The 57,671-nt window shown below is 43.9% G+C and carries 48 protein-coding genes and 1 pseudogene (1 of these 49 running past the window's edge); 18 read left to right on the plus strand and 31 right to left on the minus strand.

The window, feature by feature from the left end:
* Positions 1-99: 99 nt before the first annotated feature.
* From ACVBIK_RS12700 to gmk, 19 genes and pseudogenes are all read right to left on the minus strand, one after another.
* A pseudogene (locus tag ACVBIK_RS12700) lies at positions 100-195 on the minus strand (acyl-CoA thioesterase); the annotation flags it as partial.
* 14 nt (positions 196-209) lie between these two features.
* Complete coding sequence (locus tag ACVBIK_RS12705) at positions 210-1,769, minus strand: HAL/PAL/TAL family ammonia-lyase (protein WP_447169819.1); 1,560 nt, start codon at positions 1,767-1,769, stop codon at positions 210-212.
* A complete protein-coding gene (locus ACVBIK_RS12710; protein WP_447169820.1) occupies positions 1,766-3,517 on the minus strand; it encodes a glycosyltransferase family 2 protein in 1,752 nt (583 codons plus the stop codon). The genes ACVBIK_RS12705 and ACVBIK_RS12710 overlap by 4 nt, the downstream gene beginning before the upstream one ends.
* Positions 3,517-3,903 carry an ApeI family dehydratase gene (locus ACVBIK_RS12715; protein ID WP_447169821.1) on the minus strand — a complete coding sequence of 129 codons (387 nt, stop codon included), beginning with the start codon at positions 3,901-3,903 and terminating at the stop codon, positions 3,517-3,519. The genes ACVBIK_RS12710 and ACVBIK_RS12715 overlap by 1 nt, the downstream gene beginning before the upstream one ends.
* Entirely contained in the window at positions 3,900-5,279 is a 1,380-nt protein-coding gene (locus ACVBIK_RS12720) for an AMP-binding protein (protein ID WP_447163480.1), read from the minus strand. Before ACVBIK_RS12720 ends, ACVBIK_RS12715 begins: the two co-directional genes overlap by 4 nt.
* Positions 5,276-5,824, minus strand: coding sequence for a hypothetical protein (locus ACVBIK_RS12725; protein ID WP_447163479.1), 549 nt, complete (start codon positions 5,822-5,824; stop codon positions 5,276-5,278). Before ACVBIK_RS12725 ends, ACVBIK_RS12720 begins: the two co-directional genes overlap by 4 nt.
* Positions 5,824-6,072, minus strand: a complete 249-nt coding sequence (locus tag ACVBIK_RS12730; RefSeq protein ID WP_447161781.1) for an acyl carrier protein — start codon at positions 6,070-6,072, stop codon at positions 5,824-5,826. Before ACVBIK_RS12730 ends, ACVBIK_RS12725 begins: the two co-directional genes overlap by 1 nt.
* An 8-nt stretch (positions 6,073-6,080) precedes the next feature.
* Complete coding sequence (locus tag ACVBIK_RS12735) at positions 6,081-6,335, minus strand: phosphopantetheine-binding protein (RefSeq protein ID WP_447161780.1); 255 nt, start codon at positions 6,333-6,335, stop codon at positions 6,081-6,083.
* Positions 6,332-7,105 carry a lysophospholipid acyltransferase family protein gene (locus tag ACVBIK_RS12740; protein ID WP_447169846.1) on the minus strand — a complete coding sequence of 258 codons (774 nt, stop codon included), beginning with the start codon at positions 7,103-7,105 and terminating at the stop codon, positions 6,332-6,334. The genes ACVBIK_RS12735 and ACVBIK_RS12740 overlap by 4 nt, the downstream gene beginning before the upstream one ends.
* Positions 7,106-7,172: 67 nt before the next feature.
* Positions 7,173-7,904, minus strand: a complete 732-nt coding sequence (locus ACVBIK_RS12745) for a beta-ketoacyl synthase chain length factor (protein ID WP_447161779.1) — start codon at positions 7,902-7,904, stop codon at positions 7,173-7,175.
* 260 nt (positions 7,905-8,164) lie between these two features.
* Positions 8,165-9,028, minus strand: a complete 864-nt coding sequence (locus ACVBIK_RS12750) for a DUF3014 domain-containing protein (protein WP_447169822.1) — start codon at positions 9,026-9,028, stop codon at positions 8,165-8,167.
* A gap of 141 nt (positions 9,029-9,169) precedes the next feature.
* Complete coding sequence (gene recG / locus ACVBIK_RS12755; RefSeq protein ID WP_447169823.1) at positions 9,170-11,245, minus strand: ATP-dependent DNA helicase RecG; 2,076 nt, start codon at positions 11,243-11,245, stop codon at positions 9,170-9,172.
* Between the two features lie 169 nt (positions 11,246-11,414).
* Positions 11,415-12,341 (minus strand): calcium/sodium antiporter, encoded by a 927-nt coding sequence (locus tag ACVBIK_RS12760; RefSeq protein ID WP_447161776.1) that lies wholly within the window; start codon positions 12,339-12,341, stop codon positions 11,415-11,417.
* 181 nt (positions 12,342-12,522) lie between these two features.
* The gene (locus tag ACVBIK_RS12765) at positions 12,523-14,178 is read right to left on the minus strand and encodes an AMP-binding protein (RefSeq protein ID WP_447169824.1); all 1,656 of its coding nucleotides are present in this window, start codon (positions 14,176-14,178) and stop codon (positions 12,523-12,525) included.
* A gap of 305 nt (positions 14,179-14,483) precedes the next feature.
* Entirely contained in the window at positions 14,484-15,170 is a 687-nt protein-coding gene (gene trmH, locus ACVBIK_RS12770; RefSeq protein ID WP_447169825.1) for a tRNA (guanosine(18)-2'-O)-methyltransferase TrmH, read from the minus strand.
* A gap of 91 nt (positions 15,171-15,261) precedes the next feature.
* The gene (locus tag ACVBIK_RS12775) at positions 15,262-15,645 is read right to left on the minus strand and encodes a RidA family protein (protein ID WP_447161773.1); all 384 of its coding nucleotides are present in this window, start codon (positions 15,643-15,645) and stop codon (positions 15,262-15,264) included.
* Between the two features lie 39 nt (positions 15,646-15,684).
* Positions 15,685-17,790, minus strand: a complete 2,106-nt coding sequence (spoT, locus tag ACVBIK_RS12780; RefSeq protein WP_447161772.1) for a bifunctional GTP diphosphokinase/guanosine-3',5'-bis pyrophosphate 3'-pyrophosphohydrolase — start codon at positions 17,788-17,790, stop codon at positions 15,685-15,687.
* 13 nt (positions 17,791-17,803) lie between these two features.
* The gene (gene rpoZ / locus ACVBIK_RS12785; RefSeq protein WP_447161771.1) at positions 17,804-18,088 is read right to left on the minus strand and encodes a DNA-directed RNA polymerase subunit omega; all 285 of its coding nucleotides are present in this window, start codon (positions 18,086-18,088) and stop codon (positions 17,804-17,806) included.
* Between the two features lie 61 nt (positions 18,089-18,149).
* Complete coding sequence (gene gmk / locus ACVBIK_RS12790; protein ID WP_447161770.1) at positions 18,150-18,773, minus strand: guanylate kinase; 624 nt, start codon at positions 18,771-18,773, stop codon at positions 18,150-18,152.
* Between the two features lie 338 nt (positions 18,774-19,111).
* Between gmk and ACVBIK_RS12795 the strand changes: the two genes are divergently transcribed.
* From ACVBIK_RS12795 to ACVBIK_RS12805, 3 genes are all read left to right on the plus strand, one after another.
* Positions 19,112-20,248 carry a DUF805 domain-containing protein gene (locus ACVBIK_RS12795; protein WP_447163474.1) on the plus strand — a complete coding sequence of 379 codons (1,137 nt, stop codon included), beginning with the start codon at positions 19,112-19,114 and terminating at the stop codon, positions 20,246-20,248.
* 224 nt (positions 20,249-20,472) lie between these two features.
* Positions 20,473-21,378, plus strand: a complete 906-nt coding sequence (locus ACVBIK_RS12800; RefSeq protein WP_447161768.1) for an NTP transferase domain-containing protein — start codon at positions 20,473-20,475, stop codon at positions 21,376-21,378.
* Between the two features lie 92 nt (positions 21,379-21,470).
* Positions 21,471-22,538 (plus strand): phosphotransferase enzyme family protein, encoded by a 1,068-nt coding sequence (locus tag ACVBIK_RS12805; protein WP_447169826.1) that lies wholly within the window; start codon positions 21,471-21,473, stop codon positions 22,536-22,538.
* A gap of 56 nt (positions 22,539-22,594) precedes the next feature.
* Here the strand turns inward: ACVBIK_RS12805 and ACVBIK_RS12810 are convergent, their stop codons facing one another.
* From ACVBIK_RS12810 to ACVBIK_RS12820, 3 genes are all read right to left on the minus strand, one after another.
* Entirely contained in the window at positions 22,595-23,293 is a 699-nt protein-coding gene (locus ACVBIK_RS12810) for an SOS response-associated peptidase family protein (RefSeq protein WP_447169827.1), read from the minus strand.
* Between the two features lie 225 nt (positions 23,294-23,518).
* Entirely contained in the window at positions 23,519-24,640 is a 1,122-nt protein-coding gene (locus tag ACVBIK_RS12815) for a mandelate racemase/muconate lactonizing enzyme family protein (RefSeq protein WP_447169828.1), read from the minus strand.
* Positions 24,641-24,643: 3 nt separating this feature from the next.
* On the minus strand, positions 24,644-26,236 hold the full coding sequence (locus ACVBIK_RS12820; RefSeq protein ID WP_447161764.1) for a BCCT family transporter: 1,593 nt from the start codon (positions 26,234-26,236) through the stop codon (positions 24,644-24,646).
* A 520-nt stretch (positions 26,237-26,756) separates the two neighbouring features.
* Between ACVBIK_RS12820 and ACVBIK_RS12825 the strand changes: the two genes are divergently transcribed.
* From ACVBIK_RS12825 to ACVBIK_RS12840, 4 genes are all read left to right on the plus strand, one after another.
* On the plus strand, positions 26,757-27,092 hold the full coding sequence (locus ACVBIK_RS12825; RefSeq protein ID WP_447161763.1) for a carbohydrate kinase: 336 nt from the start codon (positions 26,757-26,759) through the stop codon (positions 27,090-27,092).
* The gene (locus tag ACVBIK_RS12830) at positions 27,092-28,270 is read left to right on the plus strand and encodes a UxaA family hydrolase (RefSeq protein WP_447169829.1); all 1,179 of its coding nucleotides are present in this window, start codon (positions 27,092-27,094) and stop codon (positions 28,268-28,270) included. The genes ACVBIK_RS12825 and ACVBIK_RS12830 overlap by 1 nt, the downstream gene beginning before the upstream one ends.
* A gap of 93 nt (positions 28,271-28,363) precedes the next feature.
* Positions 28,364-29,266, plus strand: coding sequence for a LysR substrate-binding domain-containing protein (locus ACVBIK_RS12835; protein WP_447163467.1), 903 nt, complete (start codon positions 28,364-28,366; stop codon positions 29,264-29,266).
* Positions 29,267-29,367: 101 nt separating this feature from the next.
* Entirely contained in the window at positions 29,368-30,018 is a 651-nt protein-coding gene (locus ACVBIK_RS12840; protein ID WP_447169830.1) for a GntR family transcriptional regulator, read from the plus strand.
* A 148-nt stretch (positions 30,019-30,166) separates the two neighbouring features.
* Here the strand turns inward: ACVBIK_RS12840 and ACVBIK_RS12845 are convergent, their stop codons facing one another.
* The 3 genes from ACVBIK_RS12845 to ACVBIK_RS12855 all read right to left on the minus strand — a co-directional run bounded on the left by ACVBIK_RS12845 (position 30,167) and on the right by ACVBIK_RS12855 (position 36,003).
* Positions 30,167-31,435: a NupC/NupG family nucleoside CNT transporter gene (locus tag ACVBIK_RS12845; RefSeq protein WP_447169831.1), complete on the minus strand. Its 1,269-nt coding sequence runs from the start codon at positions 31,433-31,435 to the stop codon at positions 30,167-30,169.
* A 172-nt stretch (positions 31,436-31,607) separates the two neighbouring features.
* Positions 31,608-32,447, minus strand: a complete 840-nt coding sequence (locus ACVBIK_RS12850; protein WP_447163464.1) for a 5'-methylthioadenosine/S-adenosylhomocysteine nucleosidase — start codon at positions 32,445-32,447, stop codon at positions 31,608-31,610.
* Between the two features lie 355 nt (positions 32,448-32,802).
* The gene (locus tag ACVBIK_RS12855; protein ID WP_447169832.1) at positions 32,803-36,003 is read right to left on the minus strand and encodes a DUF3427 domain-containing protein; all 3,201 of its coding nucleotides are present in this window, start codon (positions 36,001-36,003) and stop codon (positions 32,803-32,805) included.
* A 374-nt stretch (positions 36,004-36,377) separates the two neighbouring features.
* Here ACVBIK_RS12855 and ACVBIK_RS12860 point away from each other — a divergent pair, with 374 nt between their 5' ends.
* Positions 36,378-36,689 (plus strand): helix-turn-helix domain-containing protein, encoded by a 312-nt coding sequence (locus ACVBIK_RS12860; protein WP_447163462.1) that lies wholly within the window; start codon positions 36,378-36,380, stop codon positions 36,687-36,689.
* Positions 36,686-37,942, plus strand: coding sequence for a type II toxin-antitoxin system HipA family toxin (locus ACVBIK_RS12865; RefSeq protein ID WP_447169833.1), 1,257 nt, complete (start codon positions 36,686-36,688; stop codon positions 37,940-37,942). Before ACVBIK_RS12860 ends, ACVBIK_RS12865 begins: the two co-directional genes overlap by 4 nt.
* A 419-nt stretch (positions 37,943-38,361) precedes the next feature.
* Here ACVBIK_RS12865 and ACVBIK_RS12870 read toward each other — a convergent pair whose 3' ends face one another.
* Together ACVBIK_RS12870 and ACVBIK_RS12875 are read right to left on the minus strand one after the other, a co-directional pair.
* Positions 38,362-39,945: a hypothetical protein gene (locus ACVBIK_RS12870; protein WP_447169834.1), complete on the minus strand. Its 1,584-nt coding sequence runs from the start codon at positions 39,943-39,945 to the stop codon at positions 38,362-38,364.
* Between the two features lie 66 nt (positions 39,946-40,011).
* Positions 40,012-40,167: a hypothetical protein gene (locus ACVBIK_RS12875; protein ID WP_447169835.1), complete on the minus strand. Its 156-nt coding sequence runs from the start codon at positions 40,165-40,167 to the stop codon at positions 40,012-40,014.
* Positions 40,168-40,599: 432 nt separating this feature from the next.
* On the opposite strand from ACVBIK_RS12875, the gene ACVBIK_RS12880 reads away from it, so the two are divergent.
* From ACVBIK_RS12880 to ACVBIK_RS12910, 7 genes are all read left to right on the plus strand, one after another.
* On the plus strand, positions 40,600-41,058 hold the full coding sequence (locus ACVBIK_RS12880) for a hypothetical protein (RefSeq protein ID WP_447169836.1): 459 nt from the start codon (positions 40,600-40,602) through the stop codon (positions 41,056-41,058).
* Between the two features lie 119 nt (positions 41,059-41,177).
* Positions 41,178-42,677, plus strand: coding sequence for a type I restriction-modification system subunit M (locus ACVBIK_RS12885; RefSeq protein ID WP_447169837.1), 1,500 nt, complete (start codon positions 41,178-41,180; stop codon positions 42,675-42,677).
* A complete protein-coding gene (locus ACVBIK_RS12890) occupies positions 42,674-44,170 on the plus strand; it encodes a type I restriction-modification system subunit M (RefSeq protein WP_447169838.1) in 1,497 nt (498 codons plus the stop codon). The genes ACVBIK_RS12885 and ACVBIK_RS12890 overlap by 4 nt, the downstream gene beginning before the upstream one ends.
* Positions 44,167-45,315 carry a restriction endonuclease subunit S gene (locus ACVBIK_RS12895; protein WP_447169839.1) on the plus strand — a complete coding sequence of 383 codons (1,149 nt, stop codon included), beginning with the start codon at positions 44,167-44,169 and terminating at the stop codon, positions 45,313-45,315. Before ACVBIK_RS12890 ends, ACVBIK_RS12895 begins: the two co-directional genes overlap by 4 nt.
* Before the next feature lie 4 nt (positions 45,316-45,319).
* Positions 45,320-48,382, plus strand: a complete 3,063-nt coding sequence (locus ACVBIK_RS12900; protein ID WP_447169840.1) for a type I restriction endonuclease subunit R — start codon at positions 45,320-45,322, stop codon at positions 48,380-48,382.
* A 1-nt stretch (position 48,383) separates the two neighbouring features.
* Positions 48,384-49,205: a Hachiman antiphage defense system protein HamA gene (locus ACVBIK_RS12905; RefSeq protein WP_447169841.1), complete on the plus strand. Its 822-nt coding sequence runs from the start codon at positions 48,384-48,386 to the stop codon at positions 49,203-49,205.
* Positions 49,195-52,422 carry a DEAD/DEAH box helicase gene (locus ACVBIK_RS12910; protein ID WP_447169842.1) on the plus strand — a complete coding sequence of 1,076 codons (3,228 nt, stop codon included), beginning with the start codon at positions 49,195-49,197 and terminating at the stop codon, positions 52,420-52,422. Before ACVBIK_RS12905 ends, ACVBIK_RS12910 begins: the two co-directional genes overlap by 11 nt.
* A 97-nt stretch (positions 52,423-52,519) precedes the next feature.
* On the opposite strand, the gene ACVBIK_RS12915 is transcribed toward ACVBIK_RS12910, so the two are convergent.
* The 4 genes from ACVBIK_RS12915 to ACVBIK_RS12930 form a co-directional block, all read right to left on the minus strand.
* Positions 52,520-54,007: a protein PacB gene (locus ACVBIK_RS12915; RefSeq protein WP_447169843.1), complete on the minus strand. Its 1,488-nt coding sequence runs from the start codon at positions 54,005-54,007 to the stop codon at positions 52,520-52,522.
* A complete protein-coding gene (locus tag ACVBIK_RS12920; protein ID WP_447169844.1) occupies positions 54,004-54,708 on the minus strand; it encodes a hypothetical protein in 705 nt (234 codons plus the stop codon). Before ACVBIK_RS12920 ends, ACVBIK_RS12915 begins: the two co-directional genes overlap by 4 nt.
* Positions 54,709-54,781: 73 nt before the next feature.
* Positions 54,782-55,591: a YagK/YfjJ domain-containing protein gene (locus tag ACVBIK_RS12925; RefSeq protein WP_447169845.1), complete on the minus strand. Its 810-nt coding sequence runs from the start codon at positions 55,589-55,591 to the stop codon at positions 54,782-54,784.
* Between the two features lie 371 nt (positions 55,592-55,962).
* Entirely contained in the window at positions 55,963-56,199 is a 237-nt protein-coding gene (locus tag ACVBIK_RS12930) for an AlpA family phage regulatory protein (RefSeq protein WP_447161740.1), read from the minus strand.
* 272 nt (positions 56,200-56,471) lie between these two features.
* Between ACVBIK_RS12930 and ACVBIK_RS12935 the strand changes: the two genes are divergently transcribed.
* Complete coding sequence (locus ACVBIK_RS12935) at positions 56,472-56,972, plus strand: hypothetical protein (protein WP_447161739.1); 501 nt, start codon at positions 56,472-56,474, stop codon at positions 56,970-56,972.
* 197 nt (positions 56,973-57,169) lie between these two features.
* A protein-coding gene (locus ACVBIK_RS12940; protein ID WP_447161738.1) for an HNH endonuclease crosses the window boundary here: on the plus strand, positions 57,170-57,671 show its 5' portion. It continues 194 nt past the right edge of the window; the window shows 502 of its 696 coding nt (coding positions 1-502); its start codon is at positions 57,170-57,172; its stop codon lies beyond the right edge, outside the window.

A 57,671-nucleotide genomic window follows, 5' to 3' on the forward strand; every position in this document is an offset into this window, starting at 1 on the left:
AACAGTAATAGCCCATCGAGTCCACGTCGTGAAACGGGATTTCGACTTCCATCTCTGCGTGTAAAATGCCCTTCATTGGGAAACTCCAAGTGAAACTGTTCGAACAGATAAGCCATGCCAACAGTAATAGCCCATCGAGTCCACGTCGTGAAACGGGATTTCGACTTCCATCTCTGCGTGTAAAATGCCCTTCATTAGCGCTCTTCTCACTAGCATACTTCCCAGTAGCCACTTTGGATCTTATCGACGGTTAAACGCAGTGTCTGCTCTAGTGGTCTGTCTTCGGTCAGTAGCTCAAAATCGGCTTCGACTTGCGCTAAGGTCTTGCCCAGTGACGGGGTAATTGAGCTGGGCACCAATTCTTCCTGCGCTATTCGCAGACGAATGCCCTGAGACATGGCTAATAGCGCAGCAGCAGCTACTTGCTCGGTTAGCTGTAATATGCGCATACAGTCACGGGCTGAGATAGTGCCCATGCTGACCTTGTCTTGGTTATGACATTCGGTGGAGCGAGAGAATACACTGGCTGGCATGGTGTTTTTAAGCGCTTCAGCCGTCCAGGCCGATACGCCAATCTGTACCGCTTTAAAGCCGTGGTTAATCGCTTTACGTTTGCCTTTAGCGCCTGAAAGATTTGCTGGTAGACCATTGTTGAACTTTTGATCCATCACCAGCGCCATCTGGCGGTCGATAAGATCGGCAATGTTAGCCACTGCGTTTTTCATCGCATCCATGGCAAAGGCAATATGCCCGCCGTAGAAGTGCCCACCATGTAGAATGTGCTCACCTTCACCGTCGACAATTGGGTTGTCGTTAGCGCTGTTAAGCTCGGTTTCAATAAACTGGCGCATAAACGGTAGCGCATCTTGCAGTACTCCAATCACGTGCGGTGCACAGCGGATCGAATACCTGTCTTGCAGTCTGTCAGAGTTGCGAGGGTGAATGTGATGGTTTAAGTCTTCACGGATCCAAGCGGCAATCTGGTTTTGCCCTGGATGAGGCTTTGCGGCAAATAAAATTTCGTCGAAGTGGTTCGAGTTACCTTTAAGTGTCAGCGACGCCATAGCAGTAATACGACTGGCAAGACGCGCCACGTACTGCGCTCGATCGTAAGCTAAACAAGCAAGGGCGGTCATAACCGCAGTACCGTTCATCAGTGCTAAGCCCTCTTTAGGGCGTAGCGTGAGCGGCACGATATTAAGTTCTTTATATACGTCACTGGTTGGACGTCGCTCACCCTGGTAAATCACATCACGCTCACCTACAAGTACTGCCGCAAGGTAAGACAGTGGCGTTAAGTCGCCGCTCGCGCCCACTGAGCCTTCTTCAGGGATCACCGGGGTGATGTTGAGGTTAAGCAGGGTTTCTATACGCTTAAGCAGCTCGTAAGTGACGCCTGACTTGCCTACAGCGAGTGAGCTTAGGCGGCACGCCATTACTGCGCGAGCCTGCATAGGAGACAGAATATCGCCCATACCGCAGCCGTGAAAACGGGTCAGATGCAGTGGGAGTTCGTGGACTAAATCGAGCCCAACGGTCACGGTACAAGAGTCGCCATAACCTGTGGTTACCCCATATACGACGCCTTCTTCTTTCAGTAGGCTATCGATAAACCGCGCGCCTTTTTGAATATAGGCCTGATACTCAGCGGTTTGGTTAAGCTTAGCTTGTGCCCCTTTGGCAATAGCAACCACATCTTCAAGTGCCAGACTATTGTAGCCAAATTCAACTGTTTGCTTGCTAGGGTTATAAGTGGTTTGTTGGGTCATTTGCTTTGCTTGTCCTTTATATCGCAACTATTGCTCTGCTTGCATTGCACATTGGCTCGTTGGAACTCTTCGTCCTTGCGCCAAAAATCATAAAAATTAAACCATTGCAGTGGCTCTTTAAGCGCAAAATGCGCTAAGCGACGACTAAATTCGTTAACGGCTTGCTCGATTCGCTCACTTCTCCCGGCTCTAGGGCCTTTTAAGGTGTTAGCGAAATGCTCTAAATGCACATGGTAGCGGCCATTTTGCCGTAGGCAGAACATGGTATAAACCGGGCAATCAAGTAGCCCGGCCAAAATGAATGGCCCTTGAGGGAATGCAGCTGGCTCGCCTAAAAAGTCTTGGTAAATCACGCGACCAGCAGTCTGTGACGAGGTTCTATCGCCTGCAATGACAACCAATTCCCCCGCTTCAATTTTTTGTTGTAGCAAAATCGAAGTACTAGGGCCTAATTCGGTGACCTGGATGAGGTTTAGTGAGCTGTCGGGGTTGAGCTGCTTGAGCACCTTATTAAAGTTCTCGGCATTTTGCGTCAGCACCATGACGTTGACTTTGACTTGGCGCTGGTGGATTGATATTGCGCGGCACAGCTCTAAGTTACCTAAGTGCGATACCAGTAATACCGCGCCATTGCCCGCGAGTAATTGATTGGCTAGCATTTCTCGATTAGGAAAATCGACCTGTTCGAGCTTGATGCGATCGCACCAAGCGTCAATTCGGTCTAACGCGGCATTACCAAAGGCGAAAAAGTGCTTCAGGCTGTCGCGCCAGCTCAGTGGCTCACCCAGCTGTGGATGATTGGGTTGCTTAAGCTTCACATGAGTTAAAAATTGCTTAGAAGCGGTTCTTGCCGTGGTGCCGGTAATGAAAAAATAGATGATCACCGGATACATGATAGCGCGGCAAAGCCAGTGCCCCCCTAAGCGGTAGCTTTCTGCAAGTAGCTTAATTCCCCAGTAACTGCCGCGCTCACCCATGCTCGACCAATGCTTATTCTGGCCTGAACTTGTGAGCTTTTGCTGCAGCTTTCGATAAAGCTTTTTCGGTTGACGCAGCAACATGCCAAAGAAGAGTTTGCTGTGCATCAATGAGATACGCACGTTATCTTTAACCCCTTGAAAATGACTCACGCCATCTTCTGGGTAGATCACTCGGGTTGGCAAATGAATCACTGGCACGCCTTGCCAGTAAAGACGCACTAAGACTTCAATATCAAAGTCCATGCGCTCGCCTAAGGCATGGCTTAAAAACAGTTTCTCGGTTGCCTCGAGCGGATAGACACGAAAGCCGCACATGGAGTCTTGAATATCGAAACTTAACGTTTCTATCCATACCCAAAAGTGAGTGATGTAACGGCCGTATAATCGGCCTTTCGGCACGGATTCGTCATATTGCGGCAAGCCAGAAATAAGCGCCTCTGGAGTCGACTCGGCCTGGGCTATCATGGCGGGTATATCGTTTAAATCGTGTTGACCATCGGCATCTACCTGCAGGGCGTGGGTGTAACCCTCTGCATATGCGGTTCGTAGTCCGGTCATTACTGCAGCGCCTTTACCCCGGTTATATGGGTGGTGAAGCAGGGTCACCCAGTCATATTTTTCAGCCAGCTCGATCAGCAAGAAGCGCGTTTCGTCGTCGCTGCCATCGTTAACTAAATAACAAGGTAGATTAAAAGCCGCTAATTGCTCTAGGGTACGTTCAATGGCACCGCGGTGATTATAGTTGGGGATAACCAGAGCGAGCCGCATTAGTTATTGTCCGTACTGTTGATGGCCTGCACCGCTTCGTTACTGAGTGCAATACGCCCCGATGCGAAACGTTTATCGCCATCGCTATAGGTAAATACCAGTTTGGCCTTGGCGGGATTATGGCTAATGGTCAGGTCTACCTGGGAGTTAGGTAGCATCAGTTGTTGAAATTTAAGTACTTCTAGGCTGGCAACATTGACCGGGTAACCAAAATGCGCGCAGCCAAGCTTTATCGCCCAGTCGAGCTGAGTGACACCCGGCAACACGGGTTGCTCTGGAAAGTGGCCATTGAAATACACGAGGTCGGCAGCAATCTCTAGCCGCCAGGTGACAGAGTCATTCTCATTGTTATGGCTGATAATGGTGGGCAATGTAGAGGTAATCATTTGCTCTTAAACTTATCGATATCGAACAGGGCTAACATGTTTGCGTGTACCCGCTTACCTTGCGGATTAAGCGGTAAGGCTTCAGGGTAACGCCAACGCCTTGGTAGCGTGACCCGCTCAAATTGGCTGAGCAAGTGGTTTTTGAGTTGGTTATTTAGCGCGAGTTTACCCTTAGCTTCGAGTTGTTCCATGCCCAGAGGGGAAAGCGTTATAGCGGCGCCGAGTTGCACTCTAGGTTGCTCTAACATCACCAATGCCGCTTGTGCGACATAGGGATGGCTCTCTAATAGTGACTCCATCTGTACCAATGACAGGCGTTTCTCTTCAACTTTAATAATGCGGTCTAAGCGCCCCTGCAGAGAAAAAGTGCCATCGGCTTGCAGATCAATTTTGTCATCACACTTTAGCCATTCATTATCAGGTAGGTAAGGTGATTTTAGCATCAGCGCACCATCACTTTGCGCTTGTTGGATCTCAATTGGCGCGAAAGCTTGCCAGTTTGCATTAGGCTGGTGTTGACGACGGTAGGCGATGCCACCGGTTTCTGTGCTGCCAAATACCTCGATAGGCGCTTGACCGTAACAGTTAGCGACACCTTGTGATGCTTCAAAGCTCAATGGTCCGCCAGAGCTGAACACTAAGCTAGGTGAACGCAGTTGTCGCTCATTATCGAGAGCGTCGGGCAATCGAGACAGCTGGGCAGGACTGCTGATCAAACAGAGGTTTGGAAACAGGTTCGCGTAGTAGCTTAAGGTTTCAGGGTATTCAACCAGATCGCTCAAAAAGGGGCGACTGGCAGCGAGTGGCCAAAGAACTTTGAATAACAAGCCATAAATATGCTGATGAGTCACGGTCGATATTACGCTGCAATGAGGCAGGTGCTGGGCAAAAGTATGCTCAAGCACGCTGACTTCGGCGTCGAGTTGCTCAATGGTTTTGGCTACGCGTTTTGGCCTACCGCTGCTACCTGAGGTAAAGAGTACCAGTTCGCCCCAATTTTGTGTTTGTGGCCAGTCACTCGCAGTCGGATTGAGATCTTTATCGAGACGTAAAAACGCCTTACCTTCACAAATTGGCATGTTGGCGAGCACGCCATCATACTCGTGAGTGAGTTCACTCAAGGTGCCAGCTTGAGTATTGGCAGGCAGGATTATCTGTTTACCGGCAAGTAACCCGGCGCAGAGTCCGACGGCAAAAAGGTCACTGCTTTCACAGCTAAGTAGCCAGCGTTTGGAATCGGAATCACTTAACTGTCGATGCAATTGTGCGACTTGAGCAGTAAAGGCCGCTCCCGTTACAATATCGTGATGATTGAAGCTAATTAGCTGTTGAGCAGTAGGCCCTTGGCATAGCCAAGATTTAAGTAGATTCGTCATGACTTTTTTAACCAAAATGTTCGATATAACCACTCGCCACCAAGTAGCGACCCTATGAGCAAGTAGGCGATTAGCCCGTTATAAAGCGTCCACGTTTCGATGCTGGTATACAGCGCTGTATAGAGCGCCATCGAGCCATTAAAGATAAATAAGCCGCACCAAATTAAGGTGACGCTATTGAGATAACCGATAGCCTCATCGGGCAGGTCGGGTTCTTTCAGTCTGGCTAGCCTTTCTATCATGCTAGGGCCATGTTTTAGTGAGTAACCAAAAAGACCCAGCATGGTGAGGTTAATCACCACAGGATAAAACAGTAACCAATTATTCTCTTTAGCAACAAAGCTTCCTGCTGTTAAGCCGATGCCAACAAGCAGTGGCAACATCAATGACTTTACTTTTTGCTGTTGTAATACCAGTCGTAAGACTAATATTGCGCATAAGACGAGCGCAATGGTGCCAGCGGGCAAATAGTGCAAACCAAAATAGACCGCAAGTGGATAAGCGATGACCACTAAGCTTGTCACTATTTGCAAAAAGAGTCGCATTACTCTTTGACTAAGCCTTCGATAGCCGACACGACATCGTTAACGGTTCTCACCGCTTTAAACTCTTCAGGTTTAATTTTTTTACCTGTCATTTGCTGTAGTTTGATCACCAAATCTACGGCATCGATGCTGTCTAGATCGAGCTCTTCATACAAAGAGGCTTCTAAGGTGATATCACTCGCGTCAATTTCAAACTCATCGACTAAAATTTGAGTCAGCATTTCAAGGATCTGTTCACGACTTTGCATAATTTCTCCTACGCTCGCTGTGACTCAATAAAGCTGACTAAGCTGGCAACGCTATAGAAGTGTTGTTTGGTTGCATCAGAATTAGCTTCAATTTTCACATCAAACTGCTTTTTAATTGCTAAGCCAAGTTCTAATGCGTCGATAGAATCGAGCCCTAGGCCTTCACCAAATAGTGGGGCGTCAGAGTCGATATCATCAATACTGACGTCTTCTAAATCGAGACAGTCGATGATCAGTTGTTTTATTTCGTTATCTAAGCTCATAAGTATCTATCTAATTGTTGTTTATAATAGTTTTCTAAGTCACGAGTGAGTTGTCGTGCCATCTTTGCGTCGCCACCTGCATCGGCATCATAACGTAAATAGAGCTGGGTTTCGCCTATTTCCACATGCATGCCAATTGTCCGTCTAGGCAACTGGTACCACTTTTGCTGCTTGCTTAGGCCTACAGTATTGGTTTTTAAAAATACAGGCAACAGATCGCTATGGGTACGCACAGTGATATTGGCGGCCCCACGTGCAAAATCATTAATTTTCTCACCTATTTTGGTGCGTGTGCCTTCCGGAAAGATGATGAGGTTAGTGCCGCGTTCAAGCACTGATTTACAGTCTTGCAGAAGTAACTCCGCACCGCGATTAGGAATATAGCCAGCGCAAGAGACAACGCCGCGTAAAAAGGGGTTACGCCATAGCCCCTGTTTAACGATGCAACCAGCATTAGGCATCAAGCTGATTAACACAACCACATCGACTAATGTTGGATGGTTAGCGGTGACAATGACCCCTTTAGCATTGCTGAGGCGGCTTAAGTCTCCGTGAGTAACCTTGATAACGCCGGCCCAAGTGAGCATTTTGACAAAGCCTTTAAACATGATGTGCACGGCTCTTTGTACGCGCTCAATGCGTTGCTGGCGGCTACCAGGCCAAAATCTAAGTATTGGCAATATGGTCAGTGAACTTAGCAATCCACCAAGACCAAAGGCGATGTAGCAAGCGGTGCCGCCAAGCCAGCGTGGGGCGTAAGCTATGCCCATTAGTTTGGGAGCCAGAGGCTGCTTGTCATTGATGGGCTTATTGGCAGCGGACTTATTCATAAAGGGTTCAGTCACAGCTCAGGTCCCAGTGCCAACCAGACAAATTTCCGCTGATATTGTGTTGAGCTGCCAAACTCGATAGCAATAGAGCAAAGCTGAGTTCGTTGTCGAGTTCAGCTTGTTCATCCAAAGGAGTTAACGTTAGTGTGGCCAGTGCATCTTGTGTGTCGTTAGCTGGGGCTAGCATAAAAGCCACTGCTATGGGCCATTCTGGCTCATGGGCAAATTGGCGATAAACTTCAGGCACAGGCTCGTCAGCATAGACTAATAATAATGGCTCTGGATCTGCATGTAGCTGACCATAGGATTCGATAAATGCTTGGGAAAACGTGTTGCTACCCGCAGCTATAGAGGTCGATTGAGCTTGATTGCCAGTTAAAATACTGAAAATACCGCTGGCAGTATTATGTACCGATTGGCTAAACCCTGTTGGCGATAATGGCGATTGCTCAGCGATATCGTTAAGTAAGCCAATGGTGCGATTAATTTCACCGTGTTGGGAGGCAAAAATGCTACGGCATTGCTCTGCAGGGCAGCATTGGTTTACGGCCTCAAGAATAATTTTGGTGAGTTTGCTCAGACGCCTGCGCTGCATAGCTGGCACATGGGCCAATTTGGGGGCGGCACTGAGTTGTATAGCGTCATCGATGACACCGTGTGGCCAGTTGAGCCAATCTGAAGCGTGTTGATAGTGCGGCGACCATGCGCCCCATGAAAGAATGCTGAACTTCAATTGCATCGCCTCAGATACGAATATCCTTTCGTATTGCCCTGACTAATAAAAAGATAGTTTTGACCGAACAGGATACAAGTGCCTGTTGGCGATCAAAATGTAGCGGTTAAGCTGATTATTCTACATCATAAATGGTGGGCGTAATAAGCCCTTTTATGATACAGCTGTCGCTTGGAGGTAGCTATTGGGTAATAAAATGTTGGAATTGAATAAAAGCCCTGTTAATGCAGGGCTTTTTGATAGGATATAGAAGAGAAAACTTGGCGTTAGCTTAATTGCTTCTGGAGCCGGCGCAGTGCAGACTTCACTTTACGCGCGTTTTCAGGGCCCATACGAATCATCAACTTTTGCGCATTAGGCAAGGCTTCTAGCTTGGGGTCAACAAATTGATAGTTGACGCTAACACCATCTAATTCAATCGGTTGCTCGATAATAGGAGCATCCAACATCACCTCGATAGCTTGCAGCATACGGTCATTAAACGAAGTCTTGCGATAGCCTAGTTCGCTAAATGCTTCACTCAGTAGTGGAGTCATCTCTTTATAGGTTTTAGCTAACTCTTGATCATTTAAGCTTGAAAGGAAGTCAGCGTATAGATCATACCTATGGTAACTATCTGGGTTGATATAGGTCTTATTGGCAATTTCAGATACGGTAAAGCTATTGCTTGGGGCTTGCAGTGGGCTCACTTTACGCGCCAATTCGCCTTGAGCTAAGTTATCTACAAAAACCACAAACTGGCGGACGATGTTGTCTTCAATCAATAGTGGCTCAATTGCCATACCATCAGCAATAGCGGTCACTTTCTGGTGTACATAGCCATCACTGTCAGCTAAAGCGGGTAAAGGCTCGACTTCAGCTACAGGATCAACCTCTGGTAGCTGTACCGCTTCAACTTCAACGACTTCAGGCTCTGGCACAGCTTCGGTTTCTAGTGGCTGCTCTGGGATTGGGTCGGGGATCACCACAGGGGCAATAACGAGTGGTTCTTCAATTGGAGCATCACCACTGAGGTAATAGTAGCCACCTGCAGATAGCGCTACAACGACAACGATAGCCAAAATAGCCAGGCCATTGGTGCCAGAGGTCTTTTCCTGTGGCGAAATTCTATCTTCTTGACTGAGTTGCATTGTAACTCCTCTGCACTGGGCAGTGATACGACTAATGATAAAAGTATAGCTTCAATCCATTCTGCAAAAATCCAGGAGATTGTCTATAGTCTGAAGCTCTATTAAGGATATTTAATTTATAAAACTGACTGACATAGCAGCTTATGCTTGTACAAATTGCTCACGATCGCCTAACCAGCGTTCAATAATCGGGTCTACGCTAGCAGGGGCTTGTTGCATAACGTGAACAGCGAGTTTTTGTACATGAGGAATAAGTGCCTGATCTCGCATTAGATCGGCAATTTTCATATCGGCGATACCCGTTTGTTTTGTGCCTAGTACCTCACCCGGGCCACGGATCTCTAAATCTTGCTGCGCAATAACAAAGCCATCATTACTCTGTCTGAGCACTCCAATCCTTTTGGTTGCAGTAGCCGATAGCGGCGCCTTATAAAGCAACACGCAGTGGCTGGCAACGGCGCCACGGCCAACACGGCCTCTAAGCTGATGCAGCTGTGCTAAACCTAATCGTTCAGGGTTTTCAATAATCATCAAGCTGGCGTTAGGTACGTCAACACCAACCTCAATCACTGTTGTAGCCACTAATAAATTTAGCTCGCCGGCTTTAAAGTCAGCCATGATCTGCTGTTTCTCGGCAGGCTTCATACGACCATGAACTAAGCCAACCTTTAACTCGGGTAGGGCACGTTTAAGTTCTTCTGCTGTGTCTTCTGCCGCTTGGCATTCGAGCACTTCAGACTCTTCGATTAAGGTGCATACCCAGTAAGTTTGACGCTTGTCGTTAATGGCGGCTTGTCTGACTCGGTCTATCACTTCCTCTCGGCGTTGCTCAGAAATTGCGACGGTTGTAACCGGCGTTCTTCCCGGCGGCAGTTCATCGATAATCGAGGTGTCGAGGTCGGCATAGGCGGTCATGGCTAAAGTTCGCGGAATTGGGGTGGCGGTCATGATCAGCTGGTGCGGATGAAAGCCCTGACTAATGCCTTTTTCGCGCAAACCCAAACGTTGATGTACACCAAATCTATGTTGCTCATCGATAATAATCAGCGCCAGCTTATTGAACACCACTTGCTCTTGGAAAATAGCATGGGTACCAATGACGATGTGGGCATCGCCAGATTCAATATCAGCTAACGATTGCGCTCTGGCCTTACCTTTTAGTTTTCCCGCAAGCCAGCCAACTTTTAGGCCTAAAGGTTCAAACCAACTGGCAAAGTTTAGCGCGTGTTGTTCGGCTAATAGCTCCGTCGGTGCCATCATGGCCACTTGGTAACCGCTTTCTATCGCTTGCAATGCCGCTAAGGCTGCCACCAAGGTTTTACCCGAACCCACATCACCTTGAACGAGGCGCATCATAGGCTCATGCTTAGCTAAGTCTTGGGTTATATCTGCAACTACCCGCTGTTGTGCTCCAGTAGGCTTAAAGGGAAGCGAGGCTAAAAAAGGGTTAAGTAACTGACCTGTGGCATGCATGCTGACCGCTTTGTCACGGTTACTACGTTGACGCAGGCGTAGCATGCTCAAGTTATGGGCCAGCAATTCTTCTTGAATGAGGCGTTGCTGCGCCGGATGGGTGCCTTGCTCCAGCTCAAATAACGACACTTGATTATTAGGTCGATGCAGGATCTGTAATGCTTGCTTTAAATCCAAATTATTTGGCTGCAGGTGAGGCGGGAGCAGTTCTTGTAAGCCGCCATTATCCAGCATGGCAAGTGCTTGCTCAGTCAGCTTAATCCAACTTGCTTGTTTTAAGCCTTCAGTTGTGGGGTAAACCGGCGTCAGTGTATCGCTCAGCTGCAGGTCTTCACCGGGAGATATCACTTTATATTCAGGGTGAATAATCTCGACGCCATGCATACTACGGCGAATTTCGCCGTAAGCACGAATGGTCATGCCGATCTGTAGGCCGTTACGCTGCGCAACTGAGAAATTAAAAAAGCGTAGGGTTAAGCTGCCAGTATCATCGCGCACCGTACAGGTCAGCATGCGCTTACGGCCTTGAATAATTTGGCTTGATTGAATGACGGCTTCGATGGTGCCGTAACTGCCCGGGTAAAGCGAGGCAATGGGGTAGACTTGAGTGCGATCCTCATAGCGCAGCGGCAGATGAAACAACAGATCTTGCACTGTTGTTATGCTCAGCTTAGCTAATCTCTCGGCCATCTTTTTAGCGACGCCCTTAAGCTCTGTGATAGGAACAAGATCGAGTCTTTGCAAACGGTTAACACTCAAACACTGTAAATTTATACATATATTATCAGAGATATCGGTTTACGCAAATCTGCGCGTATGAGTGTCGCGATAACAGTGAAAATAACGCAAAAAAAGCCTAACTTGCAGATTGCACGTTAGGCCTATTTATTTCAGCATTTGCTGGAAGGGCGAATTATATGGCTTGTAATACTATGTAGCCGATATAGGCGAAGTAACCAGCAATTAATAAGCCTGCTTCGCGGCGCCCAATACGTAAACCTGTGTAGGCAAATGGCAGTAATAGCACGGCTAAGGCAATCATAGCAGCCCAATCCAGGTTACTAATTTCACTGCCGATAATAGGGTGAATAAGCGCTGTCACACCTAGAATACCGAGTACGTTGAAGATATTAGAGCCAACAACATTACCAATGGCGATATCACTCTGGCCTTTAAGTGCTGCCACGATTGAGGTGACAAGCTCAGGCATACTGGTACCAATAGCAACGATAGTTAAGCCGATAATCACTTCGCTGATACCAAACGACTTAGCCATAGCCACCGCGCCATCAACGAATAAAATACCGCCGCCAACAAGCATGCTGATACCGATAACAATAAACAGTACTGACAACATTGGATTTTGCTTGGTATCTTCAACGTCATCAGCAGTTTGTTTTTCAGCCGTGAAATAGCTGAAAGTTAAATAAGCGACAAGTAACGCAAATAAAATTGCGCCGTCCCAGAAGCTTAAACCGCCATCGAGTAATAGGCTCCAAAATAATAGCGAGGCGCCAATCATGATAGGAATATCACGGCGCACCATTTGAGACTCAATCTTAATGGGACGAATAAGCGCTGTAATACCTAAAATAAGACCGATGTTAGCGATGTTTGAGCCAATGACATTACCCAATGCAATGCCACTGTTGCCCGCAATAGCTGACTTTACACTTACAGCGAGTTCAGGCGCACTAGTACCAAAAGCTACAATAGTGAGACCGATAATAAGTGGTGTAAGTCCTAATCTGAGTGCAATTTGGCTTGCACCTCGAACTAAGGCTTCAGCGCCTATTGTTAGAATTAAAAAGCCGCCGAGTATCGACAATAAAATAAACATGGTTAACTCTATAATTTGGGTTTCTTTGAAAGGATGGCAAGAATAGTTTCTTTCAAAAATTGCGCAATCAAAAACTGCTTCTTACTCATTAAATTTAGTTAATTGCTGATTGTTTGTCACAAAAACAAAACGACACACCTTAAAGTGTGTCGTTATGGGTTAATTGGACACCCTGAAAGATCTAGATTTCATCTTCCCAGCAGACTTTACCACCGCGTACACCATCTACTTTTTCACTAAATTTCTTTTCAAGTACATGGCGCTTTATTTTGAGTGTCGGTGTTAATACATCATTTTCAACATCCCAAGGTTCACTCACAATTACAATCGCATCAACAGTCTCATGTGATTCAAGATGGGGGTTAACAGAGTCGACGGTGGCTTTTAATGATGCTCTGACTTCTTCTCGAGGTTGCACATTGGCACCTTCTGAAAGTTGCACTAAAGCGACAGGATGAGGTAAGCCTGAGCCGATAACACAGATCATTTCAACATGTGGGTCTTGTGCCAGTTTGCGCTCGATAGGTACAGGCGCGACATATTTACCTTTCGAGGTTTTAAAGTTGTCTTTAACACGGCCTGTAATGCTGACATTGCCTTCATCATCAATGGTGCACAAGTCACCAGTGTGGAAGAAACCATCTTCATCGAAGCAATTAGCGCTCTCTTCTTCCTGTTTATAATAGCCCTGCATTAGGCCAGGACTCTTAACTAGCAGTTCACCGACATCGGAACACTTGGCTTCACAACCTTCAACTGCGCGACCAACAGAGCCGATTTTACGGGCATCGAATGGGTAGTTAATAATGGAATAGGCGCAGTTTTCTGTCATGCCCCAGGCCTCGCTGATATTGAGGCCAATTTTGTGGTACCACTCAACAAGTGATGGTGGGATGGGGGCAGAGCCTGAGCCGAGTAAATGGCAATGATCTAAACCTAATCCTTGATGGATTTTACGTTTAACGATGCTACTTAGGATGGGCACTTTAAGCAAAAAGTTAAGCTTACTGTAACCAATTTTGTCGATAATGTTCTTTTGAAATAGGCTCCACAGGCGCGGTACCGAGAAGAATACCGTTGGCCTGGCGCGTTGCACGTCGGCCACAAAGCTATCTAGGCTCTCGACAAAGGCAACGCTGCTGCCAGAATAAAAAGATGAGCCTTCAATGGCAACACGCTCGGTAATGTGCGCCAGTGGTAGATAAGATAGCAATCTATCTTCAACACCGGTTTTAAGATCGCGCACAACTGCGGTGCAGGTCCAGGTGTAGCTAGCGAAGTTTTGAATCGCACCTTTAGGCTTACCGGTTGAGCCAGAAGTGTAGATAATGGTCATCACTTGCTCGGCTGTAGGCAAAGGCGCATCAATTAATGGCTGACCTAAGGTAAGCATTTTATCCCAATGGTACTGCGAGGGCATGGTGTCGTACGGCATGGCAATACGCAGAATATCGCCACCAACGCCCGCTTCTTGGTCGGCCCAATAATCTAGCTTACCGATAAAAATTGCTTTGGCTTCACTGTGCTCAAGGGTGTAGCGAATAGTGTCGGCATTCGCCGTGGGGTAAATTGGTACACTGATATAGCCGCCGTGCATTAGGGCAAGATCGGTAATAAACCATTCGGCACAGTTTTTAGAGAGAACAGCGACTTTATCGCCTGGGTTTAGGCCTAAATGTCTAAGGGCACCGGCGATTTGCTGCATCTTGGTTTGCACATCGCGCCAGGTAAACGTCTTGTATTGACCGTCAATAGGCTGCTTTAGATAAACCTGGTCGCCTTGTTTTTCAACCCAATGTTCAAGCATCTCAATTGGGGTTTTCATAGAAGATTCCATCGCATTTCCATATTGATAATTGTTGATTCCAATTCAACCTGTTGCAGTGTTTTTTGTTTTAATCGTTCGTTTAACAGGCTGCTGCAATATTGAGTATGGCGAAAAATGTGATCTAAGACAAACTTTTTCAAACGGGTGTTACAATTTTGTTGTGGTGGGTTGAGAGTGTTATTTGTAGCGGGTGATTTGAACGTGCGGGGGATTGAGTTGTTAGGGATGCAAAATATCAGCACTTAATATTGATTGGTCTAAGTGCTGCTAATTTTGGTTGAGCCCGAGCTTTAACTTTAGCCTTATGCTTAGTTTTAGTCTGAAGGGGCGCGCATTTTTTGCCACCATTCCTCATCCGCGACAATCTGGCCATCTTCATCTATGGCAGGGTAAGGCAGTTTCTTACGGCGGCAGGCTTTGGCATAAATTGGGTGGCCTTCTTCAAATAGCTTTATTTGACAGTAAGGATCATCAAGTTTGCGTGTACCGTACATACCTGCAGCTGTGCGTTGACGCTGGGCTTCATACATAATAAGCGCTGCAGCTACTGACACATTGAGCGATTGCACCATGCCTATCATAGGGATAATGATATGTTGATCGGCGCTAGCGATGCCTTCAGGGCTCACGCCATCACGTTCATTACCCAAAATGATGGCGGTTGGGCGGGTATAATCAATGTCTCTAAAATCGACGGCCGTATCAGAAAAGGTGGTCGCCAGAATTTGCATCTCTTTACCACGAAAATCATCGACTGCTTGCGCCATACTTTGGTGCACTCGGGTCTTAACCCATTGTTGGCTACCCGATGCGGTATTGCCCGATACGCGCATTTCAAGTTCAGACCACACGGCATGCACTTCATGAATACCCGCAGCGTCTGCGGTACGCAAAACGGCGGCAATGTTATTGCCTTTGTGTACGGTATCTAAGCATACGGTCAAATCAGGTTGGCGGTTATCAAGCATCTGGTTTATGCGGGCGAAACGTTCAGGACTCATGATGGGCTTCTGTAAAATGCTGTTGGCGATGATAGTTAGCGTTAAATCATAAAAGGGCGCCGTAGCGCCCATTTGGAAGAGTAATAGAAGATTAGATCTCCATGACTCCATCCATTTCAACAAGTGAATCTTTCGGTAATTGCTTAACACCGATTGCGGCACGTGCTGGGTAAGGTTGCTCAAAGTAGCGACCCATAATTTCGTTTACAGTGGCAAAGTTGCTCAAGTCTGTCATAAAGATATTTAGCTTCACGATATCATTGAGCGAACCACCGGCAGCCTCGCAAACAGCAATTAGGTTGTCAAATACTTGAACAACTTGCGCTTCAAACTCACTGCTAACAATTTGCATTGTCTCAGGATTTAGTGGGATCTGGCCTGATAAATAAACCGTGCTACCAACTTTAACTGCTTGAGAGTAAGTGCCAATTGCTTGAGGCGCTTTGTCGGTTGCTATGATGATCTTCTCTGCCATGATCTGTCCTTGTCTTTATTGAGTGCGATGCAGCGTTAATTAACGGTTTCGAGATGTACGTAATACTTCAGGAAGTACTCTAATTCTACGCATAACGTTAGCTAAATGAATACGGTCACGCACAGAAATACGTAAGTTGATGAGGAAAACACGCCCATCACGCTCTTCTGTGGTTAAGTGATGAATATTTGAGCCTTCGGCAGCAACAATCGAAGTGATCTTAGCTAACGCACCTTGGTGGTTAACGATTTCTACACGCAAGTTAGCCTGGTATTCAACACCATCGGCGCTATCCCACTGCACAGGAATGTACTTATCAGGTTCACCTTGATAACCACGAATGTTAGCGCAGCTTTCCATATGAACCACAAGGCCTTTGCCTGGGCTCACGTGGGCAATAACCGCATCACCCGGAATGGGGCGACAACAATTTGCAAACGTGACCAACATGCCATCAGCACCACGAATAGGCATGGTGTGAGCTTCTTTTTGCTCTTCGGTATCAACTCGGTCGCCGCGAAGACGCTGAGCGATAACAATGCTCATGGCATTACCTAATCCAATATCGGCTAGCAATGCATCGAGTGTGTCATGCTTGGTATCTTTAACGACTTTTTCAATTTGCTCTGCTGATAAGCTATCGAGCTTAGTTTCACCTAGCGCATGATTGAGTAAGCGCTTGCCCAGTAAAATAGCATCGTCTTCTTTTAAGCTTTTCAGTAATTGACGGATTTTAGCGCGTGCTTTACCGGTAACCACAAAGTTAAGCCAGGCCGCATTCGGGCGTGCGCCGTTAGCGGTAATTATCTCAACAGTTTGACCGGAGATAAGTGGCTGACTTAATGGGTAAGCCTGGCGGTTTACTTTAGCACCGACACAGGTATTACCTACGTCAGTGTGAACTTCGTAAGCAAAATCGACCGGTGTTGCGCCCACTGGAAGCTCTAAAATACGGCCTTCAGGGGTAAAGACATAAATCTCTTCAGGAAAGAGTTCTGTTTTAAAGTTCTCAACAAATTCAAACGAGGTGCTGGCGCTTTGCTGCAGTTCTAGCAAGCTTTGCATCCACTTACGGGCACGCACTTGAGTGGTCGTGCCTTGCTCTGCTGAACTGCCTTTCTTATACAGCCAGTGAGCCGCGACCCCTTTATCAGCCATTTGGTCCATATCTTCGGTACGAATTTGGATCTCAACTGGCACGCCGTGAGGACCAAAAAGTGAAGTATGTAGCGACTGATAGCCGTTAGCTTTAGGGATAGCGATATAATCTTTGAAGCGACCAGGATGCGGCTTATAAAGGCCGTGCATGGCACCCATCACGCGATAACACGTATCGATTGAGTCTACGATGACTCTAAAGGCATAGATATCCATGACTTCTTGGAATTGCAGCTCTTTATTGCTCATCTTGTTATAGATGGAATAAAGATTTTTTTCGCGACCTTTTACCGCACCTTCAAGACCTGTGTCTTCGAGGCGAGTTTCGATTGCAGCTTCGATACTTTGAATAAGCTCTTTACGGTTACCGCGAGCGGCTTTCACCACCTCTTTGAGTACACGATATCGCATTGGATAGTAGGCTTGGAAACCTAAATCTTCTAACTCACTCTTAATATTATGAATACCAAGACGGTTAGCGATAGGAGCGTAAATTTCGAGGGTTTCTCGGGCAATGCGACGGCGCTTATCAGGCCGTAGTGCACCTAAGGTGCGCATATTGTGGGTTCTATCGGCAAGCTTGATTAAGATGACTCGAATATCTTGGGTCATCGCCATCATCATTTTGCGGAAGTTTTCAGCCTGGGCTTCTTTCTTATCGCGAAACTTTAGCTTATCTAGCTTAGAGACGCCTTCAACCAATTCAGCAATCGACTCACTGAATAGTTCAGCCAGTTCTTCTTTGGTTACCGGGGTGTCTTCGATAGTGTCGTGCAAGAGGGCAGCCATAAGCGTCTCATGATCGAGACGCATATCGGCCAGGATGCGGGCAACCGCAACCGGGTGGGTAATATAAGGTTCGCCACTCGTGCGCATCTGACCTTCATGGGCATCACGCGCCACCTGATAGGCCTGCTTGAGTAATTCTACCTGCTCAGGTTCTAAATAACCTGACGCAGACTCCTTGAGACCTTCAAACAGATACAAGTGACTCTACTCCTTATATGACGTTGTTGCGGCCTTCAGCGATGGCAGCAACAGCAGCAATTTCAGCTGCTTCACGTTCACGAACTGTTTGGCGCTCATCGGCATCCAAAGTATCAGCTGTGACTAAACCTAGCTCGATTTCGCGCAGGGCGATAACCGTTGGCTTGTCGTTCTCTTCATCAACCATAGGGTCTTTACCCTGCACAGCGATTTGGCGAGCACGACGCGCTGCAACCAGAATCATATCAAAACGGTTGCCGATTTGGTTTACGGCATCTTCTACAGTTACGCGAGCCATGTTTGGAAACTCCAGTGTTTAATCGATTGAAAAAATGACGCAAAATTGTACATGATGACAGTTAGTCTGCCAACAGATCTTTAATCATACCATTTTGCGTATGAATTTGGCTAGCAGAGGTTAGTCTTTGACTGCGAATGATCGCTAAAAGATCGGCCAATGCTTTGTCGAAATCGTCATTGACTAAAACGAAGTCGTATTCATTGTAGTGTGACATCTCTGAAACTGCTTGTGCCATACGGCCTGCAATCACTTCTTCACTGTCTTGTCCACGGCCAGTTAGGCGACGCTCTAGCTCAGTTTTTGACGGTGGTAGAATAAAAATACCAATAGATTCAGGCATCAGTTGTTTAACTTGCTGAGCCCCCTGCCAGTCGATATCGAGAAATACATCAATACCTTGCGCGAGTGTCTGCTCAATCGTGACACGAGAGGTGCCATAATAGTTGCCGAACACTTCAGCCCACTCAAAAAAAGCGCCATCGGCAATTAAGCCCTTGAACTCATCTTGATTGACGAAATGATAGTGCTGACCGTTCTCTTCACCAGGACGAGGTTGTCTTGTGGTGTGCGAAACTGAAACTTGCATATCTACAGGCTGGTCTCGTAACAGGGCTGAAATAAGCGATGATTTACCTGCGCCGCTTGGCGCCGAGACGATAAATAGGTTTCCGCGAGCGGTCATGAGCTGCATATCCGATGTTGGCACTATTGGAGCTAGGTTAGCCCAAATAGGTCGAGTAAAAGATTAAGCGAGCCATTATACAGCCTAGGGTGATATTTACGCTAGTCGCAGATGCATGAATTAGTATGGTAATTGATATTCTGCTCATGGTGAGTTGACGGCTTTATTATTGGCACAAATTGACAATATTGCCCGAAAACACTGACATTGAGAGCTAAATTGGGTAGGCTACTTCATTACGTTTTATGCTTTCGCCTGGGCATAGAAATAGGGTGTGCTGTAACTACATAAATTGTGGAGCAGCCGAATTAAAGAATATTGTTAAGGTCGGTACCAATATGCAGCTTAAGTCGTTTTTTTGTGTCAATGGTTTAGATAATGGTCAGCGTTTTGCTGCAATTAGTGGTCTGATTTACTTCATTTTATTGCTAGCGGTTGTGGTTTTTAGTCCTTCGCTGGCTTTGTACTTTGTCGGGCTATTACTTACGCCGGTATTAGCATTTACGAGCATACGTAGATTACGAGACTGCGCTAAGCCACAACAGTTTACGCTGTTAACGTTAGTGCCGTTTTGGCTTGTGTTGCTCACCTTGGTGCATATTCACAGCATGATGCTATTGCTGTCGCTACTAGTTGCAGCAGGCCTTGCTATTGGTTACTTAGCGGTATTACCTGCCGTTTCAAGAGTCGATTATGTGCAAGGCTATTCGGGGCCTGTGGATATGACGAGCAACAAAAGCTCAGCCCGAATGGCAGGTAGCCGCGTTCGAGTTGAGCCCACTCTAGGTGGTGCTGAGACAGCAGAGGCGATAGCGGTTAGTCATACCGAGGAGGTATATCCCCGCGCTGAAGTGCAGCAAGGCCCAGAAACTGTCAGAGACGATGTGCAGCGTTCTCGCAGAAGTAAAAAGCAAGTAACGTTTAATTTGGCGCAGCTGCAAGGCCTATTGCAAACCAATAAAAAGTTAGTCTTTATTGCTGCAGGCTCTGTAGTGGGGCTGATGCTAATAGTGAGCCTAGTGTCACTCATTCCTGTATCAGAGGCTGACAGTGAAAGTGCTAGCGATAGCGATAGCAGCTCGCAAGTGGTTGATGACACGGCTGGGCTCGCGCCAGTTAATCGTATTTCGACATCGATGCCAGATGGATTTAGCTTAGCGCTCGAAGAGGATGTATTGATTATACGCTGGCTGGGTGAAACGGGGGCTGCGAGTAACTTGTGGTCTCTAGCTACTGCTAAAGGTGATAAAACATGTTCACGACTGCGTTTTAATAATGGTACCGAATATAGGCCATTAGTTGTCGATTTACTGGCAGATACTGGCACTGAAGCACGATTTTCGCCACTTGATACCGAAGCGATTATTGTTGATATGGCAAGGCGCGGTAATGTCAGCCTGTGTGGTTATAACTTTAGTTTAAAGGGCAGCCAAGCAGCATTGGGCAAGGTCGCCGCTTTCCGTACTTATTTATAACTCTTATTATAAGCTTGGATCTGCATAGGTATTTAAGGCAATAGCGCTGGAAATTAAGCTATAGACTCATTAAACTGCTCCGCCTTATCACACGGCGGCACTTTAATCGTTTGAGAGCGCTGTTGTTTAGAGTGCGCTGTTGTTTAAGTGTCATTGTTTGAGAGAGTGACATTGTTTAAGAGAGTGACATTGTTTAAGAGAGTGACATTGTTTGAGAGAGAGAAATGGGTAATAACAAGCAGGATTTAACCTTAGTGATCCTTGCCGCAGGGTTAGGCAGCCGCTTTGGTGGTGACAAGCAGTTAGCGCAGCTTGGACCAAAGGGTGAAACCATGTTGGAGCTATCGTTACTAAGCGCTTATAAAGCAGGCTTCACTCGTGCGGTATTGGTGATCCGTCCAGAGTTAGCCAGCATGCTAGATCAAGCCTTAGCGGGTAAGTTGAGTGATGATTTTACCTGCCAATACTGCGTTCAGTCGTTAGACGATTTACCTGTACAGGCACGTGAGTTTGCCGATGTTGCAAAGCGCCAGAAGCCTTGGGGTACAGCGCATGCGCTCTGGAGTGCAAGGAACCATGTCCATGGACCTATGGCTGTGATCAATGCTGATGATTTTTATGGCGACAGCGCTTTTAGCCTGCTTGCAGAAGGTTTATCCACTGTTAATGATGACTGGATGATGGTCGCTTACCCAATCGGCTTAACCCTCTCTGACAATGGCGGCGTTAACCGAGGTTTATGCCAGGTTGAGGCGGGTAAGCTTGTCGATGTGGCCGAATGGCTTGATATTCGCTGTGATACAGCGGGTTTAACTGGTACGTTAGACGGGCAACGTAAGACACTTGACGATGATGCCGTGGTTTCGATGACCTGCTGGGGCTTTAAGCCTGATATCTTTGATGTTATTGAGCAGCAGTTTAGCGCCTTTATTAAAGAGAATGGCCATCAGCCAAAAACGGAATGTTATCTTCCAACAGTGGTACAAGCACGTTTAGACCAGCAGCAAAACGGTGTGTCTAATCGGGTAGTTAATGTCCGTGTCGCTAAGGAATCTTGGTACGGGGTGACTTACCCTGAAGACGTGCAATGGGTAAGGCAGAAATTACAGCAAACTCTTTGCTCAAATTAGTTCTAAGCGCATTTAAGTAATCAATTTGCACGGAAAGTCTGGAGAAAAGCCCAGATAGCAAAAGAGATCTAAAAGAATAACTGGAGTGTTGGGTGATCGATTTTATAAGACAAAATATTTTGTCCCATTTTGGCATTGATGCAGAAAGTGCCAAAGTGTCTCCATTGGGGAATGGCCATATTAACCATACTTTTTTGGTGCGTGGCGTTGATAGCGAATTTGTACTGCAAAAAATTAATACCGAAGTCTTCAAAACGCCGTCTGCATTGGTGAACAATGCGGCTAAAATTAGTCAGCACTTAAAAATGAAAGTGGCTGCGGGCGAGTACCAATTAAAAGTGGTGTCACCTGAGCTAACTGCCAGCGATGAGCTTTGTGTCGATCTCGGTGAGCAAGGTTTCTGGCGTGCTATTAATTATCTACCATTTAGCCACAGCATCGATGTGGTTGGTAGCAGTGCGGATGCAGAAATGGCGGCTAAGGCATTTGGCCATTTCTCTAGTGCATTAACAGAACTTGATGCAGAGCAGATAGAAGATGTTATTGCTAATTTTCATCACCTGCCTGGGCGAATTGAATTACTCAAGCAGGCGATTAGCGCTGACAGTCATGGCCGGGTAAGTGAGTGTCAAACCTGGATTGATTTCGTATTGTCGCAGCAAGATCTGCTACACGAACTGGCACAAGTTGAAGTAACGCTTCCTCGTCGTATTTGCCATAACGACACCAAAATCAACAATATGCTGTTTGATAAGCGTGACATGACAAGCCTTGCCATTATTGATTTAGATACCTGTATGAAAGGCTATCTGATGTATGACTTTGGCGACATGGTGCGTACTTTCTGTAGTCCTGAAGAGGAAGATTCTACCGCGCTTGATAAAGTGCAGGTGAGGGAGTCTATCTTCGGAGCTATCTGTAAAGGCTATTTAAGTGAGCTAGGTGACGTACTTTCAGATGATGAACGCAAGAGCCTATGGCTAGGCGCTAGAGTGATGTGCTTGATGATCGGCGTGAGATTCTTAACCGATCATTTAAACGGTGATGTCTATTTTCAAATTCATCATGCAGGGCATAACGTAGAACGCGCAGCCAATCAGTTTACCTTGTACCAAAGCTTATTGAGCCAGCAAGACACGTTAAGCGCTTATCTTAATTAAGCCTTTTTAGTCGCGACAGCGTGATGTTCAATGCTAGCGGTTAGGCATAGTTGTCGTTAGGAATAATAGTCGTTAGGAATAAGCCGAGTAGTTTGACCGATAGGTTGATACTGACTCGGCTTATTTATTTGTTGCACAGTAAAGTCATGTCTCAATGTTGGCTTGAGCAGATCATCAAACATCTCCACCTGCTGGTTCGCAGGATTTAACCACGCATCGAGCACCTCATCATTTTGCGGCAAAATCATCGGGCTAGCCTTGCTATGAAACGGCATAAGATCAGGATGGGGCGGATTGGTAATGATGGAGCATGATGTGGTTATTTCCCCTGTTTTAGGGTGTTGCCACTCGCGAAACAAGCCACCAAATGCCATCGCTGAATTCTCGGCAATAAAGTCATGATAGTAAGTCTCTTTACCCCTTTTATCGGTTTCACCAAAACCGCTAGCGACAATCACACAGCGACTCTCTCTAAATGCGTTAAAGCCTGCGCTGTTGGGTGTATTTAACTTATTAAATCGAGTATTAAAAGAAGTGTAACGGCTGGGTTTAAAGCCCTCATAACAAGTTTCAAGCAGTAACCACCAAGTGGCGGTCTGTAAGCGGCGCTCGCCATCAATTTCACGCACGATACTAATGTCGTTGGTGGGTATCTTGAAGCGCCCAAACAGCATCTCCTCAGCGTTCTTTACCTGCAAGTCTTGCATCAGCGCTTGTACAAACATGTCATCAATAATATTTAGCCGACCACACATTAAGCTATCCAAAAATCTAATGTATCTAGGCTAGAGTATGTCTCTTGCTGATAAAAAACACTAGCAAAGCTACCAGATTTGCTAGCAACAAAGTGTGTAGTGGTAAGTGAGGTTATTAATGACTAAGGGGCATAAAAAAATGCCAGTAAGCTGTCACTTACTGGCATTGTTGTTTAGCGGATAAAGTTAACGCTATTAGTTCGCGCGATACTAATTTACACGATGCTAATTTACGCGGTACTTGGCAATCAACTCTTCATCTAGCTCGATACCTAAACCAGGTGCATCAGATACAGCTACATAGCCGTTGTCGAACTGTAGCTGGTTTTTCACTAAGCTAGTGAACAGTGGGCTGCTGCTCTGTGAGAACTCCATTAGCGTGCCTTGTTCGCAAGCCGCTAAGAAGTGTACTGAAGCATGCAACAAAATACCGGTGCTGAAGCCATGCGGGATCAGCTGAGTACCGTTCATCTGCGCGATGTCGTAAATCTTCTTCATTTCAGTGATACCACCACAACGGGTGATGTCTGGCTGAACGATATCGGCGTTAGACTTAGTGATGAACTCTTGGAACTCATAACGCGTCGTTAAAGACTCACCGCCAGCAATCTTTTGTGACACTTGGCGAGACAGCTTTTCATAGCTGATAAGACTATCTGCCAAAACCGGCTCTTCAATCCAGTTCAGGTTAAACTCTTCAAGACGTTTCGCCATCATGGCTGAATGACCACAAGTGTGCCACTTAGACGCTAAGTCAATCTGCACTTCCATCTCTGGACCTGCTGCTTCGCGCACTGCTTTAACAATCGCGTAGTCAGTGTCTGGGTCATCGCCCATCACGCCGCCGCCAAACTTAATGCTAGTAAAGCCCTGGTCTTTCAAGCCCTGCACAATCGCCACGTTGTCTTCAGGCTTATCAGCCGGAATAAAGGTACCGTAACAACGGATCTTCTCGCGGTATTTACCCCCTAGAAGCGTGTGTACTGGTACGCCGTAGAACTGACCGGCGATATCCCACAGAGCAATATCGATGGCGCTAATAGCGTGGATGCCGGCACCGCGACGACCCATGTAGTTAGAACCCCAGTACATCTTGTTCCACAGACGCTCAATTTCTAGCGCGTTTTCACCGATCAACAGACGCTTTAGGCCGTTACAGTAGAAGTTAGTTTGTGGCGCTTCGATACAAGCTTGAACCACTAGTGGACTAGAGTCAGCTTCACCAATACCCACGATACCTTTATCTGTGTGCACTTTAACAATGACGGCGTCTTCGCCCCATTCACACTCGGCATCCATCGAAGGTACGCGTAGGTGGATGACTTCAATATCGGTAATTTTCAACATGATTTATTTCTCTGCAACGTCATCAAACTTGTGGTTTGACAGGAATTTCTTTAGGCCAAACATACACAGCATCAGTACGATTACAAATGGTGCCGCAGTTAGGGTTACCGCTGTTTTCAATGTATCCAGTGAAGCATTGATATACAGCATTGCTAGTGGTAATAGACTTAGCATCACACACCAGAACACGCGTAGACCACGAGTTGGATCTTGACCTTGCTTTAGGTTCTTGGTGCTTACTGCTGCTACGGTGAACGCGGTAGCATCTAAGTGAGAAGCTAGGAACAACATCATTAGCACGAAGTAGAATACCGACAAGATGGTACCAAATGGCAGGTTAGCAATTAGCTGAGCCACTGCGATGTCGCCATTAGCGCTGTTTAGTAGAGCGGGTGCATTCACTATGCCATCTACCATTGCATCAACTGAGTAGCCAGTTAGCGCGCCGAAGAAGAACCAACAACCACCACAACCACCCGCCATTAGACCTAAAACAACCTGGCGAATCGTACGACCTTTAGAAATACGGGTAACGAAAATTGCTACCGCTGGCGTGTAAGTGAACCAGTATAACCAGTAGAACACAGTCCAATCTTTGTTGAAGGTGCCGCCATTTGTCGCATCAGTAAATAGGCTCATCTCAACAAAGTTAGTTAGTGTCAGACCTAGCGAGTTAACAAAGAAATCAACGATAAAGCCTGTGTCGCCCAGTACTAGTACTATCACAGCAAACACAAAGCACATACCACAAGCAGCATGAGCGATTTTTTGTAGACCTTCAGCAATACCGATGTAAGAGCTTAGGGTAAAGGTCAGGGTGATCAGTGCCAGTAAAATAGCCTTGATCGCAAAGGTATTTTCCATGCCAAACAGCTCAGAGAAGCCGGTTGAAACCGTATTTACCGTTACTGTTGTCGTTAAGATTAGGCCGCCAAACGTCGCGAATAAGAAGATCAGATCCAGAGAACGTCCCATTACACGGCTAGCTGTGCTGTCTTCTTTCATGCCTAGAATAGACACCATAAGCGATGACAGGTTTAGGCCTTTAGCGCGGTTAACGTGGAAATGGTACGCCATAGTGATAGACGCTAGGCCATAGATAGCCCAAGGCGTAATACCCCAGTGGAACATCACGTAAGACAAGCTAGTACGCAGCGCTTCGTTGCTCTGGCCTTCAATGTTCAGACCAATACCGTTGTAGTAGTAAGCCCATTCCATGAACGCCCAGTACATGGTCGCTGAACCTAAACCGGCACAGATAAACATGAATAACCAGCTCATGTTGCTGTATTCAGGCTCGCCTTCGCCCAGTTTAATGGTGCCGTAGCGGCTTACCGCGATGTACAGCATGGTACACACAGCAGCAAAGGCAAACAGCTGGATGAAAGAACCAAAGGTATTGGTTAATGCAGCAAAAGCCGATTTACCAGCAGCTTGTACTTGATCTGGGTTAAAGATCAGCATCATGACGACAGCAAATACAACAGCCAAACTCACTGAGATCAGTAGTTTGTCGTTTTGAACTTTATCATTTTGAACGGGGGATTGCTGAGTAACAGTTTCATCTGTCACTGGTGCCGTTGTTAAATCAGTCACGACTACATCCTTACAAAAGTAATAGTGCGATTTACGTTATAGGGTAAACCGCACAGGGAATTTTTATTCGGGCGGATTTTGAGCGAAGAAGGCGCTGAGTGACAACAATAAAAGCTTATTCAGTCATTACAAAATGTAATAGTGGGAGATGGCTCACCAAGGGCGTTTTAATACTGTGATTGCTGAATCATTCGATAAATGTAGTTATATTTGGGGTGAGGTTGAGCTTGTGTGAGTACTGTTACTATCTTGTGTTGCTTAGCGTCCCTTAGTGTCGGCGGTATCGCCTTTTTAAAGCAGATAACCACATTTGCGGGTGGCGACATACACTGACTACTTGTAGGTAAAATGACTAATTACGTTTTGTTATTAGCAAAAGAGATATCTCTTAAAGTGGATGTTGCATCACATTTCATATAACTGGCCGCTATTTTAGGGCTCAATATCGATATTTGTGGATTGATAAATAGCAAAAAACAATTAGATTGTAGGATTGTCCGACAATCTAACGCTAAACAGAATGAAAAAAGCCATTCAGCTCGACCCAAGCGACAACGTCGCCACGCTACTCGTAGATGCCACTAAAGGCGATGAGATAGCCATTATCTCAACCAATAACCAAGTCATAGATGTTGTGACCTGCCTGCAAGCCATTACCTTTGGTAATAAAGTGGCGTTAACCGATATTGCCAACCTGCAGCTTATTACTAAAGCGAGTTACCCCGTTGGCGTAGCCATTATGGGCATACCTCGTGGTCAATTGGCACATGTGCAAAATGTGCGTAGCCAACGTCTAGACATTCCCGACAACATTATTCAAGAAATCATTAAACAGATGGGGATTGAGCAAGCATGATGAGCACATTTATGGGTTTTGGCCGCAGCGATGGCAGCGTGGGTATTCGTAATCATGTACTGATTATGGCAGTTGATGAATGTTGTGACGGCATCGCTCGCGCTATTGCCGACAGTATCGATAACGGTATTGTGGTCACTAACTACAACACCTGTATGTATGGTGGTAACGAAGAGATGATCAACACCATGATACATACGGGCAATAATCCGAATGTGGCTGGTGTACTGGTACTCGCGATGGGCTGTGGCAGTATTGATCCTGAAATCGTGGCTGCGCCAATTCGCGCTAGCGGCCGCCCTGCTTTTTCATTGGTGTGCATCAAGCAGCAAGGCACGCGCTCAACCATTACTCAAGGTAAGACGTTAGCACAAGAGTTACAGCAAGCTGCTAATGCAGCGCCGCGAGTCGAAACGCCGATATCAGAGCTAGTTATCGGGGTTAAATGTGGTGGTTCAGATACCAGTTCAGGTATTGCCTCTAATCCAAGTGTTGGCCGTGCGGTAGACACCTTAGTTGATATCGGTGCAACCGCCATTGCCGGTGAATTGATTGAACTCGTTGGTTGTGAAGCGATTCTACGTCAGCGCGCAGTATCGCCAGAGGTCGCCGATAAACTAGAGCGCCTTATTCAGCAAGAAGAAGCGCGTTGGCATGTAGATGGCGCAGAAGTGGAAACCATGAGTATTGGTAACAGTGTGGGCGGCTTAACCACACTAGAAGAAAAGTCTTTTGGTGCGCTGAGTAAAACCGGTACACGCCCAATCCAAGATGTATTGCAGATTAATCACCTCGTACATGAAAAACCAACCACGCCAGGTTTTTATCTATCGGAAGCCACGCACCTATGTGGCAGCGCGGGAATGCACTTTGCTGCACTGGGCGCGCATCTGATTTTATGGACAACCGGCGGCGCAGGCTTTAATAATCCTATCGTGCCAGTGATCCGTGTGAGCGGTAACCAATATTTGCTAAATGAAGATATAGATATTGACGCATCTGGTATCATGCGCGCCGAAGAAGGTGTAGAAAGTGTTGCTGAGCGCATCGTTGCCAAAGTTGGCACTGTCGCTCAAGGCCAGCAGACCAATATTGAAGAGATTGGTTATAGCTATTGTAGCCTGTACCAGAAAGACCAACGTTTAGAGACGGTGTTACGCTTTAAGCCAAGCTGCTAAGCTTTTTCAAAGTAAAGCCGCTAAGCATAAGTCGCTAATCAAGCAACGCCCTTATACTCATGTTTGTATAGGGGCATACTATCGCAGGATGTTATGAATACAACTCAAGCTAGTTCAAGTGCCCGTTTACCGCAGTTATCTTGGTTTATGGCATTTAAAGCGGTGGCAGATAAACAAAGCTTTACCGAGGCTAGCCGTGAGCTATGCCTGACTCAGTCAGCCATTAGCCAGCAAGTTGCCAAGCTTGAAGCGGTGCTGCGTACAAAGCTGTTTTATCGCGGCGGCAGACAAGTGCAGTTAACCGAAGATGGTCAGCGATTACTGTTACAGGTCAATCAGCCGATCCAGGAGTTAATGGGCGTAGTTGATGGCTTTCATAATAATGCTGAGCATTACACTTTACATATTGAGATGGAACCGGTTTTTAGTCGACAGGTTGTCAGCAAATTATTACCTAAGTTTTTAGCTCAGTACCCTACGTTATTGGTCGGGCAGATGCTGACGACTAATCATTTTGATTTTTTACCGCAAACTGAATTGGCGATAAAGTGGGGCGATGGTGACTGGGAAGGCTTTGATTCGCAGTTTTTGTGTAGTCTTGATTATGTACCCGTTTGCTCGCCTGAATACCTCAAGCGTAAACCTTTGACGGTGCCTGCAGACTTAGCTGATGCCAACATTATTCATGACCGCGATAACTTCGATTGGAAGTACTGGCTAAATTATTATCCAGTCGCTCGACTAGAGCTACAAAAGTGCCATTATGCCAGTGAAAGCCAGGTAGTAATGTCGCTAGCAATGAGTGGCTTAGGCGTAGCCGTTTGTGCCTATCAGCAGATCCAAGAGGAGTTAGCTGATGGTCGCTTAGTGATGCCATTTCCAGAGCTAAAAGTGCGTCATCAGCGCGCTTACTATATTTTAACCCGCAAGAATAAGTCGTTATCGCCACAAGCTCATAGTTTTATGCAGTTTGTCCGAGAAGCCATGCTGAGCTAAAAAGTTGAGCTAAAAAGTTGAGCTCAAAAGTAGAACTATAAAGTTGAGCTATAAAGTTGAGCTAAAAGTTAATCTAAATAGTTGAGTCATCAGTAAACGATATGAAAATCACGAAAGAAAGTTTGGAGTCTCAAGCCATCCGTTATCTGCGAACGCATATATTGGAGGGTCACATCAAGTTAGGCGAAAAGCTGGTGGAGAGCGCGCTAGCCAAGCAGTTAGAGCTATCGCGTAGCACAGTGCGTATGGCGCTGAACTCGTTAGTGAATGAGGGCTTAGTGATCCAAAAGCCCTATTCAGGCTGGCAAGTGGTTGAGATTAACGAGCAAGATTTGTGGGAGCTATACCATTTGCGTGTTGCGCTAGAAGGCGAAGCGGCTGCAATGGCTGCCAAGTGGGCCAGCAGTGATGACAAAACACGTTTAGCCGATTTTTTCCAAGAATACCAACTGCTTTGCTTGCAACACAGCACTGATACTCGCCGTATTAGCGAAATGGATTGGCAATTACACCAGCTGATTATTGAGATCTGCGGCAGTGAACGCATGAAGAATCAATATAAGCAGATCTTATATCCACTGCAGGCGTACATTGCGCTGACGCACCAAGATTATGACCTGTCAGACAGTGCGTCTAGCCATCAGGCATTGGTACAAGCGATTTGCGCCGGCGACGCCGAAACCGCAGCCCAGCAAGCCAGAGCCAATATCACCCCAATGACGCGTGGTGATGATTTAGTGAAAAGCGATTGATTATCAAAAGATTTTGTTAACGTCCAGACTCTTACACTCTATAGCGTGTCAATCAGGTTTTAACGGTTGTCGCGTGTAAAGCAAACAGGCCCATATGACATTACGCCATATGGGCCTGTTTGCTAATTAGCGTATGAAAATAGGCTGATTAAACAAGACTCATAAACAAACCGGCAATGGTTGCAGCCATTAGGTTTGAAAGCACGCCTGCAAGCAGTGCTTTTAAGCCTAAAGAAGCAATCTCAGAGCGGCGCTCTGGCACTAGGCCGCCAATACCGGCAATCGCAATCGCTACCGTACCTAAGTTAGCAAAGCCACACAGTGCAAACGATAGAATCACTTGGGTGCGCTCAGACATAGGCATGCCTGTTGCTGCAACAATCGCATCACCGCTTAGGTATGGGGCTAAGTTGATATAAGCAAAGAACTCGTTAATCACAATTTTCTGGCCGATGAACGAGCCCGCCAATAGCGCTTCATCCCACGCCACACCCATCAACCAAGCAACAGGGGCAAACAGGTAGCCTAAAATCAGCTGCAAGCTTAGGCCGTCAAAACCAAACCAATTACCAATGCCACCTAGCATGCCATTCATTAGCGCCACTAAGCTGACAAAGGCAAACAGCATTGCGCCCACAGCCATGGCTAACGACAGGCCATTCATAGTGCCAGTGGTCGCAGCATCAATAATGTTGGCTGGTGGATTTTCTTCTACAACGGTTAGATCTTGATCGTTTACTTTCTCGGTTTGCGGGATTAATAACTTAGCAAACAGTAAGCCCCCCGGCGCCGCCATAAACGAAGCCGCTAACAGATATTCCATCTTAATCCCAAGCTGGGCATAACCCGCTAGCATGGTGCCGGCAATCGACGCCAAACCACCGCACATTACTGCAAACAGCTCGGCGCGGCTCATCTTAGGAATATAAGGTTTAATTAACAGTGGCGCTTCAGTGACACCTAAGAAGATATTGGCACTGGCAGACATAGATTCCGCTTTGCTGGTATTAAGGATTTTTTGCAGTGCGCCGCCAACGATGCGAACCACCCATTGCATGATTCCGAGATAGTACAGCACCGCCGAAATTGCCGAGAAAAACACGATAATCGGTAGCACTTTAAAGGCGATAACGAAGCCGCCTGGGCCAAACAGTTCATACATTTTATCGCTTACAAGGCCGCCAAACATAAACGACATGCCTTCGTTGCTGTAACCAATCACGGTCGACACCGCTTCTGCCATATTAAAAATAACGGCTTGGCCGAAGGATGAATAGATGACAAACGCACCCATAATTAACTGCAGTAAAAATGCCAAACCAACCGTACGGTAGTTAATGGCTTTACGATTTTCAGACGCCAGAAAAGCCACTGAAAGTAGGGCAATGATGCCAACAATACTGATTAAAATTTGCATTTGTTTTGTCTATTACTCTCTAAGTTAAAGAAAGGGATTAGCTAACGCTCAGGCTCATATTTGCGCGATTGAGCGTTAAATTACCGTTTTAAAAGCGAGCGAAAGCAGGCGGGAATACCATTGTTATTCCCGTCACTCATCTTGTTGATTAGATGCTTTTTTTAAACTGGCTTTAAAAGGTCTTAATTAATGCCTTGATGACATCAAGCACATACACCTGACAATCAATCGCCGTTTGCGGCTCAAAGTCTTGCTTATGTTGGTCGGTATTAGACAGCACACGAATACTCACAAAAGGTAGCTTGTAAGCTTCGGCAACTTGCGCAGCCGCTGAGGTTTCCATCTCTTCAACTGAGGTACCCATGGTCTCGTGGAACCAGTTAATACGGTCAACTTCACGGTTCCATTCGTCACAGCTACCAATTCTACCCAGTACCACTTTACCTTGGGTGTAGCTGCTTGCTTGCGAAAGGGCGATTTCAACTAGCGCTGGGTCGGCTTTAAAGTGATTGTGCTCAACTACAACACCGTTTTCACGTAGGTACATTGGCATATCGAAGTTCTGCCAAGTGGTTGGGTGTATGCCTTGGCCTTTTTCAACGAACTCAATTTTGTAAGCGCCCATATTAAAGCTGGTTGCACCAATCACGATGTCAGAGCGAAATAGCTTTGGATCGTGGCCACCAGAGGTGCCCTGATTGATGATAACTTTTGGCTGGTAGTGCGCAATGCCCAAAGTGGTAGATGCGGCAGCGTTAGCCAAACCAATCTCGGTACGCGACACCACAACTGGGTAGCCATCTAATAGACCTTGCCAGAACGTCCACGCACCATATGTCTTTTGTTTTACATCGTTTAGAGCGGCAACAAGCGTCTCGACTTCAACGTCCATCGCGCCTTGAACTAAGATAGGATTTAGCATTTTTGAGGGTAACTTTTCATTGTGTGGCTGTTCAGAGTTTACGTGTTCAGGGTCTAACTTTTCAGCTTTTGGCTGCTCGCAAGTTGGCATGACAAATAACTTCAAATGGAAAGTGCGCGGATGGTAGCAATGGGATTTAGCCTAAACAACGAAATGAAAAGTAAAATACTTGTTGCGGTTTAGCTGGCCTATAAAACGCACAATTTCTGGCTTGAGCAGCTAATTTCTTGGTGTTGTAACCACTTATTTTGTAAGGATATTTCAAAAGGTGTTTATTTGTTGAACGTGCCGCGTTTGGCAATGACTTTAAATTAGAAAACAGTGTTTAAGAAAACAGGCTAGTTAGTGGGGGGCGGTTGAGGTTGCTTAAATGAGCGAGTGGCGTAAAGCCACTCGTTTTGTGATGTCGAAATAGGCTGGTGGATCGGTTTAGCAAAGTAATCTATTAGCCAACAGCTAGCTTAGCTGTGTCATGCCACATATATGCAGGCATAGCTTGTTTTAGCTTCCACGTAATATTCATTGGTTGAGAGCCTTCATGCTTAACAAAGTCTACTGGACCAAAATTGACAAATCCCATGGTTTTTCCGTATTCATCTTTAGCTTGTTCTCTAACAAATAAGATGAATGTCTTGTTGTTTTCTTGCTGCTTTATATAGCTTAATCCTCTACCCGAGGTTGGCTTGGCGCTGTTCTGGGTTTGCCAATGAAATAGCGTAGGGCTGATCGCGTAGTCATGGTACATGGTCGTTGCTGAAAACTGCTTTTCGCATTTATCTAAGGTAACAAACAGCAGTTCAGTATTAGCACCAGCAATATTGAGTACACCTTCTCTACTCGATGATTTCTTATCAAATGTACTATCGCCAAACGCGACTAATATATGTTCCTTGGGATAACGTACATGCATCTTCAATGGCGAGTTATCCACTACTGTATTGCCTACGGCAGACATCTTAAATTCTTGTGTCGTTAAGCGTTCAATAAGTAGTGAAATAACGTCACTAAGCTCGTCTTGCAGTTTCTTATGTTTGAGCGCAAACAAACTATGCTCAATAGTATCAAATCCAGCTTGCTTGCCTGTTTTATCCCAAAAGTCATAATGGCACATGGTTGAGAAAAGCTGATTGTGTTGCTCATCTTTCGGCTCAACACTAGCTTGAGTCGGTAGCGTGAAGTTACTTTCACATAATGCTTTGATGAACAGTAAATAAGAGATCGAAGTACAACTTAATAAACGATTGTTGATTGCACGATAGTAAGCGGCATAAATGTCTAGTTCGTTCTGCTGTATCTCTTCTCCACTGCTTGTTTCTACAAGTGCTCGCCAACCACCAAACTTACCCTCTTTTACTTTATAGATATCCTCTAATGACAAGTCAGGATAGATATGCAGAAAGTTTGCTAGCGTGAGGGGTAAATCTGTCGCGTTAGCGTAGTTTGAAATTAAGCTAAGCAGTCTATTTTTGTTTAAGGTTGCTAGCGATATGTTCTTTAAGATCATTTGCTGTGTTTTTTCTTGCAGCTCTATTCGACATCCTAAAGGTAAATGTGGAAACCCTTGTTTGATCTCTTTTGAAATAGATTGGTTTGTTTTGCCGATAAGCGCTCTAAACTTATGGGAAAAATCATACTCAGGGCGAGAGTTACCAACAAAATCAATGACGGTACAGCACTCTTTATCTTTAGTTAGTCTCAACCCACGTCCTAGCTGCTGAAGAAATATGGTTAAGCTTTCTGTAGGTCTTAAAAACAGTAATGTATCCAGCTCTGGAATATCGACACCTTCGTTGAATATATCAACCACAAACAAAACGTTAATTTCTTTCGATTTTAAACGTTGCAGCTGAATGTCTCGTTCTTTCGAATTGTCACTTGTGAGTACGGCGCAAGGAATATTGCTTAAAGTGAACTTTTGCGCCATGAAGTTAGCGTGATCTTTGCTTACGCAAAACGCCAATGCGCGCATCTGCGATATGTCTGTGACAATTTCTTCTAAGCTTTGCAGTATTCGAAAGACCCTTTGGTCATTGTATGTATAGAGCTTGGTCAGTTCAGCTATATCATAGCGGCCTTTAGCCCATGAAATATTTGTGAGATCGGTGTCATCATCAACAGCAAAGTATTGGAACGGTGATAAGTGACGCTGATTAATGGCTTCTGGCAATCTGATTTCAGCTGCAATGACATTGCAGAAATCTTTCAGAATATCGGCGCCATCATGGCGCTCTGGTGTGGCTGTTAAACCGAGTAATATTTGTGGTGTAAAGTGTTTTAGAATCGCACGGTAACTGCTTGCTGCAATATGATGGACTTCATCAATCACAATGTAGTCAAAGTAATCTTCGGTTAATTGAATCGTCGCTAGTTGATTGTTCAAGCTTTGGATTGACGCAAACAATTGACTAAATCTTTGCGGTTTATGTTGTCCTACTAGCAGTTCGCCGAACTGGTTACTTTTTAAAACACCGCGATATGCACTTCTCGCTTGTTTTAAAATTTCCTCTCTATGAGCTAGAAATAAAAACTTAGCTTCAGGATTAGCCTCATAAAATTCAGCGAAATCAAAAGCGGAAATAATTGTTTTACCTGTTCCAGTAGCCGCTACAACGAGGTTTCTATATCTACCGTGTAACTCACGTTCAACTTTTAGTTTGTCTAAGATGGCTCGCTGATGGGAGTGGGGGTTGATGTCAAAGTAAAAGCTAGGTTCAGCTGTGTCGTATGTTCCTTTCGCTTTTTGTAATGCACTGATTAAGCGCTCTTTGCTTTGGGTCTTACCATCAAAATATTCGAAATCAGGCGATTCCCAGTAGGTTTCAAATGTACTGAGAGATTTTTCAATAATATGTGGGATCTCTTGCGAGGTGATCTTTAAGTTCCACTCTAATCCACTGGTTAAAGCTGAGTGTGACAGGTTGGATGAACCGATATAACCAGTATGAAATCTCGAGTTACGCATAAATAGATAGGATTTTGCGTGTAAGCGTTCTCTGTTGGTATTGTAGCTCAGCTTTACTTCCGTATTTGGCAAAGATGCTAAGAATTCAACGGCCTTAGCATCAGTCGCTCCCATATAGGAGGTAGTGATAACTTTTAACTGCTTACCGCTGCGAGTAAATTCTTCTAGTTCCTTTTTAAAGATCCTGATCCCAGCCCATTTAATAAATGAGACTAACCAATAGATCTTATCGGATGACTGAATTTCACGTTTAATTTCGGTTTCAAGAGATACGCCTGCATTGCTCCCACAGAATAACTCGCTTTGAGTGAGTCCAGTTAGTGGCATGATGCCGTCAATATACTTTGGGAAATCTGACGATATTGGATTTTGCTTGTCGAGCAATGCAGTCAGAATCTTGCCTTGGGTATCAATTAGGTTTTCGGTAATTAGCTCACTATCATCAATATTAGCGCTAAGCCATTCGATGACTTTATTGGCTAAACCTATTTGCTCAAAAACGCGATCATTGCCATTAGGCACAGAGTCTATCGCTATTTCGATGATTCGAGTTAAAAAGCGAGAGAGCCAAGAGGCTGCTTCGCCATTTTCTAATGAACGTTCGCCAACATAGAAAGCTTTTCGATCTAATTTCTGTTCGACTAACTGAGTTATCAGTTGCTCATATATGCCGGTTTGATTCATGAAAAATGCTTTTATCATTTGAAGTTAGCTAAGAGTAACCGAATTGATTAATAGAAATAAGTAGCGGCGATCAAACTTATCAACGGAATCATTCATACTGATTTTCAGACAACAAAAAGCCTAGCATTTAACTGGGATCTACTTATATTTTACTGCTTGTCTTTTACAACGATTTTCACAAGCTCAGAAGCAGTTACTCTACGTTCTGGATCTGTTTGTAGAGCTCTGGCTATCGATCCCTTAAAATATATTTACAACTATTAAGTTGTATTGATGGCTTAAAACATCAGATAAGTTGTTTATAGCTGACTTTACAACTAATATGTTGTTTATATGTTTGTGTACAACTTTTCTATTGTTTGAGGTTGGGTGTGATGACGATTGAGCAAATTTCCAAACTACTTTCATCTCGACGTAAACAGCTCCAGATGGAACAAAAAGATATGTATATGCGTATCGGTATGAAGCAGCAGCAATATCAGCGTATCGAAGCGGGTAGCGATATGAAGTTGTCTACTCTATTACGTGTTCTAGATGGCTTAAATATGGAATTATCTATTACCCCTAAGGGAAGCAATATTGATCAACCTAGATTAGAAGTCGCTTCAAGTGATGCTAGTGTTGAATCGCTAGAAGATGATTCGGATGATTTAGGGTTTTGGTTTGGATCTGAGGATCAGAAATGAGCAAACAAACAGAGCAAGTAGAAGGATTGAAAATTCAGCTACACGGTGTCGATATTGGCGTTGTTGCTCATTATGCTGGCGGAAAGAACATACTTAGTTTTAACCCTGAATATATTGCAATGCCCAAGCATGAAAGACCGGTGCTTACACTTAGACAGCTTCAAGATCCTAGTTATTTTTCTAAGCCTCAAATCCGCAGTGAAAAAATACCACCTGTATTATCTAATTTATTACCAGAAGGGATCTTAAGAGATATTGTGGCGAAAGCACTTCAATGTCACGTAAATAACGAGTTCTCGATTTTGGCCTATTTGGGGACTAATTTGCCTGGTGCATTGGTGGCGACGCCTATCAGAGCAGGTAATATGCCAATTTGGGCATTAGAACAACGTTTAGTGACCGAACCACAGCAGATTAACGTTAAACATGCAGATACTAAATTTTCGCTTGCTGGTGTACAGATGAAATTCTCATCTTCTCATGTAGATGGTCGCTATCACATTGATCAGGAAATCTCTGAAGATATGTGGATTATTAAAACGCCTTCAACGGTGCATAAAGGTGTGTCTGTCAATGAATATACCTGTATGAAGTTAGCCGAAGCTGCAGGCGCAAAAATCCCAGATATACGCTTAATCAAACTCAATGAGTTAGAGGGATTACCAAATATCAGACTCCCCGATGAAACATACGCTTATGGTATAAAACGTTTTGATCGTACTCATGAAGGGCGAGTGCATACAGAAGACTTTGCTCAAATTTTTGGCCTATATCCTACAGATAAATATCAGAAAGTTAACTATGAACAATTAGGGCAGGTACTATTCCGTACAAGTAATGATCGCTTGGGTGATATACAGCAAATGGCGAGAAGATTACTGATTAATATACTGTTAGGTAATGGTGATGCTCACCTTAAGAATTGGACCATCATCTACCAAGATCAACGTTCTCCTCGTTTGTCACCGCTCTATGATGTGGTATTCACAGCTCCTTACATACAAGATGACAGCCTAGCTTTGAATATGGTCAAGTCAAAACAGTGGTATGAAATGACGTTGCAGCATTTTGAGAAATGGTCAAATACGGTAGGTGTTCCATGGGTTGCAATTAAACCACACCTTCTCGATACGATAGAGAAGGCTCGCTCTATGTGGCCAGAGATGCTCGAAGCACTGCCTATGCTAGATGAGCATAAAGACGCTTTGCAAAGTCATTGGCAAACGTTATCACCAGACTTTAAGGTTCGTTAGTTTTATGTCGTTAAAATCAGGTTTTATCGACATGATTTACGAGTGCTGAGTGCATATGTCGATAGTATCGACATATGCTGAGCTGACATCCCATAAAGACAGACTAAAGCAAAACAAAAGCCCAGCGGTAAACTGGGCTCTACTTATTTTTTAAAGCGGCTTCTCCAAACGTAGAAAGCTTATTCCACGTTCTGAATTTGAATGTAGCCTAAAATAGCCTAATTAAATAAATACAATATCTTAGGTGCTATGTTGGTATTCGTGTTTTGAGTTTGGTCACCAATATGGTCACCACTTATTATTTGTTAACTCTATTAGATAACGGGTATTTAGCTTAGTCACCTATTGTGAATCGCCCTATTTAACATGTTTCACACTGTAGAGTAGGTTCTTAACTAATATCTGTAACAGCTGGCTTGCTAAACTTGCGCATACCTTGCCATGTGGAGCATTTCATAAGTAGTCTTAAGGCGGTCTTCTGATTCATCTAAGCCTCGATACCAACGTACTTTAATACCTAGGTAATTAGCCCATGCTATGCCTTTTTTAAAATCACGCCAAAGCCTGTTTTTAGCACAAGATTCTATATATTGGTTGACTAAAAGATATTGGTCTTGACCACCGCAGTATTTAGCCTCTTGAAAGGCCTTCGAGTAGTGCGGTAGAGCAAGAGTGTGCTCTTCTCGTCGATAATAATATGTTGCCCATACCCAGTTGCCCACCCAACTCAGATAACAGTCTAGGTTTGCTTCAGTTACCTGTTTCGTAAACTGTCCTATTTTTTCTACGTTGACTTTAGGATCCTTACGAAGCCTTAACCCTTCAAGTAATAGTTCTAAAAACAAAGGAGGAGCCATCGCGATCGTCTTTTCTCGAGCCTCCTCAAGTAAAGGTGATAAGAAAAATGGTTGAATTCTTTGTAAGAAGAACTTTATATCAGCTGGATTGAATCCACTGTTATATTTTTCCCTGAACCTAAGGTCTATGGATTTTGAGCCTTGCATCAATTGTTCTGATGTCAGCTCCCAAAATTTTTGTGTTTTATCGAACCAGACTCTGTCAATAATCGCTGGATTACGGATCTCACTGGAATCTATAGCTTTTGATAAACTAGCTTTAAAACTACGGTGAACTTTGCCTAACCTGCGATCCTGCCTTCTAAGATGCATAGTTATGTCTATAACAAAGTCTCTTCCAAATTGCCGCTCTAACTCAGTGAATACCGATGTAGAAAACCGAGCAATAAATAATGTAGCCTTAAAGCTGCGCAGAGTGTCGCTATCAACAGTTCTCTTATATTGACTAGATGTTGTTGCCTCCATTGCAGATACAGAGGCAGTAAGGTTTTGTAATAAACTTGGCCAGCTAGGTAAATTCTTTCCTGTTGCCCAACGGGAAGCATTCTCAAGGTTTTGCGACAAACGGTAATTGTCAGTCGAACCGAAGTCCGGGAAATGGAAATGTGTTTGATTAGTTTCACAAACGGAATAGATCCAGTTCATGGCTTTGGCTATAGGCCATTGAATAAATTTCTCTGTAAAATCCGGAAGCCACCAATAGCAGTCAGAAGGGTTTAAAAGATTAGATGCTGATACATTGTATTTTAGGGTGTTCTTTTGATACGAGAGGATTGTTCGGTCAAGTAGTTTAGTTTTAATCAGCCATTTAACAGACTCTGATTTTGATAGAAAGGTTCCATCACCTCTTACTAAATCAAGATACTGGGTTAGTACATCTTCTACTGAAGCCATGCATGCGTAGGTGACTCTTAAGTCGTCAGTTGCTTTAAATATAAGTTCAGCCAATAACTCGAGTAAATTGGTTAGATTTTTTTCTAATTCACTCTCTTCCTTTGCTAAGCGACGAAGCTGTGTTTGGATTTTCTTCTTTGTTTTTTCATCACCAACAACTGTTGAATCATCATTTTTTTGTGGCAACACTCCAGCATGATCAAATAAAGCTTTGGTGATGTCTCCGATACTGGGTAACTGTGGTTTTGGCATGATCAACAATTCCGTGTTGTTTTGGGAAAGGTAGCTTCAAATAAAGCTACCTTATTCGTAGAAAAATTACTTGCCTTTTGGCTCAGCATTACCTCTACCGCCACCTGATTTATTACCTGTTGTCGCGGGCCAGTTACCACCTGGGCCAGGATGAGTTGAAGGTCCACGTCCGCCACTTTTGGCTCCGCCATTTCCAGATTGTCCGTTATTACTTTTTGCCATGATATTTTTTCCTATAGCTCTAGTTAAATTTGAACAGCATTAGCGCAAGCCTATGCTCTTCGTTGAGTGCATGGCTAAAGTTACTCTTACTGTAAATTAAAGGCTTCCTGCATTTTGGCGACGGTAATTTGATGAAGGATTATGTTTCTTGTTTACTATTAAGGAGTGTGACCGAATACACTGGAAGGGGTTAAAAAGTCGATTTACCAAGAAGCATAACACCCCTATTAAATGCAATTATATCAGCAGCTTGAAAATTTGGCTATTCGTAGGTTCTTGCCTTTTGAACCCTCTTGCAAATTTAAATAATAGCTATAGTGTTTGGCAGGTACCCAGTGACTAGAAAAAACTCTTCCTGTACCTTTGTTCTTAAGCGTACGTGGTTATGCTCAGTTGTTTTATTCACCATCATTAATGGGAAATTCAAAAGCTATGAATGTACAAATGAGAGTTGCAGCTAGAAATGGGAATGTATTTTTTACTGCCATGAACACCTCTGATAGCCTTGTTTACATAGGCGATAGCCCTGCGCATATTTTTGCTTATCTTAATGAATTTGAACCTAAGGTCATTACTGATGTATATGGTATTAATGCATATCCAGCACAAGTTGACGCACAATTCAGGCCACAAATCACGCAAAAACAAGTGCTAGCAACCTCAAGGATATTGGAATCGATTTTTCGTGATAAGAAGCGGTTTGCTGACTTTCAAGGTTTTTATGATATTGAAGATGACTTAAAAAATGTTGGAGTTGATCGTTATGACGCGATACTCATATTGACTTATTTAAAGGCTAATAGGCAGTTTGTACCGCTAATTGAGAAAATGGATTCAACAAGCTCGCCAATTGAGTGTAAGACCTTTGATTTACCACCTCATATTCAATAGCATCATCGTTTAAATATCTAATTTTGGTTCTAACATTTGTTAGAACCAAATCGCTTAACCATTTGCCCAAATAGTGTAAACTCCAAGCAGATAAAGTACCTTAGTTTACTTGGATTTACATGACCCTCATTACTCTCAAAGACTTAGAAGCGCACCTTTGGCATGCGGCCCATATAATCACGGGCCCAATCGATGCATCAGACTACAAAACCTATATTTTTCCTATCCTGTTCTTTAAGCGTATTTGTGATGTTTACGACGAAGAGTTTGCAGATGCGATGGAGCAAGTGGGTGATGAAGAGCTTGCTAAAGGCGACATGTTCCACCGCATTCAAATTCCACCAGCATGCCATTGGAGAGATGTGTTTGCTGATACTAAAGATATCGGTCAAGCGCTGAAGGACTCTTTCCGTGGTATAGAGCTGGCTAACCCACAACTGCATGGTATTTTTGGCGATGCAAGTTGGACCAATAAAGACCGCCTCTCTGACGAACTCCTATCAACATTGCTAAATCACTTTAACCAAGTAAACCTTGGGGTATCGAGTGTGCGTGATGATGACATGGGCCGCGCTTATGAATACTTGATTAAACGTTTTGCCGATAAAGCGAATAAGAAAGCGGGTGAGTTCTATACACCGCGTACCATCGTTCGCCTTATGGTTAATATCCTCGACCCACAAGCTAGCGAGAGCATATATGATCCAGCTTGTGGTACTGGCGGTATGCTACTTGAAACCATTCATCACGTGAAAGAGAACGGCGGTGATCCGCGTCTTCTGAAGATTAAAGGTCAAGAGAAAAACTTAACTACCGAAGCTATCGCTCGCATGAACTTGTTCCTACATGGGCAAGAAGACTTTGAAATCGTTCGTGGTGATACCCTTCGTGACCCAAAGTTTATTCAAGATGATCAGCTTGAAAAGTTTGATTGTGTAGTCGCTAACCCGCCATTCAGCCTAAAAGAGTGGGGCTACGATTATTGGACAAGTGATCCATATGGCCGTGCTGGGTTCGGTTTAGCGCCTAAAACCAATGGTGACTTTGCTTGGGTGCAACATATGTTTGCCTCATTGAATGATAAAGGCCGCATGACTGTTGTATTACCTCATGGTGTACTTTTCCGCAGTGGGGCCGAAGGTAAGATCCGTGAAAAACTACTTAAAGAAAACCGCATTGTTGCAGTAATTGGTGTTGCTTCCAACCTGTTCTACGGTACAGGTATTCCTGCTTGTATTCTGGTATTGCGTAAAGCTAGACCTGAAGCCCATAAAGACCATGTATTGATCGTTAATGCCGAAGAGATTTACACCAAAGGTCGTGCTCAAAACACCTTGTCAGAAACACAAGCTGACGACATTTACGATATCTATCAGCAGATGCGCACTGAAGGTCCAGCAGCCGATGATATTGAAGGTGTCGCTCGTTGGGTGCCACATAAAGAGATTGAAGAAAATGACTTCAACTTGAATATTGCACGTTATGTGCAAAAACCTTTGGAAGAAGAAACGATAACTGTTGAAGAGGCCTTAACAGACTTTCAACAAAAGTTAGCGGCATTAGAAGTAGCTGAACAAGATCTTGAAGCCTTGTTGATCAAAGAGGGCTTTGAACTATGAACAAGAATAAATTAGAAGATTTGCTTTGGGGCGCTGCGGAGTTTCTGCGTGGGCAAATCGATGCCTCAGACTATAAGCAGTTTGTATTTCCTCTGCTTTTCTTTAAGCGCCTGTCAGATGTTTACTTAGAAGAGTACAACGAAGCGCTAGAGTTGCATGAAGGCGATGCGGAATACGCTGCTATGGCTATGTTCCACCGTTTCGATATCCCTGAAGAAGCAAGTTGGGAAAAAGTACGCAACACCAGTAAAGACATTGGTGAAGCAATCCAAAATGCGCTGCGTTTGATTGAAGCAAAGAACGAGCGTTTGCATGGTGTGTTTGGTGATGCGCAGTGGACCAATAAAGAGCGTTTGCCGGATCACCTACTCGCTGATCTTATTCAGCACTTTAGTAAAATACCGCTAGGTATTAAATCGGTAGCTCAAGATGATTTGGGTGAAGCCTACGAATATTTAATCAAGAAATTCGCTGATGATTCCGGTCATACAGCTGCAGAGTTCTATACCAACCGAACCGTAGTGCATTTGATGACTCGCATCATGCAGCTTAAGCCTGGTGAAACGGCTTATGACCCAACTTGCGGTACAGGGGGGATGTTGCTTAACGCAGTAATGGATTTACGTTCGCAAGGTGAAGAGTGGAGATCGGTTCATTTACATGGTCAAGAAGTTAACCTGCTGACATCAGCAATCGCTCGTATGAATATGTTCCTGCATGATATTGAAGAGTTCGATGTCATGCGTGGTGATACGTTAGGTGACCCTAAGTTTATTGAAAACGACCAGCTTAAACAGTTTGATGTGATTTTTGCCAATCCGCCGTACTCGATTAAAAAATGGAACAGGGAAAAGTTTGCCAGCGATCCGTATGGTCGCAACATGTACGGTGTGCCACCACAAGGCTGTGCCGATTACGGTTTTTACACTCACATCATCAAAAGCTTGAAACCGGAAACTGGTCGTGCGGCAATGCTTTGGCCACATGGTGTCTTGTTCCGGGATTCTGAGCTAGCAATTCGTAAGCAGGTTATCGAATCTGACATTATCGAAGCGGTGATCGGTCTTGGTCCAAATCTGTTCTATAACTCGCCAATGGAGTCTTGTGTGGTGGTGCTTAATTGTAATAAACCCGCAGAGCGAAAGAACAAGATTTTATTCATTAATGGCATAGAACATGTTACTCGTGAACGTGCCCATAGTCACTTATCTGAAAGTGATCTGGATGTATTGGCAGAAGCATATTTCAAGCCAGGGAATCAAAGTGATATCACTGCGCTGGTAGATTTAAACACTATCAGAGAAAATCTGCATAACTTATCTATTCCGCTCTATGTTCGAGTTAAAAATAACGAAGAAGCTCATGACACCGAACACGCAATTGAAACTTGGAAAGTAAGTCGTGTTCAGCTGAAAACACAAACTAATAAGTTATTTGAGAGCCTTGTCAAACTTGGCTATACAATCGAAGAGAGCAAGGTGAGCAGTAAATGACAACACGACTTCCTGAAGGTTGTAAAATGGTGAAGTTTGCCAATATTGCCAATCAAATTTCTAAACGTGTAGAACCTACAGAGACCGAGCTACAAATTTATGTAGGGTTGGAGCACTTAGATCCTGATAATTTGAAGATTAAGCGTCATGGTGTTCCTAGTGACGTTACAGGTCAAAAACTATTAGTAAAGAAAGGACAGATTATTTTTGGCAAGCGTCGCGCTTATCAGCGAAAGGTTGCTGTTGCGGACTGGGATTGTATTTGCTCTGCGCATGCTATGGTGCTTGAAGCAAACTCTGACAACGTCATACCAGAGTTCTTGCCGATTTTTATGCAGTCAGATTCATTCATGGATAGGGCTGTAGCTGTTTCTGAAGGGTCTTTGTCTCCAACTATTAAATGGAAGGTATTATGTGAGCAAAAATTTAAAATTCCTTCATTTCAAGATCAAGAAAAAATTGTAAATGTATATAATAAACTGCTTTCTAACCAGGTGAAGCTTGACGGGTTTATTCTGTCATCACTTAGCTTGAAAGCGGCACTAGAAAAACAATTTTCATACATAAAGGATTATAAGAAAATTGGCGATGTTACAGCATTTGTAACTAGTGGCTCGAGGGGATGGTCGAAATTCTGTGGCAATGAGGGTGACTTGTTTTTACGAATAACTAACATGACCCGTGGAAGAATTAATCTTGATTTATCTGATACCAAATATGTAAAGTTACCTTCAAAAAACTCTGAAGGTGCACGGACTAAAGTTCAAAATGGTGATGTTTTAGTTTCTATAACAGCAGACTTAGGATTGGTATCTCTCATTGAAAAAGGCGTTGAAACTGCCTATGTAAATCAGCACATAGCGTTGCTACGTCCCGATAAAACTATCAATTCAGATTATTTGGCATTTATGTTGTCTTCGAAGTTTGGACAGAGACTATTAGGTTCTTTAAATGATGGAGGTGCAAAAGCTGGAATCAGTTTGAAGAACCTAAAGGAGTTGAGAATCCCAATGCCAAACCTGAGCATTCAAACAAAGATTGCAAAGCCATTAAGAGAGTTACAACAAACAATCATCAAAGAAGAGAACTATAAGAAAAATTTGTTAACAATGCGAAAAGCAATTTTAGAAAATTATGTAGGCTAAAATTATGTTTAATGAACAAACCGTCACAGAAAATGGAATTATTGATCGTTTAAAGGGCTTAAGCGGTGTTAAGTGGAACTATTGCCATGGTGAGGACTTACCTAAGCAAGCTCACGATATCTTCGTCGATACCTGGCTTAAAGACGCGCTTTGTTCGTTAAACCCTGATATTGGTAAAAATCCAGATTATGCCGATGAAGTGATCTATAAAATTCGTGGCTTGATGCATGAAGCTAAACATACTGGGTTGGTGAAAGCGAACGAGAATTTTCACGAATGGTTAATGGCAGAAAAAAGTCTCCCGTTTGGTGAGAACGGTGACCATATCACTATCAACCTGATTGATTTCAATAATATTGAGCGCAACCATTTTGTGGTCGCACAGCAGGTCCACTTTATAGCAGCAACAGAAGTGTTCTTTGATATCGTACTGTATGTGAATGGTATTCCGCTGGTGGTAGGGGAAGTGAAATCAGCAACTAGGCCAAGTGTTACCTGGCAAGATGGCGCCGCTGACTTCATGGGCAGTACTAAGCACTACTGGAAAAACGTTGAGCCCTTCTTTGTACCAAACCTTCTATGCTTCGCCTCAGAAGGTAAGACATTTGCTTATGGTGCGATTAATGCACGAGTTAAAGACTGGGGCCCATGGCATAAAACGGATCAGCGAGATGAAATTCCAGCTAGCCTAGCAACTGTACTCGATAGCTGTGAAGGTTTGTTAAACCCTGCAACCTTACTGCAAATGCTAGAGTCATTCGCGCTGTTCTCGACTGTGAAAACAGGTAAAGACACGCCACCTAAACGTATTAAAATTCTGCCCCGTTATCCACAGTTTGAAACGGCAAAACAAATCGTCGAGCGAGTTAAAAAAGGTTATCCCAAAAAGGGACTTATCTGGCACTTCCAAGGTTCAGGTAAATCACTTTTGATGCTTTATGCCGCGCGAATGCTTCGAGCAGATAATGACCTAAAAAATCCGACTGTACTGATAGTGGTCGACCGTCGCAATCTCGATAGCCAAATTAGTGAAACCTTTGGCGGAGCTGATATTAAAAACCTCATCAAGGTGAAAAGCTGTAAAAAGCTTGGCGCCCATATTGAACAAGATAGTCGCGGCATTTTGATCACCACTGTCTTTAAGTTTCAAGATGTCGTAATGGACGATAATAATCCGGACGGTTTGAATAACCGTGACAATATAATTGTGCTGGTGGATGAGGCGCATCGTACTCAAGAAGGTTCATTAGGCGATAAAATGCGTTGGGCACTGCCGAATGCACATTTTTATGGTTTAACGGGTACGCCTATATCGGGTATCGACCGAAACACTTTCAAACTCTTTGGTGCTGAAGAAGACGAAGGTCGGTATATGAACCGCTATAGCTATAAGCAGTCTATTCGCGATAAAGCGACCAATGCGGTGAAGTTTGAACCGCGTTTGGCCGAGTTACGTGTAGATCGCGCAGCCATCGATGAAGCGTTCGAGGAAATGGTGACAGCTAATGATTTAGACAAAGACGAGAAGATTGCTTTGTCTAAACGCGCAGGTAGATTGGCTATCATGCTAAAAGCGCCAAAACGCATGGCTGCGGTGAGTGAAGATATCGCCAAGCACTTTGTTAGCCATGTAAAACCTAAGCAGATGAAAGGCATGGTTGTAGTTTATGACCGTGATGCTTGTGTACAGATGTATTACTTGCTGGGTGAAAAGCTAGGTTTCGATGCCGTAGAAGTGGTGATGAACGTCGATCAAGCGCCTATTAAGGACCCAGATCCCGCCAGAGAGGGCAAGTTAAACAAAGATTGGCGCAAGTGGAAGCAAGATCTTGAACTTCCAATCCAAGAGCAAGATTTTGAACGCTGGCAAGAAATTGATGGTGATGAGCAAAAACAGAAGGGGCTGATTGAGGACTATAAAGATCCGAAACAACCGCTTCAATTGTTGATTGTTACCGCCAAGCTGCTCACCGGTTTTGATGCGCCTATCTGTTACTGCATGTATTTAGATAAGCCACTGCGTGATCACACCTTGCTACAGGCGATGTGTCGTACTAACCGTTTGTACGAGACTGACAATGTTAGTAAGCAGATGGGCCTTATCATTGACTACCTTGGCGTGTTTGAAAATCTACGCACGGCTCTAGCTTACGATCCTGAAGAGATTGAAGGTGTCGTCGAAGGTATTGAAGCCTTTAAAGAGTTGCTGCCTGCACAGCTTGATAAGTGTTTAAGCTTCTTCCCCAATGTGGATAGAACCCTAGAAGGTTTTGACGGCATCATAGCTGCTCAAGCATGTTTACCAACCAACATTAAACGCGATGAGTTCGCCGCTGCTTTTGGTGTGCTTGCAAAATTATGGTCTGCGATTAATCCAGATGCATTCTTAATGCCTTATCGAATTGACTATAAGTGGTTAGCGCAAATCTATGAATCAGTGCGCCCTGTAGGGCAAACAGGCTCGTTAGTATGGGCGGCATTAGGCCCTGAAACGATCAAAATGATCCACCAGCACACAGACATCAATCGCATTCGAGATGATATCGATGAGTTGATTATGGATGAGCACGCTGTTTTTACGCTGACAGAAAAAGAGCAAGAGAAGCGAGCAAGTCAGTTAGAAATTGACCTAATGGGTCGTCTACGTGGTAGTGGCAACCCTACTTTCGTTGCACTCGGTGAACGGTTAGAGAAATTACGTGATGCCTATGAAGCTGGTGTTATCAAGGCCATAGATTGGTTGAAGGGCTTGCTGGATGCAGCAAAAGACACAGTGCAAGCAGAGCGTGAAACGGGTGATTCACCTGTCACTCAAGAAGACAACAAACAGGCACTAACTAAGTTGTTCTTACACACTCGTCCAGAGAGCACGCCAAAGCTCATTGGCGATGTGGTTGAGCAGATAGACAAGATAGTAAAAGCCAAGCGTTTTAAGGGCTGGCAAACGTCCAACAGTGGCCCAAGAGAGATTCAAAAGGCTTTACTACTAACGTTGGCACAGTTTGGCTTAGGAAAAGATAAAGAACTGTTCGCAAAGGCATACAGTTACATTGAAGGACATTATTAAGATGGCTGTTGAAGCACCCTGGACAAATCAACACCTTCAATGGTTAGAGGAAACTCGTGATGTTATTACTACTGAGTGCGGGAGGCAGGCTAAGGTTTTTACTTTTTCATGTGATACTGAAAATGATGAAGTAATGAGCGCTTGGGCTAAACATTTTCGTAATCATTATTGTGCTGATTCTCATATTGAATTCCTGAGGGCACCAGATCAAAGTAATTCAGATTATTTAGTTGCTATGAAGTTTCCCTGTAAAACTAAGGCCCCTGGACCAAGTATTCGAGCTGGAGATTTTGCTGAAATTCTCGTGGCTGATTATCTAGAGTTTATGTGTGGATATTGCGTACCAAGAACACGGTATGACCGAAAAGGGGTGCCAAATGAGTCAACGAAAGGGTCTGATGTTTTAGCGTTTAAACAAGATGCAATTAATGACAGAAATGATGAGCTATTAGTATATGAAGTTAAGGCTAAACTGAGTCCGGGATATAAAGCAATGCTTCAAGTGGCAATTGAAGATTCAAAGAAAGATGAGTTCAGAATTGCAGAATCTTTGAATGGTATAAAGCAGCGGATGTTAGATAAGCAAGATATGCCTGGAGTTCAGCTAGTTTCACGCTTTCAAAACTCAGTGGAGTCACCTTATAAACGTAGGTTTGGTGCTGCGGCTGTATGTACCGATCTTGCTTACGATACAGCAAAAATGTCAGAAGCTAATGCTGAAGCTCACCCAAATAAAGACTCCCTTGAACTAATTGCGATTAAGGGCCCTAGTTTAATGGATTTAGCCCATAAGCTTTATGAGAGGGCCGCGAATGAAATTTGAATCTAAGTCTAATAAACTTCTAGCTATAACAAAGGCGAAAGCCAAAATGTATGAGTTTCAACTCAGGGAAGAAGATCATATTCCTATTCTTATACCTCCTCAAAAGCTCCTAACAATGACATTTGGTATTCTAGGTGATTTTTGTTATTTATTTAATAAAAATGAACTCTCCTTGAAAGACGTTGAAGACTTAGAACTCAAGCGTCAAGAGGTTAGAAATGCAGCTAGGTATTTCGATGCATTAGATTGTTCTCAGCTGGAAGAAAACTACTCATATTACTTATTACTTCTTGGGGCAGCATCCTATTATTTAGCTGAAATGCCAGGAAGCAGTGTAGTATTAGCTGCAAAATTTAGTGCTGTAAGAGACCCCGTTACGGACAGTGGGATCGAATTTTTGTTAGATAAATTGTTATCTAATGATTTTGATGATCGTAAGGTTTTTTGTGCCTATAAAGACCAGCCTATTTATGATTTTGCAGATGAAATCTTGAACTGTTTCGAAGCATTTTATCATGTAAAACCCTGGTCCGAACACATAACTCCCCTTATTCCTTATATTGAGTCGATTGATGAGATTAGAGGATTAACAAGATTCATTTTCTCTGAGAATGGTGTAAAGAAAATATACATCGAAAGTGCTGAACGCTGTATTCTCGAATGTTTAGAAAAGTTACATCAAATAATAACTGCAACTGGTACAGATCGTGAGCTCTTTTTAGTCAATGTCATTTTCGCCGTTATTAAAAGTAAATTAGAAAACTCGAGTAGAAAACTGCTGCCTGCCGCTTCTGGATTGTCACTGATGAAATGGCTACCAGTAGTTAGCAAAAATGACTTCATCAGAGAGTTTTGGCCCGCACAGAAGCTTTTGGCAAATGCTGGTGTTTTTAGAGGTCAATCAGGTGTAATTCAATTGCCAACGAGCGCCGGAAAAACTAAATCAGCTGAGATAATTATTCGTTCAGCATTTTTGTCAGAGCGTGCAAAGACTGCGGTAATAATTGCACCATTTCGTTCATTATGTAGAGAGATTAGTAGCTCGTTGTCTCATGCATTTTTAGGTGAAAAAGTTTTAATTAACCAACTGAATGACTTACCTCAAATTGATGATTTTGATATTGAATTGTTTTCTCAGATATTTGATACGATTGAGACAGAAGAACCTAGTCAATCAGTTATCGTTTCAACACCTGAAAAGTTTGTTTATCTATTGAGGCATAAACCTGAGTTAGCAGATGAAGTATCTTTGGTCATATATGACGAAGGGCATCAATTTGATACTGGTCAGCGTGGAGTAACATATGAGTTACTTTTAACGTCACTGAAGCAAAAATTAAAGGCGAATACCCAACATGTATTAATATCTGCTGTCATTTCCAATGCAGAATCGATTGGTAAGTGGCTTTATGGCGGAGAAGGGGTATCTGTTAATGGTTCAGAATGCTTAGCTACAGAGCGCAGTGTAGCTTTTAGTAGCTGGACCACTAGACGAGGTCAGTTTCATTATGTAGATCCGTTAAGCCTTAATACAGAAGAGTATTTTGTTCCTAGGATACTGGAAGCTACAGAGATCCCAAAGCGAGGAAGAGAGCGTAGGCAAAGGTATTTTCCTGAGAAAGATAACAAGTTTAGTGTAGCTGCATATTTAGGAATGAAGTTATCTCAATATGGTCCCGTCGGTGTGTTTTGTGGAACAAAAAGAACAGTAGAAAGTATCTGCAAAAATATTGTGAGTGCTGCTGAGAGAATTGAAGGTCTGTTTGTTCCCTTAGATGTATCATCGCATGATGAAATATCTAAAATAGGACGGTTGTCTTCTAAACACCTTGGAGATGCTTCAGATATGACCAAGGCAATCTTGTTAGGAGTATTGCCTCACAGTACGAATGTGCCTAATGGGCTACGAATTTCTGTAGAGTATGCTATGGAAAATGGCTTAGGTCGTTGTGTAGTGTGCACATCGACTTTAGCTCAGGGTGTTAATCTACCAATAAAATATTTAATAGTATCGGGTGTATTTCAGGGCCAGAAACGAATTTCTACTCGTGATTTTCATAACCTATTAGGGAGAGCTGGCCGATCGGGTAAGCACACCGAAGGTAGCATTATTTTCACGGATACTGAACTTTACGATAGAAGGCGTACTTCCCAGAAATGGCAATGGGGAAACATGCAAAGTTTGCTTGACCCTGCACAATCAGAGCACTGTTCAAGTAGCTTACTAAACCTTGCAAAGCCATTTGAAGATGATCCATTTGATATCGATCCGATAAAGTTTATACAAGATTCAGAAAAATATATTCAGTTAAGTATCAAGGCTGCTATAGGGCAAGATATATCGGATTTATTGGCTCAAATGGATTCAAGAAAGAAATACTTTAAAAGTATTGAGAGCTATCTTTTAGCAAACTCTTCGGGTGAAGAAGATTTGACTGAAGATAAAATACTTGAGCTTTATTCTAATACATTAGCTTATTCGTTGGCAGATGACGGAGAGAAGCTGAAGTTAAAAGCCATTTTTATAGCAGCAGCGGTCACAGTAAACAGCGTTGAACCGGAAAAGAGAGTTGTATTTGGTAAGGCATTGTTAGGTGTAGCTGAACTGCATAAAATTGACTACTGGATTCAAGAGAATATTGAGCGACTGTCTGAAGAACTCTCAATGGGTCAGTGGCTTGATATCTTGTGGCCATTAGCAACTGCTGTAACTCAAAGTAAAGTGTTAGGCAAATTGCTCGATGACGGTGCCGGATTACATATTGCTAAGCAATGGCTAGCTGGAGTTAGTTACATAGATATTCTCGATGAAGCAAATGAACGAGAGTATAAAATCTTAGCAGGTTCTCAAGAACGTAATATCACAATATCTAATGTATTAGATATTTGTGATAGTGCATTAAGTTACAACATTATGTTAGTAGTCGGCGCTGTGGCAGACTTAATGGAAAGTAGAGAGGAGTTAACTTCTCAAGCTGAACAAGTTCGAATGTTACAGCGCTCGTTGAAACTTGGCTTATCATCGAATGCGGAGCATTGGTTTTATTCGAAAGGTCTAGCTGATCGCGCTATTTGCAAGCACTTGAGTGACACTGTAATGACTAGGGGAGATGAAGCTCGTATCGGAGATGGATTCTTCGAGAATAATAAACATTACATTGAACCTTTTTTAGCGGAGTATCCAACCGTATTTTTTGATTCCGTTTATTCTAGGTAAGACTCTGTTGATCTCTAAAATGCTCTTGAATTTGTTCTTTTAGACTTTGTTTGCTACGCGCGCGCGGTGTTTCACCGCGTTCAGTTTTAGAAATGCTCTAACTTATCCATTGATTTACGGCCTTTTCTCGTTCAGATTCAGCCTCAGTTACTTTTGAAAATATGGGCTCCGGATTAGCTAAAAACATGAAGCTATAGGTGTCGGATCTATCGGGAGATTTGATGTTGTGTTTTTCTCTCATTTCTTTCTTTGCACACACAACCCATTGGCCTAATTCGTTGAGGTGGACAGGTAAACGGGATATCTGGCTTTTAGTGAGTTCCGAGCTATCAATCTGCATTCGTCCGGTCTTTATCGCATCGCGCATCATTATGTGGCTATAAGCACGTTGGTTGATGAAGCGGCTTTTCTCCCCATGATTAAAGACTGGTTTACCCCAACGGACCTCTTGAACGTTTAAACCGAGTTCTAAGGCGATTTTTACCGTTGAGAAGCCAACGCCATCACCATCAATTAAAATGCTGATATTTTGGCTCTCATAGGGCTCTATGTGCCTTTTTATCTCGTAGGCGAAGTCTATAGGATCTATATCTGCACGCATTTCTATAATGGAATGGGAGACCACCAGCCGAGTATTTGCAGGTTCTAGCGATACCTTGCAGATATTGATTACTGATTTGTCTCTACCATTTCCGACATCACACGCAGCAACCCAGCCCCATTGGCCGTCAATTAGCGTTGGTGAACTTCTTGCTGCTCGTTCACAATCCGTTCTGCTAAGCAGGTAACCATCCATATTGTCAGGGAAGTGTCCTAACACCTTTATCTGGTATTCCGGTGAATCTTCCCCACCGTAAGAGATCAACTTCTCACCGATAAACTCGGGTGTTACAAGGGGGGACTCTTCAGAGTTTAAGGTGATAGCCGCCCAGATCCCGCTAGGGTTATCGGTTGTTTTAGCTAGCCTATGGTGAGTATCGTAAAAGAAGCCTGATGTGCGAGTTGGTTGACTGAGTAAGCACATATTGTTGTTGGCTTCGGTTAGTGCTGAGCTCAATACGTTTAAGGCTTTGTCTGATAAACCACTGGCTTCATCAACAACCACTAGGTAGGTATGACAATGCTCACCAGCTAATGCTTCTTCATTGCCCTGACGAGCAGATTTAGCAATGCAGCTCCATATACCTTTGTAACCGATAGCGTAGAACTCTCGTTCGTTCAAACCAAAGTAGTGCTCTATCCAAGGAATGTTACGGCAGAGAGCTTTGAAATTGATTTTAAGGTACTTCCAAATAACATTACGCACTTGAGCTGCGTTATTGGCAACCACTACCACTCTGCTTTCTGGGTTTAAGATGATAAAAGCGAGGATGATAATGCTGGTCATATCGCTTTTGCCTGTACCATGACCGCTAGATACCGACACTCTTGCACCGTGCTTTTGAATTGCCGAGATAATCTGCCTTTGTTGCCAGGTAGGGCTTTTCCCCACTAATACTGAGGCAAAGCTAACCCAGTCTTGTTGGAACATGGCTAAGAGTTCTATATAGCGAGGATCTGCTAGGATCGTTTTTAGCTTTTTCAATTTTCATCCTCGCTAGACTCAGAGTAACTAAAAAGCTGCTGGTTAATTCTTTGCTTCTCTTTTGATACCGCCTGCTGGCGCAGTTTGATCTGCTCTTCTTCGGCTGCAATAGTGGTTTTGTAGTCTTGGAGTTTTTCAAGTACTTGCTCACGACTTAGGTTGTCATGATCGGTATCGGTTTGTTGTGCTGACAGTTCATTCGAGAGCATCTGTTGTACGTACTTAGGTAACTCTCCTAGCTGGTGGACCTCAAACTGGTATGCCACATCACTAGCTGAACAATTTCCTTTATAGAGTTTATTTAACCAGCGATTGCGACTCTTAATAATTTGAGTTGATTCCGTTTGGGCAAACGATGAATCGAGCACTTTGTGGATTTGAGGGACAAGTTTTGCGGTTCTATCTGCGCACGAAAGCACTACACTCAATGCTACAGAGTCTTCCCCTTCAGTAATTAACCTTGTTATTACCTCTTGTCCTAGCTGGGTGATATTAGACAGTTGCCCTTTTAACACCCCTAGCTCAAAGCCAAGATCATTATCTAAAATTGAGCTAAGTAACTCCTTTGGTATCTTGTTAGAGAAACCTCCATGAACGAGAGCTGCGCTGTTGTTACTTTGGAACTGTGAACGTCGGGTTTTGGGGGCAATGATGTAGTCAGTGTTTTGTTTAGCTGTTTTAATCGTTTTAGCCTTTTTCATCTTCCCACCTCCCTAGTTGCATACTTTTTAAGTTTGAAGCGTTCTGCGTGATGTTAGTGTTATACCAATGTCATTAGGTGTCGCCGTTAAAGCCTGTATCAGTCTTGGTTTGAGTTCGAATGCTTGAGTTAATCAGGTCATAAATCGATATCGGTAAATCTTCTTCAGAAAACCAGCCATGTTTTCGGCTAGACTTTTTATAAATTTTTCCCATTAAATCATTGGTTATTTTAAATGTGTGTCTTTTGTGATTTTTTAAGAACGTAACTAGTGGGTCTACAAGCAACAGGTCATTATGTTTATCTATACTTCCCTTTGGTTTTAGCCTGCTCCAAATGAAGTTTCTTGCACTTCCGTTGAGCTCTTTAGTGTCCTCTTTGGTTAAGTAGCTAATGCGATAAACAATTGGGTCAATGGAAGCTTTGTTGCCTTTGACCATAGTGCCGTAGGAGTGGGGTACCTTTGCTAATTTTCCTCCACAAAACCGTGTCCAGGACTTTTCAAGTAAGTCTAGGAGTCTGCTGGGATGTTGAATTTTTTGGCCGCTTAGCATGAGAACAACGTGGTAGTGCTGTATCGGTGAGGATACTTGCTCTCTGGTACAAAAGTAGGCCGCTTTGCATTTGTACTCTTTTTGCAGCTTTTTCTTTTCGGTTTGTAAATACAAGCCAATATCTTTATTCGAATTCGAGAACTCAGTGGGGTGTAGATCGAATCGAACCACGAACACTTTTGTATAGCGATCTAGCATGGTTCCACATAATTCGAATATCTTCTTTAACGGTCTTTTAAAGTGTCCTTTGATCTTGGGTTTGATGATTGGGTAACTATGATTTTTGTAAACATAAGGAAGGGAGTTGTGTTTTGTGATTAGAAAAGACATGAGCTTTATCTCTACTGGTTTACTACATCTATGATTTATGTGGCGGTTTATATTATTTAAATACCGCTTTTTTGTTTGAGCTTGTTTATCGCTGATTTAGACAAGTAAATTGGGCACACAACTCGGGGTGTTAGTTGTGCGCTCTATTTGGTTAGCTTGGTAATTTTTTAAGCTCAATGAGCTTTGCAATATCTTTGAATAGCCAGCAATGAGCATTTCCCTTTTTTACAGTGGGGGCCGGGAACTCTCCTGATTTGATCTGGCGACTCAGTATTGAGCTAGATACCTTTTGCTTTAGGAGCGGTAGTAGCTCTCGCGTAGTGATAATTCGACTGTCTTCGATATAAAGCTTTAGGTCGTGATCTGACGACCTACTTGGCATGATGCTCTCCAAGATTTATCACTTTACGAGAGTGGACCCATTCCATAAGCTCCGTAAAAGACCAAGCTATTTCATCCCCACCAGGGATCAACTCCCGACGTTTAGGAAAGAGGCTTTTACGTTCAAGTGTCCAAGCTGTGGATCTTGATATTCCAGTAATGGACTTACGCTCATGCTCACGGACAAGCCTATCTTCGAATGTTGTGGTAGCAGTTGTTTTACTCATAATTACCTCGATTAATTGGATAACTGACCTTTTCAGTTCGAGGGCATCTTCTATGGTTTTTTTGTGAAGAAAAATAGCAATCGCTAGCGAAACTATAGTTTCGCTAGCGGTAGGGTAGTTTATTGGGGGGTATGCTTATTTGGCATGTTTATGTCGAATTCCTACTTTGATCAGTAACAACTGACAATTTCATCAGAAAGCCATTGATCTAACATGATTAATGATTGAACCTGGTCAGGATTATCAATTTAAAAAGTGTAAGGGGAGATAAAATGAAAGCATTGGTTTTATTATTAGTTAGTGCTTTGGCCTCAAATGTCGATGCTACTGAGAGAGTTAATTTTGAATATTGGTCTGTGCTAAAGCACGAGCATCATGAGAACTCCCCTTATTCAGCTACATCAGTAGGCTTTGATGTTGATAGAGAGCAACGGATTTGGTTTACCTGCGCATATAACTCAGATGGTTTTCAAGCGGAATTTTTGAAACTAAAGATGACTGAGTATGGGCAAGATATACACACATATGTTGAATATTCAAATGAACATGAACATCGAAAGTTTTATGTAGCTCCAAGTGATATTGGTACGGATCTATTAACAACGATTAATAACCTGCGTTTTATTGAGGCGGTAGAAAACTGGGAAACTATGACTATAAAATACACGATATGGCAAAATAGTTCGATCAAGAGTGTTACTAGCAGGAAGATAAATTTAGTGGACTATGGCAAAGCTAGAAGCACTGCCGTCTCGTATTGTTATCAAGGATGATAAATGTTTTTTCTTAAGGTAGTCTATTGATTAATAGAACGGCTGATTCGACACCAACAATTGAGCAATCATCACAGCTATAGCGGCAGTTCAACAAGGCCATTATTGATACGATCTTTTGGGCTTTATGAGGTTTTCTGGATAAAGCAGCGGCTCAATATCTAAAGCGTTAAGTTTATCATTGAAATGGAGTTCTAATGGCAGATTTAGATACACTATACGGCAGGTTAAGAAAGGCAGTCGTGAATAGAAGAAGCAATACTTATTGTCTGAGACTGTGGAGCCAGTTTATCAGAGAGAGAGATGGAAATAGATGTGTCATTTGTAAATCAAAAAAACGCCTTTCTGCTCACCATGTGATTAGAAAAAGCCTATGGAAAAGTCTAAGGTTCATGACGGGAAATGGAATTACACTTTGCCATATTTGCCATAAGGATCCACATGCTGGCTTCAATGGAAGGCCTGATCTAAACCTACCTATGGATACACAAGGTGGAGAGAAAATAGACCTCTTTACTGGGTATCTAGGTGCGCTTGTTATTGATTCAAGTGATAGAGCATTATTTCAAGAGCATTATTACTACTTTAGTGATGGCGCGTTAGATGCCTTTAAAAAAATCCAAGGGATTCCAGATGCTGCCATATTTAACGGAAGAAGTATTGAGCAGGCATACCAGGTGTGGAATCAAACTCCTCGTG

The sequence above is a fragment of the Shewanella sp. 125m-1 genome, assembly GCF_052977065.1.

Bases quoted from the DNA above. Each gene is read 5' to 3' on its own strand.
- ACVBIK_RS12705 (WP_447169819.1), bottom strand. From the start codon at position 1,769: ATGACCCAACAAACCACTTATAACCCTAGCAAGCAAACAGTTGAATTT.
- ACVBIK_RS12710 (WP_447169820.1), bottom strand. From the start codon at position 3,517: ATGCGGCTCGCTCTGGTTATCCCCAACTATAATCACCGCGGTGCCATT.
- ACVBIK_RS12715 (WP_447169821.1), bottom strand. From the start codon at position 3,903: ATGATTACCTCTACATTGCCCACCATTATCAGCCATAACAATGAGAAT.
- ACVBIK_RS12720 (WP_447163480.1), bottom strand. From the start codon at position 5,279: ATGACGAATCTACTTAAATCTTGGCTATGCCAAGGGCCTACTGCTCAA.
- ACVBIK_RS12725 (WP_447163479.1), bottom strand. From the start codon at position 5,824: ATGCGACTCTTTTTGCAAATAGTGACAAGCTTAGTGGTCATCGCTTAT.
- ACVBIK_RS12730 (WP_447161781.1), bottom strand. From the start codon at position 6,072: ATGCAAAGTCGTGAACAGATCCTTGAAATGCTGACTCAAATTTTAGTC.
- ACVBIK_RS12735 (WP_447161780.1), bottom strand. From the start codon at position 6,335: ATGAGCTTAGATAACGAAATAAAACAACTGATCATCGACTGTCTCGAT.
- ACVBIK_RS12740 (WP_447169846.1), bottom strand. From the start codon at position 7,105: ATGGGCATAGCTTACGCCCCACGCTGGCTTGGCGGCACCGCTTGCTAC.
- ACVBIK_RS12745 (WP_447161779.1), bottom strand. From the start codon at position 7,904: ATGCAATTGAAGTTCAGCATTCTTTCATGGGGCGCATGGTCGCCGCAC.
- ACVBIK_RS12750 (WP_447169822.1), bottom strand. From the start codon at position 9,028: ATGCAACTCAGTCAAGAAGATAGAATTTCGCCACAGGAAAAGACCTCT.
- ACVBIK_RS12760 (WP_447161776.1), bottom strand. From the start codon at position 12,341: ATGTTTATTTTATTGTCGATACTCGGCGGCTTTTTAATTCTAACAATA.
- ACVBIK_RS12765 (WP_447169824.1), bottom strand. From the start codon at position 14,178: ATGGAATCTTCTATGAAAACCCCAATTGAGATGCTTGAACATTGGGTT.
- trmH (WP_447169825.1), bottom strand. From the start codon at position 15,170: ATGAGTCCTGAACGTTTCGCCCGCATAAACCAGATGCTTGATAACCGC.
- ACVBIK_RS12775 (WP_447161773.1), bottom strand. From the start codon at position 15,645: ATGGCAGAGAAGATCATCATAGCAACCGACAAAGCGCCTCAAGCAATT.
- rpoZ (WP_447161771.1), bottom strand. From the start codon at position 18,088: ATGGCTCGCGTAACTGTAGAAGATGCCGTAAACCAAATCGGCAACCGT.
- gmk (WP_447161770.1), bottom strand. From the start codon at position 18,773: ATGACCGCTCGCGGAAACCTATTTATCGTCTCGGCGCCAAGCGGCGCA.
- ACVBIK_RS12795 (WP_447163474.1), top strand. From the start codon at position 19,112: ATGCAGCTTAAGTCGTTTTTTTGTGTCAATGGTTTAGATAATGGTCAG.
- ACVBIK_RS12800 (WP_447161768.1), top strand. From the start codon at position 20,473: ATGGGTAATAACAAGCAGGATTTAACCTTAGTGATCCTTGCCGCAGGG.
- ACVBIK_RS12810 (WP_447169827.1), bottom strand. From the start codon at position 23,293: ATGTGTGGTCGGCTAAATATTATTGATGACATGTTTGTACAAGCGCTG.
- ACVBIK_RS12815 (WP_447169828.1), bottom strand. From the start codon at position 24,640: ATGTTGAAAATTACCGATATTGAAGTCATCCACCTACGCGTACCTTCG.
- ACVBIK_RS12825 (WP_447161763.1), top strand. From the start codon at position 26,757: ATGAAAAAAGCCATTCAGCTCGACCCAAGCGACAACGTCGCCACGCTA.
- ACVBIK_RS12830 (WP_447169829.1), top strand. From the start codon at position 27,092: ATGAGCACATTTATGGGTTTTGGCCGCAGCGATGGCAGCGTGGGTATT.
- ACVBIK_RS12835 (WP_447163467.1), top strand. From the start codon at position 28,364: ATGAATACAACTCAAGCTAGTTCAAGTGCCCGTTTACCGCAGTTATCT.
- ACVBIK_RS12840 (WP_447169830.1), top strand. From the start codon at position 29,368: ATGAAAATCACGAAAGAAAGTTTGGAGTCTCAAGCCATCCGTTATCTG.
- ACVBIK_RS12845 (WP_447169831.1), bottom strand. From the start codon at position 31,435: ATGCAAATTTTAATCAGTATTGTTGGCATCATTGCCCTACTTTCAGTG.
- ACVBIK_RS12850 (WP_447163464.1), bottom strand. From the start codon at position 32,447: ATGCCAACTTGCGAGCAGCCAAAAGCTGAAAAGTTAGACCCTGAACAC.
- ACVBIK_RS12855 (WP_447169832.1), bottom strand. From the start codon at position 36,003: ATGAATCAAACCGGCATATATGAGCAACTGATAACTCAGTTAGTCGAA.
- ACVBIK_RS12860 (WP_447163462.1), top strand. From the start codon at position 36,378: ATGACGATTGAGCAAATTTCCAAACTACTTTCATCTCGACGTAAACAG.
- ACVBIK_RS12865 (WP_447169833.1), top strand. From the start codon at position 36,686: ATGAGCAAACAAACAGAGCAAGTAGAAGGATTGAAAATTCAGCTACAC.
- ACVBIK_RS12870 (WP_447169834.1), bottom strand. From the start codon at position 39,945: ATGCCAAAACCACAGTTACCCAGTATCGGAGACATCACCAAAGCTTTA.
- ACVBIK_RS12875 (WP_447169835.1), bottom strand. From the start codon at position 40,167: ATGGCAAAAAGTAATAACGGACAATCTGGAAATGGCGGAGCCAAAAGT.
- ACVBIK_RS12880 (WP_447169836.1), top strand. From the start codon at position 40,600: ATGAATGTACAAATGAGAGTTGCAGCTAGAAATGGGAATGTATTTTTT.
- ACVBIK_RS12885 (WP_447169837.1), top strand. From the start codon at position 41,178: ATGACCCTCATTACTCTCAAAGACTTAGAAGCGCACCTTTGGCATGCG.
- ACVBIK_RS12890 (WP_447169838.1), top strand. From the start codon at position 42,674: ATGAACAAGAATAAATTAGAAGATTTGCTTTGGGGCGCTGCGGAGTTT.
- ACVBIK_RS12895 (WP_447169839.1), top strand. From the start codon at position 44,167: ATGACAACACGACTTCCTGAAGGTTGTAAAATGGTGAAGTTTGCCAAT.
- ACVBIK_RS12900 (WP_447169840.1), top strand. From the start codon at position 45,320: ATGTTTAATGAACAAACCGTCACAGAAAATGGAATTATTGATCGTTTA.
- ACVBIK_RS12905 (WP_447169841.1), top strand. From the start codon at position 48,384: ATGGCTGTTGAAGCACCCTGGACAAATCAACACCTTCAATGGTTAGAG.
- ACVBIK_RS12910 (WP_447169842.1), top strand. From the start codon at position 49,195: ATGAAATTTGAATCTAAGTCTAATAAACTTCTAGCTATAACAAAGGCG.
- ACVBIK_RS12920 (WP_447169844.1), bottom strand. From the start codon at position 54,708: ATGAAAAAGGCTAAAACGATTAAAACAGCTAAACAAAACACTGACTAC.
- ACVBIK_RS12925 (WP_447169845.1), bottom strand. From the start codon at position 55,591: ATGTCTTTTCTAATCACAAAACACAACTCCCTTCCTTATGTTTACAAA.
- ACVBIK_RS12930 (WP_447161740.1), bottom strand. From the start codon at position 56,199: ATGAGTAAAACAACTGCTACCACAACATTCGAAGATAGGCTTGTCCGT.
- ACVBIK_RS12935 (WP_447161739.1), top strand. From the start codon at position 56,472: ATGAAAGCATTGGTTTTATTATTAGTTAGTGCTTTGGCCTCAAATGTC.